Origin of the sequence: Aestuariibaculum marinum (assembly GCF_014596975.1) — a bacterium.
In the GTDB taxonomy this organism is placed as follows: domain Bacteria; phylum Bacteroidota; class Bacteroidia; order Flavobacteriales; family Flavobacteriaceae; genus Aestuariibaculum; species Aestuariibaculum marinum.
In genome coordinates, this window is sequence record NZ_JACVXD010000010.1 from 1 (window position 1) to 57,671 (window position 57,671).

General features: G+C 35.4%; 47 protein-coding genes, 3 pseudogenes and 1 riboswitch (1 of these 51 running past the window's edge). Of the genes and pseudogenes, 34 read left to right on the forward strand and 16 right to left on the reverse strand.

What is annotated here, in order from left to right:
• Positions 1 to 213 precede the first annotated feature (213 nt).
• Positions 214 to 2,085, reverse strand: coding sequence for a TonB-dependent receptor plug domain-containing protein (locus ICJ85_RS13675; RefSeq protein WP_188224364.1), 1,872 nt, complete (start codon positions 2,083 to 2,085; stop codon positions 214 to 216).
• 68 nt (positions 2,086 to 2,153) lie between these two features.
• Positions 2,154 to 2,457, reverse strand: a riboswitch (cobalamin riboswitch).
• A gap of 60 nt (positions 2,458 to 2,517) precedes the next feature.
• Here ICJ85_RS13675 and ICJ85_RS13680 point away from each other — a divergent pair.
• The 14 genes from ICJ85_RS13680 (at position 2,518) to ICJ85_RS13745 (ending at position 14,353) form a co-directional block, all read left to right on the forward strand.
• A complete protein-coding gene (locus ICJ85_RS13680) occupies positions 2,518 to 3,672 on the forward strand; it encodes an ABC transporter substrate-binding protein (protein WP_188224365.1) in 1,155 nt (384 codons plus the stop codon).
• On the forward strand, positions 3,673 to 4,704 hold the full coding sequence (locus ICJ85_RS13685; protein WP_188224366.1) for a FecCD family ABC transporter permease: 1,032 nt from the start codon (positions 3,673 to 3,675) through the stop codon (positions 4,702 to 4,704).
• Between the two features lie 14 nt (positions 4,705 to 4,718).
• A complete protein-coding gene (locus ICJ85_RS13690) occupies positions 4,719 to 5,513 on the forward strand; it encodes an ABC transporter ATP-binding protein (RefSeq protein WP_188224367.1) in 795 nt (264 codons plus the stop codon).
• A 116-nt stretch (positions 5,514 to 5,629) separates the two neighbouring features.
• The gene (locus tag ICJ85_RS13695) at positions 5,630 to 7,354 is read left to right on the forward strand and encodes a tetratricopeptide repeat protein (RefSeq protein WP_188224368.1); all 1,725 of its coding nucleotides are present in this window, start codon (positions 5,630 to 5,632) and stop codon (positions 7,352 to 7,354) included.
• A 68-nt stretch (positions 7,355 to 7,422) separates the two neighbouring features.
• Positions 7,423 to 8,802 carry a DNA recombination protein RmuC gene (gene rmuC / locus ICJ85_RS13700; RefSeq protein ID WP_188224369.1) on the forward strand — a complete coding sequence of 460 codons (1,380 nt, stop codon included), beginning with the start codon at positions 7,423 to 7,425 and terminating at the stop codon, positions 8,800 to 8,802.
• A gap of 250 nt (positions 8,803 to 9,052) precedes the next feature.
• Positions 9,053 to 9,589 (forward strand): acyl-CoA thioesterase, encoded by a 537-nt coding sequence (locus ICJ85_RS13705; RefSeq protein ID WP_188224370.1) that lies wholly within the window; start codon positions 9,053 to 9,055, stop codon positions 9,587 to 9,589.
• A gap of 132 nt (positions 9,590 to 9,721) precedes the next feature.
• Positions 9,722 to 10,555: a DUF4382 domain-containing protein gene (locus ICJ85_RS13710; protein ID WP_188224371.1), complete on the forward strand. Its 834-nt coding sequence runs from the start codon at positions 9,722 to 9,724 to the stop codon at positions 10,553 to 10,555.
• Positions 10,556 to 10,729: 174 nt separating this feature from the next.
• Positions 10,730 to 11,119, forward strand: a complete 390-nt coding sequence (locus ICJ85_RS13715) for an OB-fold protein (protein ID WP_188224372.1) — start codon at positions 10,730 to 10,732, stop codon at positions 11,117 to 11,119.
• Positions 11,120 to 11,135: 16 nt separating this feature from the next.
• Positions 11,136 to 11,708 (forward strand): T9SS type A sorting domain-containing protein, encoded by a 573-nt coding sequence (locus ICJ85_RS13720; protein ID WP_188224373.1) that lies wholly within the window; start codon positions 11,136 to 11,138, stop codon positions 11,706 to 11,708.
• Between the two features lie 34 nt (positions 11,709 to 11,742).
• Positions 11,743 to 12,588, forward strand: coding sequence for a DUF5777 family beta-barrel protein (locus ICJ85_RS13725; protein WP_188224374.1), 846 nt, complete (start codon positions 11,743 to 11,745; stop codon positions 12,586 to 12,588).
• A gap of 11 nt (positions 12,589 to 12,599) precedes the next feature.
• The gene (locus ICJ85_RS13730; protein WP_188224375.1) at positions 12,600 to 12,962 is read left to right on the forward strand and encodes a hypothetical protein; all 363 of its coding nucleotides are present in this window, start codon (positions 12,600 to 12,602) and stop codon (positions 12,960 to 12,962) included.
• A 20-nt stretch (positions 12,963 to 12,982) separates the two neighbouring features.
• Positions 12,983 to 13,354: a hypothetical protein gene (locus ICJ85_RS13735; RefSeq protein WP_188224376.1), complete on the forward strand. Its 372-nt coding sequence runs from the start codon at positions 12,983 to 12,985 to the stop codon at positions 13,352 to 13,354.
• A 44-nt stretch (positions 13,355 to 13,398) separates the two neighbouring features.
• Entirely contained in the window at positions 13,399 to 13,941 is a 543-nt protein-coding gene (locus ICJ85_RS13740; RefSeq protein WP_188224377.1) for a YceI family protein, read from the forward strand.
• Between the two features lie 40 nt (positions 13,942 to 13,981).
• Positions 13,982 to 14,353 (forward strand): 6-phosphogluconate dehydrogenase, encoded by a 372-nt coding sequence (locus ICJ85_RS13745; RefSeq protein ID WP_188224378.1) that lies wholly within the window; start codon positions 13,982 to 13,984, stop codon positions 14,351 to 14,353.
• Between the two features lie 48 nt (positions 14,354 to 14,401).
• On the opposite strand, the gene carB is transcribed toward ICJ85_RS13745, so the two are convergent.
• Both carB and rpmH read right to left on the reverse strand, forming a co-directional pair.
• Positions 14,402 to 17,254 carry a carbamoyl-phosphate synthase large subunit gene (gene carB / locus ICJ85_RS13750; RefSeq protein WP_188224379.1) on the reverse strand — a complete coding sequence of 951 codons (2,853 nt, stop codon included), beginning with the start codon at positions 17,252 to 17,254 and terminating at the stop codon, positions 14,402 to 14,404.
• Between the two features lie 112 nt (positions 17,255 to 17,366).
• Positions 17,367 to 17,528 (reverse strand): 50S ribosomal protein L34, encoded by a 162-nt coding sequence (gene rpmH, locus ICJ85_RS13755; RefSeq protein WP_042495769.1) that lies wholly within the window; start codon positions 17,526 to 17,528, stop codon positions 17,367 to 17,369.
• Positions 17,529 to 17,824: 296 nt separating this feature from the next.
• On the opposite strand from rpmH, the gene ICJ85_RS13760 reads away from it, so the two are divergent.
• Positions 17,825 to 18,400 (forward strand): tetratricopeptide repeat protein, encoded by a 576-nt coding sequence (locus ICJ85_RS13760; protein WP_188224380.1) that lies wholly within the window; start codon positions 17,825 to 17,827, stop codon positions 18,398 to 18,400.
• A gap of 73 nt (positions 18,401 to 18,473) precedes the next feature.
• On the opposite strand, the gene ICJ85_RS13765 is transcribed toward ICJ85_RS13760, so the two are convergent.
• Both ICJ85_RS13765 and ICJ85_RS13770 read right to left on the reverse strand, forming a co-directional pair.
• Positions 18,474 to 19,394, reverse strand: a complete 921-nt coding sequence (locus ICJ85_RS13765; protein WP_188224381.1) for a lytic transglycosylase domain-containing protein — start codon at positions 19,392 to 19,394, stop codon at positions 18,474 to 18,476.
• Between the two features lie 36 nt (positions 19,395 to 19,430).
• Complete coding sequence (locus ICJ85_RS13770) at positions 19,431 to 20,096, reverse strand: alpha/beta hydrolase family protein (RefSeq protein WP_188224447.1); 666 nt, start codon at positions 20,094 to 20,096, stop codon at positions 19,431 to 19,433.
• A gap of 180 nt (positions 20,097 to 20,276) precedes the next feature.
• On the opposite strand from ICJ85_RS13770, the gene ICJ85_RS13775 reads away from it, so the two are divergent.
• Positions 20,277 to 20,573, forward strand: a complete 297-nt coding sequence (locus tag ICJ85_RS13775) for an N-acetyltransferase (RefSeq protein ID WP_188224382.1) — start codon at positions 20,277 to 20,279, stop codon at positions 20,571 to 20,573.
• Between the two features lie 73 nt (positions 20,574 to 20,646).
• Here the strand turns inward: ICJ85_RS13775 and ICJ85_RS13780 are convergent, their stop codons facing one another.
• Both ICJ85_RS13780 and mtaB read right to left on the reverse strand, forming a co-directional pair.
• Positions 20,647 to 21,153 (reverse strand): hypothetical protein, encoded by a 507-nt coding sequence (locus tag ICJ85_RS13780; RefSeq protein ID WP_188224383.1) that lies wholly within the window; start codon positions 21,151 to 21,153, stop codon positions 20,647 to 20,649.
• A gap of 95 nt (positions 21,154 to 21,248) precedes the next feature.
• A complete protein-coding gene (gene mtaB, locus ICJ85_RS13785) occupies positions 21,249 to 22,580 on the reverse strand; it encodes a tRNA (N(6)-L-threonylcarbamoyladenosine(37)-C(2))-methylthiotransferase MtaB (RefSeq protein WP_188224384.1) in 1,332 nt (443 codons plus the stop codon).
• Between the two features lie 259 nt (positions 22,581 to 22,839).
• Here mtaB and ICJ85_RS13790 point away from each other — a divergent pair, with 259 nt between their 5' ends.
• The gene (locus ICJ85_RS13790) at positions 22,840 to 24,465 is read left to right on the forward strand and encodes an ABC transporter substrate-binding protein (protein WP_394354422.1); all 1,626 of its coding nucleotides are present in this window, start codon (positions 22,840 to 22,842) and stop codon (positions 24,463 to 24,465) included.
• On the opposite strand, the gene ICJ85_RS13795 is transcribed toward ICJ85_RS13790, so the two are convergent.
• From ICJ85_RS13795 to ICJ85_RS13805, 3 genes are all read right to left on the reverse strand, one after another.
• The gene (locus tag ICJ85_RS13795; protein WP_188224385.1) at positions 24,462 to 24,794 is read right to left on the reverse strand and encodes a hypothetical protein; all 333 of its coding nucleotides are present in this window, start codon (positions 24,792 to 24,794) and stop codon (positions 24,462 to 24,464) included. The genes ICJ85_RS13790 and ICJ85_RS13795 overlap by 4 nt on opposite strands.
• Positions 24,795 to 24,899: 105 nt before the next feature.
• Positions 24,900 to 26,075 (reverse strand): GlmU family protein, encoded by a 1,176-nt coding sequence (locus tag ICJ85_RS13800; protein WP_188224386.1) that lies wholly within the window; start codon positions 26,073 to 26,075, stop codon positions 24,900 to 24,902.
• A gap of 128 nt (positions 26,076 to 26,203) precedes the next feature.
• Positions 26,204 to 26,455 (reverse strand): type B 50S ribosomal protein L31, encoded by a 252-nt coding sequence (locus ICJ85_RS13805; RefSeq protein WP_188224387.1) that lies wholly within the window; start codon positions 26,453 to 26,455, stop codon positions 26,204 to 26,206.
• A gap of 156 nt (positions 26,456 to 26,611) precedes the next feature.
• On the opposite strand from ICJ85_RS13805, the gene ICJ85_RS13810 reads away from it, so the two are divergent.
• From ICJ85_RS13810 to ICJ85_RS13840, 7 genes and pseudogenes are all read left to right on the forward strand, one after another.
• Positions 26,612 to 27,145: a DUF4199 domain-containing protein gene (locus ICJ85_RS13810; protein WP_188224388.1), complete on the forward strand. Its 534-nt coding sequence runs from the start codon at positions 26,612 to 26,614 to the stop codon at positions 27,143 to 27,145.
• Between the two features lie 41 nt (positions 27,146 to 27,186).
• Positions 27,187 to 28,137, forward strand: a complete 951-nt coding sequence (locus ICJ85_RS13815; protein WP_188224389.1) for a glycosyltransferase family 2 protein — start codon at positions 27,187 to 27,189, stop codon at positions 28,135 to 28,137.
• A 177-nt stretch (positions 28,138 to 28,314) separates the two neighbouring features.
• Complete coding sequence (locus tag ICJ85_RS13820; RefSeq protein ID WP_188224390.1) at positions 28,315 to 30,045, forward strand: phospho-sugar mutase; 1,731 nt, start codon at positions 28,315 to 28,317, stop codon at positions 30,043 to 30,045.
• A 177-nt stretch (positions 30,046 to 30,222) separates the two neighbouring features.
• Positions 30,223 to 32,049: an ABC transporter ATP-binding protein gene (locus ICJ85_RS13825; RefSeq protein WP_188224391.1), complete on the forward strand. Its 1,827-nt coding sequence runs from the start codon at positions 30,223 to 30,225 to the stop codon at positions 32,047 to 32,049.
• 160 nt (positions 32,050 to 32,209) lie between these two features.
• Positions 32,210 to 32,761 (forward strand): annotated as a pseudogene (locus tag ICJ85_RS13830) (RNA polymerase sigma factor).
• A gap of 30 nt (positions 32,762 to 32,791) precedes the next feature.
• The gene (locus ICJ85_RS13835; protein WP_188224392.1) at positions 32,792 to 33,289 is read left to right on the forward strand and encodes a hypothetical protein; all 498 of its coding nucleotides are present in this window, start codon (positions 32,792 to 32,794) and stop codon (positions 33,287 to 33,289) included.
• Between the two features lie 9 nt (positions 33,290 to 33,298).
• On the forward strand, positions 33,299 to 33,745 hold the full coding sequence (locus ICJ85_RS13840) for a hypothetical protein (protein ID WP_188224393.1): 447 nt from the start codon (positions 33,299 to 33,301) through the stop codon (positions 33,743 to 33,745).
• A gap of 32 nt (positions 33,746 to 33,777) precedes the next feature.
• Here the strand turns inward: ICJ85_RS13840 and ICJ85_RS13845 are convergent, their stop codons facing one another.
• Positions 33,778 to 34,824, reverse strand: coding sequence for a WD40/YVTN/BNR-like repeat-containing protein (locus ICJ85_RS13845; protein ID WP_188224394.1), 1,047 nt, complete (start codon positions 34,822 to 34,824; stop codon positions 33,778 to 33,780).
• A 106-nt stretch (positions 34,825 to 34,930) separates the two neighbouring features.
• Between ICJ85_RS13845 and ICJ85_RS13850 the strand changes: the two genes are divergently transcribed.
• The 5 genes and pseudogenes from ICJ85_RS13850 to purL all read left to right on the forward strand — a co-directional run bounded on the left by ICJ85_RS13850 (position 34,931) and on the right by purL (position 41,887).
• Positions 34,931 to 36,145, forward strand: a complete 1,215-nt coding sequence (locus tag ICJ85_RS13850; protein WP_188224395.1) for an RsmB/NOP family class I SAM-dependent RNA methyltransferase — start codon at positions 34,931 to 34,933, stop codon at positions 36,143 to 36,145.
• Between the two features lie 53 nt (positions 36,146 to 36,198).
• Positions 36,199 to 36,867: pseudogene (locus ICJ85_RS13855) on the forward strand (endonuclease); the annotation flags it as partial.
• Positions 36,844 to 37,188, forward strand: a complete 345-nt coding sequence (locus tag ICJ85_RS16470) for a T9SS type A sorting domain-containing protein (protein ID WP_394354423.1) — start codon at positions 36,844 to 36,846, stop codon at positions 37,186 to 37,188. The pseudogene ICJ85_RS13855 and the gene ICJ85_RS16470, both read left to right, overlap by 24 nt.
• Positions 37,189 to 37,247: 59 nt before the next feature.
• A pseudogene (locus tag ICJ85_RS16590) lies at positions 37,248 to 38,108 on the forward strand (fructosamine kinase family protein).
• 116 nt (positions 38,109 to 38,224) lie between these two features.
• Entirely contained in the window at positions 38,225 to 41,887 is a 3,663-nt protein-coding gene (purL, locus tag ICJ85_RS13870; protein WP_188224449.1) for a phosphoribosylformylglycinamidine synthase, read from the forward strand.
• A gap of 69 nt (positions 41,888 to 41,956) precedes the next feature.
• Here purL and ICJ85_RS13875 read toward each other — a convergent pair whose 3' ends face one another.
• The 4 genes from ICJ85_RS13875 to pflB form a co-directional block, all read right to left on the reverse strand.
• On the reverse strand, positions 41,957 to 43,213 hold the full coding sequence (locus tag ICJ85_RS13875) for an L-lactate MFS transporter (protein ID WP_188224398.1): 1,257 nt from the start codon (positions 43,211 to 43,213) through the stop codon (positions 41,957 to 41,959).
• Positions 43,214 to 43,251: 38 nt separating this feature from the next.
• Positions 43,252 to 44,754, reverse strand: a complete 1,503-nt coding sequence (locus ICJ85_RS13880; protein WP_188224399.1) for a DUF3360 family protein — start codon at positions 44,752 to 44,754, stop codon at positions 43,252 to 43,254.
• 69 nt (positions 44,755 to 44,823) lie between these two features.
• Positions 44,824 to 45,579 carry a pyruvate formate-lyase-activating protein gene (pflA, locus tag ICJ85_RS13885; RefSeq protein ID WP_194420856.1) on the reverse strand — a complete coding sequence of 252 codons (756 nt, stop codon included), beginning with the start codon at positions 45,577 to 45,579 and terminating at the stop codon, positions 44,824 to 44,826.
• An 84-nt stretch (positions 45,580 to 45,663) separates the two neighbouring features.
• Positions 45,664 to 47,889, reverse strand: coding sequence for a formate C-acetyltransferase (pflB, locus tag ICJ85_RS13890; RefSeq protein WP_188224400.1), 2,226 nt, complete (start codon positions 47,887 to 47,889; stop codon positions 45,664 to 45,666).
• A gap of 417 nt (positions 47,890 to 48,306) precedes the next feature.
• On the opposite strand from pflB, the gene ICJ85_RS13895 reads away from it, so the two are divergent.
• Complete coding sequence (locus tag ICJ85_RS13895) at positions 48,307 to 50,154, forward strand: sulfatase-like hydrolase/transferase (protein WP_188224401.1); 1,848 nt, start codon at positions 48,307 to 48,309, stop codon at positions 50,152 to 50,154.
• A 2-nt stretch (positions 50,155 to 50,156) separates the two neighbouring features.
• A complete protein-coding gene (locus tag ICJ85_RS13900; protein WP_241739552.1) occupies positions 50,157 to 51,740 on the forward strand; it encodes a sulfatase family protein in 1,584 nt (527 codons plus the stop codon).
• Positions 51,741 to 51,832: 92 nt separating this feature from the next.
• Here ICJ85_RS13900 and ppdK read toward each other — a convergent pair whose 3' ends face one another.
• Complete coding sequence (ppdK, locus tag ICJ85_RS13905; RefSeq protein WP_188224402.1) at positions 51,833 to 54,568, reverse strand: pyruvate, phosphate dikinase; 2,736 nt, start codon at positions 54,566 to 54,568, stop codon at positions 51,833 to 51,835.
• A 229-nt stretch (positions 54,569 to 54,797) separates the two neighbouring features.
• Here ppdK and ICJ85_RS13910 point away from each other — a divergent pair, with 229 nt between their 5' ends.
• The 3 genes from ICJ85_RS13910 to ICJ85_RS13920 all read left to right on the forward strand — a co-directional run.
• Positions 54,798 to 56,567 (forward strand): AMP-dependent synthetase/ligase, encoded by a 1,770-nt coding sequence (locus ICJ85_RS13910; RefSeq protein WP_188224403.1) that lies wholly within the window; start codon positions 54,798 to 54,800, stop codon positions 56,565 to 56,567.
• A gap of 208 nt (positions 56,568 to 56,775) precedes the next feature.
• Positions 56,776 to 57,234 (forward strand): MarR family winged helix-turn-helix transcriptional regulator, encoded by a 459-nt coding sequence (locus ICJ85_RS13915; RefSeq protein ID WP_188224404.1) that lies wholly within the window; start codon positions 56,776 to 56,778, stop codon positions 57,232 to 57,234.
• 14 nt (positions 57,235 to 57,248) lie between these two features.
• Positions 57,249 to 57,671 carry the start of a 3-hydroxyacyl-CoA dehydrogenase/enoyl-CoA hydratase family protein gene (locus ICJ85_RS13920; RefSeq protein WP_188224405.1) on the forward strand. It continues 1,986 nt past the right edge of the window, so 423 of the gene's 2,409 nt are visible here — the first part of the coding sequence; it begins with the start codon at positions 57,249 to 57,251; the stop codon falls past the right edge of the window.

Sequence of the window (57,671 nt, forward strand, 5' to 3'; positions counted from 1 at the left end):
AAACTATATGACAACTCAAATGACTAACTGTATGAGATCCTCTTCGCTGATATTCTGACATATCATAAAGATATAATTTTTATATCACTAAAGTGCTGCAATGAAATTGCAGGGTTTTAGACCCTAATTTGAAACCAATAAATCACAAATAACGATAAAAATAAAAAGGCGTTCCATTCAGAACGCCTTTTTCATTTCAAAATATAAGTACCTCTATAAATTGATATTCAATCCTAAATTCACATTTCTTCCTTTAGTAGTATACCCCATAACCTCAATATAATCTTCATTGAATAAGTTGGTTACTCCAACAAAAAGCTTTAATCTGTTCTCTAACAATTTATGGCTGAAGTACAAATCAACCAAAGAAAAAGAATCTAAATCAACATTTTGATAGGTTGAAAAATCGGTATCCATTCTACTGTCCACAAACTGATAGTTCAAAGACGCGTAGGTATTCGCACTGAAATTATATGCTAAACCAGCATTTGCTTTGTGTTTAGGTAAACGTAAACGTGTTCCATCAATCAATTCTGTAAAGGTGTAATTTGCTGTAAACACAACAGCATTGCAAGGCTTCACCTCTGCTTCTACTTCAAAACCTTGCACTTTAGCATCTGTAGTTGCATTTTCGTAACCTGTTGTATAGATTATGGTATTTTCTTCATCTCTATGGAAATATAAAGCACTTAAACGTACGCCCTTTTCTGTATTAATCTCTAAACCACCTTCCATTGTTAAATTTTCCTCTGGTTCCAAATCTAGGTTGGCTCCATAATATCCGAATAACTGAGATAAGTTAGGGGCAATAAATGAGGTTGCATACGATCCGAAAGCTTTTACATATCCTTCACTTAAAGACATAGTAAAAGACGGATTCAAGTTATAAACGAGATGTGAACCATACTCACTATGATTGTTTAAACGTGCTCCTGCGTTAATATTTAATCCTAATGGCGACACATAAACGGCATTTAAATAGGGATCGGTATTGGTATAGCTTTCTTCGTCTGCAAATAAGCTTTTATATTCAGTATAATTTAAACCTGCAATCGTATAAAACATTTCGTTAAACACATATTTATTGAAAGCATCAACTACAAAACTCTCTGCTTCATTGGTTGTGGTGTAATCAGAAATACTTTCTCTATCGATTTTAGAGTAAGCTGCATTCACTTGAATACTTCCGTTAGCATAAGTCAATTTTGGAGAAACTCCTACTCGTGTTTGTTCGCTGTGATATTCATCATCGGTATCTGCTAAAGTATAAGATGGTGCAGGAAATCCGTCGATATCAGTTTTCAATTTATCATAACTTGCAAATGCCGAAATATCGAAAGCATCACTAAACGTGTACCCTAATTTTACATTTGTATTAAATCTGTTAAACGCGTCTTTCTCGGGATTATCAGATTTTGCTGCCGATAAACCATCAACAAAACGATTGCCAAAACTGGCTAAATAATTAAATTTATTAGCTGTTCCATTAACCGAAACATGATTAGTAAAACTAGAAGGGTTGTAATCTGAATCATCCTGAGATTGATTCGTTCCTATTACCGACATAAAATTCCCCGAAACCGTATTGCTTGAAGCCTTTTTTGTGGTAATGCTAATTACCGCCGTGGCAGCTGCATTTCCGTATAAAGTACTGGCTGCTCCTTTTATTATTTCAATAGATTCGACGGTGTTTAAATCAAAAAGACGTAAATCGAACTCATTAGATACCAACGACGGATCATTAACTGCAATACCATCAATCAAAATTAAAACCTGTCTAGTACTACCTCCACGTACATAGTACCCTAAATTTTGACCTTCAACACTTCTACTTCCGTTAATTTCAATACCACTTTTTGTATTGATTAATTCTGCTATGTTTTTTCCTTGATTGTTTTCAATTTCTTGCCTTGAAATCTTTATTACTGTTTTGCCTGAATGTTCACGCTTTAATTCGAAACGCGAATCGGAAATAACAATCTCATCTAATTGCTCAATTGTTGCTACATCCTTATTTTGTTGGGCAAAACCAACCATAGATATACCTAAACACAGTATACCAAAAACATTTGTTTTTTTGTTCATTTTAATAAATAATTAATCGAGAACCGCATGGATTTACATACGTAAACTTTTATCCCGAAAGTTTAACTTAATTGTTTTGAAAACTGGCAGGTCTCCTGACTTATTTAATGTTATTGTACCTTCCCAGCGAATCGCCAGTGGTTTTTTGAAGAAAATAACACCCTCTAAAAAAGAGGTCCTGAAATACATTCAGCATAAACTTACAGTTGCGGGAACAGTTCCAGAATGAAGACTTTAGCTTTTATTTTTTCAGACTTTAAATGAATTATTAAAATTCGTTAATCTGAAATCGTAAATCCATAAATCTTTTCACTGGATTCCCTTTTAATTCGTTGGCGTGAAGCCAACAAAACCAAATTTCGATGCAAAAGTAAACCTTTTAGTCTAATGTTTAATCCAAAAGATTAATTAATCTTACTTTTGACACAAATTATGCTGATAGTGAAAAAAACGACTTTCTTATTACTAATCCTCTTCACCTTTTTAGCTTGTAAAAAAAAGGAAGAATCTATTAAAATTTCTGAGCAAACCCATACCGAAATTTCACTAAGCTACGCTAAAGGATTTTCGATTAGCGCTGCTAATGCCTATAAAATATTAACCATATCGAATCCTTGGCCTAATTCAGATAAAGTTTACAAATATGCTTTAGTTGAAGACAGCATACTTCCAAAAATCACTTTAAATAGAGATGAATTCGACGGTATCATAAGCCTTCCAATACATAAAATAGTGGTTACTAGTACAACGCATCTACCCGGATTAGAACTTTTACAAGTTGAAAACACTTTGGTTGGATTCCCTGGAACCGATTTCATTTCATCAAAAAAAATAAGAACACTTGTAGATTCTGGGAACATTAGAGAACTTGGAAAAAATGAAGGCATAAATACCGAAGTTTTGTTAGCCACTCAACCCGACGTGGTTATTGGTTTTGGTATTAATGGCAAAAACAAATCCTTGGAAACTATTAAAAAATCAGGAATTCCTGTTATTTTTAATGGCGACTGGGTGGAAAGTTCTCCTTTAGCTAAAGCCGAATGGATAAAGTTTTTCGGAGTTTTATTCAACAAAGAACAACAAACGGATTCTATTTTTAAACGTATTGAAACCGATTATTTAGAAGCCAAAAAACTAGCTAAAAACACACAAAACAAACCGACTATTTTAAGTGGCGCCATGCATAAAGATATTTGGTATTTACCAAACGGATCAAGCACCGAAGCCCAGCTTCTCGAAGATGCTCATGCCAATTACTTGTGGAGTAATTCTAAAGGTTCGGGAAGTTTATCCCTTAATTTTGAATCCGTATTTACAAGAGCCAAAGATGCCGATATCTGGTTGAGCCCTTCTAATTACACGAGTCTGGAAAGTCTTAAAAACGGAAATCCGCATCATGCGACATTTAAGGCTTTCCAAACTAAAAACATTTACTCCTTCACAAATACTACTGGAGCAACTGGAGGTGTTTTGTATTTTGAATTAGGCATGACCAGACCAGACCTGGTTTTAAAAGACCTGATTAAAATTTGTCACCCGGAACTCCTGAAAAATTATGATCTTTACTTTTTTAAACGCTTAGAATAATTGACGCCCATAAAAACATATAACGTTCCTTTTTTAGTGCTTGCAATTTTGTTGGTATTATGCTTTTTCATCAATATAAGTTTGGGCTCTATTTACATTCCAATAAAAGATGTTTTTAATAGTTTAATAGGTACTGAAACATCACAGGAATCCTGGCATTATATTATTACTAATTACCGTCTACCAAAAGCAGTTACCGCTATTTTAGTTGGGTCAGGTTTAGGTATTTCAGGTCTTTTAATGCAAACCCTATTCAGGAATCCATTGGCCGGCCCCTTTGTTTTAGGTATCAGTTCTGGGGCAAGTTTAGGCGTTGCAACCATTATTCTAGGATCTGGGTTGTTCGGAACCGCGTTTGCTGCCTTTTTAATGTCTAAATGGAGCATTGTTATTGCGGCCAGTTTAGGAAGTTTTTTATTACTTTTTGCCGTTTTAATTACCTCTCTAAAAGTTAGAGATACCATGGCGATTTTAATTATCGGGCTCATGTTTGCCAGCATTACGTCTTCCGTAGTGAGTGTTCTTTCTTATTTTGGTTCAGCAGAACAATTACAACAATATATCTTCTGGGGATTTGGAAGTTTAGGTAATTTATCGTGGCATGAACTTTTAATATTTTCTATCATTTACAGCTTCGGACTGTTAATTAGTATCGGATCCATAAAATCATTAAACACCCTACTATTAGGTGAAAATTACGCCAAGAGCTTAGGATTAAATATTAAACGAAGTCGCTTTGCCATCATTATTTCTACCAGTTTATTAGCAGGAACCATCACTGCATTTGCCGGCCCCATCGCCTTTATTGGTTTAGCTATTCCGCATTTAACAAGACAGATTTTCAACACTTCAAATCACAAGATATTATTACCAGCTGTATTTCTATTCGGATCAATTATCATGCTCGTTTGCGATAGTATTTCACAGGTACCAAATAGTGATTTAACTTTACCTATCAATGCGATAACGGCGTTAATAGGCGCTCCGGTGATTATCTGGTTATTGGTTAGAAAACGTAAAATGATATTTTAAATAGAATAATTTCAGTGGAACACAACGAACATCATATCATTTTAAAAACCGAAAATTTAAGCATTGGTTACACCTCTAAAAAGGAACAAACCATTATTGCCTCTAACATCAATATTGAATTGCGCAACGGAGAATTAATTGGGTTAGTTGGTGCTAATGGTATTGGTAAATCAACCTTACTTCGCACACTTACCAAAGTGCAAAACCCGATTGCAGGCCAGGTGCTCATCAACAACAAGTTCTTAGAAAAACAAAGCGCCATTGATTTAGCTAAAATTTTAAGCTTGGTATTAACAGAAAAACTCATTTCTAAAAACTTATCGGTTTTCGAACTAGTGGCCTTAGGTCGACAACCGTACACCAATTGGGTGGGAAATTTAACATCCGAAGATGTAGCCATTGTTAATCAAGCTTTAGAGCAAACACATATTGAAGATATCAAACACAAAAAATGTTTCGAGTTAAGCGATGGTCAGTTGCAAAAAGTGATGATTGCACGTGCCTTATCTCAAGATACCGATTTGATTATTCTGGACGAACCAACAACGCATTTGGATATGTATCACAAAGCATATATTTTAAAATTGCTTAAAAAACTAGCCAAGGAAACGGGGAAAACCATTTTGTTCTCATCACACGAAATTGACCTGGCCATTCAATTGTGTGATAGCATGATTGTCATGACTAAAGACCATATTGAAATGGATCAACCCTGTAACCTGATAAGAAGCGGTGCATTCGAGAAATTATTCCCAAAAGACCTTATTACTTTTGATGAAAACACAGGAAGTTTCAGAATTAAAAAATAGCATAACTTTCTTTTCACCAGTATTTTAACTAAATTTATAACAAGACTTCCTCATAATCAATCAGTATCTGCACCTACCATTTAGGTAAACTACAACAACCCTAACCGATTGATATTATGAAAACTAAACTAGCTATTCTGTTTACAGCCGTTATACTGTATGCAACTATTTCACATAAAATAAACCACGAAGAGGCATTTGACTATAGTCGTAAAATTGGTACTAATTCTATTAGTTGTACATCAACCGCTTTTCTATTAGACAATATAGATTCAACCAAACAAATTGCGCCGCTTTTTGAAAACTTGGGGAATCATAGCTATAAGGTGAGTACAACAAATGAATTGGCACAACGATTTTTCAATCAGGGTATTCGCTTAACCTATGCCTTTAACCATGCAGAAGCACATCGTTCCTTTATGGAAGCGTCAAGATTAGACCCTAATTGTGCCATGGCATATTGGGGACAAGCCTATACTTTAGGTCCAAATATTAATGATCCGCAACCCGATGATGAACGCAAAAACAAATACAACGAAGCAATTGCCCAAGCTCTAAACCAATCTAAAAATTCTACACCTAAAGAACAAGCACTCATAAAAGCCTTAACACATCGTTATTCCACAGATTTAACGAAAGAAGTTAGTGAACTGAATATGGCGTACATGAAAGCCATGGAAAAAGTGGTTGCTCAATTTCCTGACGACAGTGATATACAAACCCTCTATGCTGCTTCTATTATGAATACAGTGCCTTGGAACTATTGGGACAAAAAAGGAAACCCTTCCCCAAATATCACTGAAGCAAAAGCAGCATTGGAAAAAGCTATAAAATTAGATCCGGATAATCCAGGCGCTCATCACTATTATATTCATATGGTGGAACTACCAAAACCGGACATGGCAGTACACAGTGCAGAAAAACTCGCTTCGTTAATGCCCGCTGCCGGACATATAGTACATATGCCTTCCCATATTTACATAAGAGTTGGCCGTTATAAAGATGCCGTTGAAGCCAACCAAAAAGCCATTCTTGCTGACGAAGATTATATTTCACAATGCTTTTCGCAAGGCATGTATCCGTTAGGCTATTATCCCCATAACATTCATTTTTTATGGTCTGCTTCCAGTTTATTGGGTAACAGTCAACTCGCTATTGAAGCTGCAAAAAAAACGGCCGAAAAAGTACCGGTTGGCGAAATGAAAGACCTTCACTTTTTGCAAAATTTCGCTGCTACACCACTATTGGCTTACACCCGATTTGGGAAATGGAACGACATTTTAACCTATCCCAAACCCAATGATGATATTAAACATCTAAAACTTATTTGGCACTACACCAGAGGCATTGCATTTACCCGAAAAAATAATTTAAAGGAGGCCAAAGAAGAATTAGAAGCTATTGATGTTTTAGCAAACGACCCGGACATGGAAAACAATATTGCAACCGGTTTCGATAGCGGCACCACCTTAGCAAAACTGGCTTATGAAATTGTTTCGGGTGAAATCGCAGCAAACACCAAAGATTACAACACCGCTATTACCCATTTTGAGAAAGCTGTCGCAATTGAAGACAATCTCATTTACAACGAACCTTCCGCGTGGCATATTCCGCCAAGACAAAATTTAGGAGATATATTAATGAAAGCCAAACGTTATTCTGAAGCCGAAAAAATCTACAAAGAAGACTTGGTAAACTTAAGACAAAACGGTTGGTCGTTAATGGGGTTATACAATAGCCTGCTTGCCCAAGGTAAAACCAAAGACGCTAAAAAAATAAAAAACGAATTTAATAAAGCCTGGCAAGACAGTGATATAGCCATAACAACATCGGTGCTGTAAATAACTTTTAAAAATTCAACAGGATATACGTTTGTAAAAAATTTATCTTTGAATAAATTCTTTTTTTCATGAACGACAACCTTATTCTTATTTTTGCCATAATCCTTTCGGCGGGTATCGGTGCCTATATAGGTATGCTTATCAATAAATTAAAAGGAAAAAGTGAGTTGAGCACTTTAGCCGAACGCAACAATACTTTACAACAGCAATTAGGTGATATTAAGCAGGCCGCGCAACAGGATCTCGATAAACAAACCGAAATGTTCAACAAACAGATTATTGACTTCAAAGAAACGATTTCTAAAATTGAACATGAACGCGAAGATATTCGTCGCGAAAAAGAATTTTTGAATTCTGAATTAGCCATCAAAAACACCGAATTCGAAAATTTAAAACTTAAAAATGAAGAACAAAAAAGTGAAGTAGAAAAGCTTCAGGAAAAATTCAGTAAAGAGTTTGAAAACTTAGCGAATAAGATTTTAGACGAAAAATCCGAGAAATTCACCCTTCAGAATAAAGAAAACCTAAAACATATTTTAAACCCCTTACAGGAAAAAATACAAGGCTTCGAGAAAAAAGTTGAAGACTCTCAAAAAGAAAGCATCAGTATGCATTCAGCTTTAAAAGAGCAATTATTAGGCTTGAAAGACCTGAATCAGCAAATGACTAAAGAAGCCACTAACCTAACCCGTGCTTTAAAAGGTGACAGTAAAATGCAGGGGAACTGGGGCGAATTAGTACTGGAACGTGTACTTGAAAAATCGGGTTTAGAAAAAGATCGCGAATATTTTGTTCAGCAAAACTTTACTTTAGATTCTGGTGCTCGTGTGTTACCGGATGTGGTTTTACACCTGCCGGATAATAAAAAAATGATTATTGACAGTAAGGTGTCTTTAGTCGATTACGAACGCTTTGTAAATGCAGAAGATGAAGACAAAGCACAGTTTTTAAAAGCACATGTCAACTCCATTAAGAAACATGTCGATCAACTATCAGACAAAAACTATCAGGATTTATACGATATCGAATCGCCAGACTTTGTATTAATGTTTATCCCTATTGAACCTGCTTTTGCAGTGGTGGTTAATGAAGATAATAGCATCTACAATAAAGCGTTTGAAAAGAATATTGTTATAGTAACGCCATCTACCCTTTTGGCGACGCTTAGAACCATAGACACCATGTGGAACAACGAAAAGCAACAACAAAATGCGATTGAAATTGCCACGCAAGCTGGGCGCCTTTATGATTCATTCGTCAACCTTACCGACGAACTTATTAAAGTTGGAAACCAAATTGGAACCGTTCAAAAATCGTATGAAGGTGCTATGAAAAAACTAACAGGAAAAGGCAATTTGGTTTCTCGCGTCGAAAAACTTAAAATTTTAGGTGCTAAGGCTAGCAAACACCAAAATGAAAAACTCCTAAAACGAGCCGAAGAAGAATAAGCTTATTCATCAAAAATGAATTAAAACCATTCAAACACCTGTATTCCACAGGTGTTTTTTGTTTACATTATTTTCAAGCAGCCCTTGATATAATTGAGAAAATTATTCAAAATAAGTAGAATATTTCAGAACTCACGAAAAATATTTTTAGGTTAAGAATAACTCAAATAGATATGTTTATATTAGTTTTAAATAAGAAATTAAAGGCCTTAAAACCAACTCCTATAAATTAATTAATAAGTCATTACACATGTTTAGAACTATTGAAGAATCACAGATTACAATTACTCAGTTAATGTTACCATCGAACTCTAATTTTAGTGGAAAAATTCATGGTGGTTACATTTTAAGTTTGATGGATCAAATTGCATTTGCCTGTGCCTCTAAACATTCCAGAAATTATTGTGTAACGGCTTCAGTTAACAAAGTAGATTTTTTAAATCCTATTGAGGTTGGTGAATTGGTTACCCTTAAAGCTTCTGTAAATTTTACTGGAAGAACCTCTATGGTAATCGGGGTTCGAGTAGAATCGGAAAACATTCAAACCGGAGAAAAGAAACACTGTAACTCCTCGTACTTTACAATGGTTGCTAAAGATGAAAGTGGTAAAAATGTACCGGTTCCTGGTATTATTTTAAAAACAAAGGATAGCGTACGCCGTTTTGCCAGAAGTATTGAACGTCAGGAACAATCGAAACACCGAAGTTCTAAATATAAACCTTCAGGTTTTGTTATTGAAGATTACATCGAAATTGTGAAACAACAAAATGCTCAGGTTGAATTATAATTCACTATAAATCAATAATAAGCAATTCTTAACAAATTTTATTTCATTTTTTTCAAATTAGAGGGTAGGAAATTCCTAATGTAACTTGTTATATTAGTGAATCATTTAAAATAAACCCAAAATCTAAAAACAATGAATTTTAAAAATTTAAAGACCTACTTAATCATTGGTATTTCAATCATGTCACTAACATTTTTCAATAGCTGTAGTGACAACGATGGAGAAAACACCTCTCGCGTTCAGCTAAAATTAGTTGATGCCCCGGGTGATTATGAAGAGGTGAATGTTGTTATCACAGACATTCAGTACAATTCTACTGAAAATGAAGACGGTTGGCAAAGTTTTGCTCCGGCCGAAGCTTACCCGATTGAAGTTGACCTAACAGAACTTATCTCTGGGAATTCTCTTTTGTTAACCGATCAAATTATTCCTTCTGGAATGCTGAAACAAATCAGACTTGTATTAGGAGATGGCAACACCCTTAAATTAGAAGGCGACGACACTTTAATTCCTTTAAGCACTCCAAGTGCTATGCAGTCTGGATTAAAACTAAACTTAAACACCGAGCTTGAAGGAGGATTTACTTATACTTTCATCCTTGACTGGGTGGTAAGCGAGTCTATCGTTGAATCTGGAAGCACAGGGTCATACAATCTTAAACCTGTAATTAAAGTAAATGCAGAAGTTAATTCTGGATCTGTTAGTGGAACTGTAGTTGAAAACATTGAAGAGGTTGAAACACCTATGGCAGATGTTACAGTAGAAATTTACGACGCTGAAGACCTTAAAGTAACCGACACCATGACCGATGAGAATGGAAACTTCTTATTTCAAGGACTTGAAGGCGGAACTTACACGTTAAAAATATCTAGAGAAGGATACAATGCCTATTCTGCAGAAACAATGGTTATCGTAGGAGAAGTAACCGAAGCAGGAACTATTCTTTTAACAACTGTTACTCCATAATAATTTTATATAAACAAAATTTATAAAGGCTTTTAAGATAAATTACACATAATTATTCTTAAAAGCCTTTAGTTTTTTTATGGACTGCCTTTTCTTGTTAACGTAAAAAAAGCTACTTTTTATAATAAAACAGGGCTTTTTTAAATGTCATTTATTTTCATTAACTTTAGTAGAATGAAGAAAAGGTATTACATATATATCCTTGCCTTATTTATTTTAGCGCTCTATTTTGGTTATAGTTATATATACCAAGATCACAGAAATATTGAAACAGAATCTGCCGATTTTGTCCTTGAAGCTTCTGCTTTCAGTGAAGCCTTTGTAAACTCCCCCAATGAAGCCGAACTTAAATTTATCAATAAAACCATTGAGGTTACTGGTGTTATAACGGATTTAAACCAAACAGACATTACCCTAGACCAAAGTATTTTTTGTCAGTTTAGTACGGCTATAAACCCGCCCCAAAAAGTAAATACAACAATTAAAATTAAAGGTCGCTGTATTGGTTACGACGATTTATTAGAACAGGTAAAACTGGATCAGTGTAGTATAGTTAAAGATTAATTTAAACAACTAACACATGAAAACATTTCTACTCCTTTTCGTATTAACCTCTTGGGGAATACAAGCACAAACTATTCACGACCTTATCTGGGATACATCAGTTGGAACTAGCTTAAATTTAACCATAAAAGTTGGAGAAACCGTAAGATGGACTTGGACAGATAACTTACGTCATTCCGTTGTAAGTCAACCAGGAAGCTCAGAATCTTTTGATAGCGAAGAATTTACAGAAATAAATCACGTTTTCGAGTATACCTTTACCGTCGTAGGTACTAATCCTTATATATGTGGAGTTCATACTCAAACTATGGGCGGTACTATAACCGTTGAAGAAGCTTTAAGTGACAAAGAGTTTTCCTTAAAAAACATCTCCTTATCTCCAAACCCCGCCAAAGATTTCCTGACTTTAAACATCCCAAACGGTTTAGATTTAAAAACAGTTACTATTTACAATATACTTGGAAAAGAAATCAATAGCACACCTTATTTGGGTAGTAAAATTAATATTTCTAATTTACCCTCAGGGATGTATCTATTAAAGCTAAATACATCCAATTCAAGTATAACCAAGCGCTTTTTTAAGCATTAAACTTTTAAACATAATTAACTAAACTACTCTACGTATGAAACACCTACTTATTTTTCTTTTTTGTATTCCTATACTAGTTCATGCTCAGGATGATTTATTAGATGAGATAGATACTGATGTCTCATCGCAATACGCCTCGGCGGCATTCAAAGGACTAAAAATTGTAAACTTTGAATCAACTAAACTCGTTGCTAAAGGCGAATTTACTTTTGTGGTAGCACACCGATTTGGGAGCTTAGAAAATGGTATCGACACCTTTTTCGGTCTGGATGACGCCGTAACCCGCTTAAATTTTATTTTCGGTATTACCGACGATATAAATGTGAGTATCTCCAGAAGTTCGTTTCAAAAAATTTATGAAGCAGCAGCAAAATATACGCTTTTAAAACAGCAAAATAATGGTTTTCCACTTACGGTAGTAGGATACAATTCTATATTAATAAATACAGGACTGGAAAAAAATAACCTTCCGCTTTTAGAATTTAAACACCGACTAGGCTACACCGCTCAAGTATTGGTATCCAGAAAAGTTAATTCTAATTTATCCCTTGAACTGGCGCCTACGTTTTTTCATGATAATTACGTAGCCATTGATGAACAGGATAATTCTCAATTTGCTTTAGGTTTTGGTGGACGGTATAAACTAGGAAAACGCTGGTCTTTAAACGCCGATTATGGATGGCATTTAAACCGTGCCGACAATTCTCCGTTTAAAAACCCGTTATCTATAGGTATCGATTTAGAAACCGGGGGTCATGTATTTCAAATGCATTTTACCAATGCTCAGGGTATGAATACCAATACCTTTCTAGGTCAAAGCACCGGAGACTGGAGTGATGGTAATATTTATTTCGGATTTAACTTAAGCCGTGTATTTTAACCCTTTCTACTATGAAACCTTTATCTATAATATTAATACTTTTTTCTGTTTGCTTATTTAACTGTGCTAACGACAGTACAGATGATTTGTTAGACTCTACGCCATTACCAAATATTGTTACTTATAATAACAATGTAAAGACCATAATTGACAATAACTGCATTAGTTGCCATGCTAATACTCCGAACAGCGGCGCCAGCGTATCATTAACAACTTATAACAATGTAAAGTCTGCTGTGCAAAACAATAATTTAATCGGTAAAATTAATGGAACAGCTTCAGGAGGGCTTATGCCTTTGGGTGGCCCAAAATTACCACAAAACCTTATCGATCTCATTGAAAAATGGGAAACAGATGGACTACTAGAAAACTAAATAACTTTAAACTCTATGCTATGAATTTTAAATCTCTTTTTTACGGTTTAGCAATAATGCTTTTTGTTTTTAACTGCTCAAGCAGTAGTGATGACGATATGACGGCTCAACCAGATCCTGACCCCGATCCAACACCAACAGAAAAAGTAACCTATGATGCCGATATTAAAAGCATAATATCAAGTAATTGTACATCCTGTCATGGTAGCACTCCATCAAATAGCGCACCAATGTCCTTAACTACCTATGCACAGGTATCTAGTTATATTGATGCAATTCTAGATCGCATTAATAGAACCGGAGCCGGTAAAATGCCGGTTAATGGCACCTTATCTGCAACAGATAAAAACCTCATTCAGCAATGGAAAGATGGAGGATTATTAGAAAATTAATATTGTATTTGGTACTTTTTGAATTAAAACAATAAAACATTACAATGAAATACCTACTCTATTGCATGGCATTTATTAGCTTAAATGTTTTTGCTCAAGATAAATATTTAACAAAAACAGGTACTGTTGGTTTTGAAGCCTCAGTACCTTCATTTGAAGAAGTTAAAGCAACAAACAATTCGGTAACCGCCATTTTAAATGCTGATAATGGTGAGTTTGCAGCGCTAGTCCTTGTAAAAGGTTTCCGTTTTAAAAATGCTTTAATGGAAGAACATTTTAATGAAAACTATGCTGAATCGGACACTTACCCTAAGGCAACTTTTAAGGGAACAATCGATGATTTTAACGTTTCAAAAATCAATAAAAAAACTTCTTTTACCATCAGTGGAGCCCTCAGCTTTCATGGTAAAACAAAAACCCTAAACAAGGTCCCAATTATTATTTCAAAAGTGAATGACATTCTTGAAATTTCAGGCAAATTTGAAGCAAATGCTTCAGAATTCGATATCAAAATCCCTAAAATAGTAAGCAATAAAATTGCAGAGACCATTGCCGTTTCTTTCGACTTTAAACTTACAAAAAAGTAATTCCGATTTTATTATCTTTAGCCAATATCAAACCATTACCATGAAAAAATTTCTTTACAAGTTGATTGCTGCCATTGTTATTGTTACAATTGGATATTTTTGTTTTGTCTATTATGTTCCCTACAGTGAGGGTGTTCGATCTGGAGACTTGATTAAATTCAGTAAAAAAGGTGTTTTTACAAAAACCTGGGAAGGTGAATTAAGTCAAGGGGTTTCAGAAGAACAACGCTTTGCCTTCTCGGTAGAAAAAGGCAACAAAAAAATAATTAATGATCTTCAAAAATACCAAGGTCGCTTTGTCAGACTCAGTTATTTTGAGCGTTACCGCACCTTTTTTTGGCTAGGTGATACCAAATATTTTATCACAAAAGTTGAAGAAGATAAAGAACGACAAACATTATATAAGAAATAAAAAAAGGCCGCTTTAAAAGCGGCCTTTTTTTATAGTCATATTTTAAGATTATTTACTCAAGTACATCGTACGTCTTGAATATAAATCGTAAAATTCATCATCCTTTAAGCTATCAATGAATAAGATACTTTCTCCAGTACTCTTCATCTCTGGTCCTAATTGCTTGTTTACGTTAGGGAATTTATTGAAAGAGAATACTGGTTGCTTAATCGCATACCCTTCTAACTTTGGATTAAAGTTAAAGTCTTTCACCTTCTTATCACCTAACATTACTTTAGTTGCATAGTTTACGTAAGGCTCTCCATAAGCTTTTGCGATAAACGGTACTGTTCTGGATGCTCTTGGATTAGCCTCGATAATGTAAACTTTATCATCTTTAATGGCAAACTGAATGTTTATTAAACCTACAGTGTTTAGAGCTTTAGCAATCTTTTTCGTGTGATCTTTAATTTGCTCCATTACTAAATCTCCTAAGTTGAACGGAGGTAACGTTGCATTACTATCTCCCGAGTGAATACCACAAGGTTCGATATGCTCCATAATACCTATGATGTACACATCTTCTCCATCACAAATCGCATCGGCTTCAGCTTCAATTGCACCATCTAAATAGTGGTCTAATAACAATTTGTTGTTAGGAATAGTTCTTAGTAAATCTACAACGTGTTTTTCAAGCTCTTGTTTGTTTATTACAATCTTCATACCCTGTCCTCCTAATACGTAAGATGGTCTTACAAGGATTGGGAAATCCAATTTATCAGCTACTTTTAAAGCTTCTTCAGCAGATTCAGCCGTATCGAATTCTGGGTAAGGGATATTATTCTCTTTTAATAAGGTAGAGAAACTTCCTCTGTCTTCAGCTAAATCTAAAGCCTGGTAGCTAGTACCTATAATTTTAATACCGTAACGGTCTAATTTTTCAGCAAGTTTTAAAGCAGTTTGACCACCTAACTGAACGATAACACCTTCAGGTTTTTCATGTTTAATGATATCGTAAATGTGTTCCCAGAATACCGGCTCGAAATATAACTTATCGGCCGTATCGAAATCGGTTGATACCGTTTCTGGATTACAGTTAATCATGATGGTTTCGTAACCAGCTTCAGAAGCGGCTAATACACCGTGCACACAACAGTAATCGAACTCGATACCTTGTCCAATACGGTTTGGACCAGAACCTAATACGATAATTTTCTTCTTGTCTGACACCACACTTTCGTTATCTGCATAACGTTTTCCGTCTGCAGTTTCCATATCACTCTCAAACGTTGAGTAATAGTAAGGTGTTTTCGCTTTAAACTCGGCAGCACACGTATCTACTAATTTGTACACACGGTTAATGCCTAATTCTTCACGTTTATTATACACTTCACTTTCTAAACAACCTAACATGTGAGCAATCTGTCTGTCACCGTATCCTTTTTGTTTCGCTTCAAGTAAAAGTTCTTTATCTAGGTTTTCAATAGTATACGTAGAGATTTCTTTCTGTAATAAGAATAACTCTTCATACTGCTTTAAGAACCACATATCAATCTTAGTGATTTCGTGGATTCTACTTAACGGAATACCCATAGCAATAGCATCGTAAATGGTAAATACACGATCCCAAGAGGCATAGGTTAATTTTTCTATAATCTGATCGTAGTTCTTGTTTTCTTTACCATCGGCACCTAAACCGTTACGCTTAATCTCTAACGATTGTGTTGCTTTATGAAGTGCTTCCTGAAACGAACGACCAATACCCATAACTTCTCCTACAGACTTCATTTGAAGACCTAAAGTTCTATCTGATCCTTCAAACTTATCGAAGTTCCAACGTGGTATTTTAACAATTACGTAGTCTAAAGTTGGCTCGAATAATGCCGAAGTAGACTTCGTAATTTGATTTTGTAATTCATCTAAGTGATAACCAATTGCTAATTTTGCAGCAATTTTTGCAATAGGATATCCTGTTGCTTTACTTGCTAATGCCGAAGAACGCGATACACGTGGATTAATCTCGATAGCAATGATATCTTCCTGATCGTCTGGAGATACAGCGAACTGTACGTTACATCCACCAGCGAAATCCCCGATACTACGCATCATTAAGATGGCCATATCACGCATTTTCTGGAAGGTACTATCGCTTAATGTCATTGCCGGAGCAACCGTGATAGAATCTCCTGTATGGATACCCATTGGGTCCATATTTTCAATAGAACAGATAATCACTACGTTATCGTTAGCATCTCTTAAAAGCTCTAACTCGTACTCTTTCCATCCCATCATGGCTTTATCAATCATTACCTCGTGAATTGGCGATACTTCTAAACCACGAGTTAATAATTCATCGTAATCTTCTTCATTATATACAATCGCAGCTCCTGCCCCACCTAAAGTGAACGACGAACGGATACATAATGGGAAACCAAATTCCTGAGCAATTTTTTTACCTTCTAAGAATGAAGTAGCTGTTGCTTGAGGAGCCATTTTCACTCCAATTTTCTCCATTAATTCACGGAACTGCTCTCTATCTTCGGTAATATTAATGGCATCAATATCAACACCAATAATTTCTACTCCAAAATCATTCCAAATTCCCTTTTCATCTGCTTCAATACATAAGTTTAATGCCGTTTGTCCTCCCATTGTTGGTAAAACAGCATCAATTTGCGGATGTTCTTTTAAGATCTTAACAATAGACTTGGTGTTTAGGGGTAGCAAGTATACATGATCTGCCATTGAAGGATCTGTCATGATTGTTGCCGGGTTAGAATTGATTAAGATTGTTTCAATTCCATCCTCTCTAAGCGATCTTAGAGCTTGGGTTCCAGAATAATCAAATTCACATGCCTGTCCTATAACAATAGGACCCGAGCCAATTATTAATATCGATTTAAGTTTTGAATTTTTAGGCATTTTTCCTTTTTATGTATTGTATTTAAGTAATTTACTCTAATAAGTGATAAGTATGCATAAAAAAAGGCGTTACACTAAAGCAACACCTTTATATTATAACAATATTAAATCATTATTTTTTATGTCTAGTTTCAGTCGATACAGACAATTTTTTTCTTCCCTTAGCTCTTCTACGAGCAAGTACTTTTCTTCCATTAGCAGAAGCCATTCTTTCTCTAAAGCCATGTTTGTTTCTTCTTTTTCTTTTCGATGGCTGAAATGTTCTTTTACTCATTATCTTGTATCTTTAAAAATCTGAATTGTACTTAATTATTATCTCTTTGGGTTCCTCCAAAACTGAGCGCAAATATACAAAGAGTTTTTACATTGACAAACGTTATTTAAAAAAATATTTTCAAATAAATATTTTACGCTTCTTCATCAGAAACACAAGCCTATTTATTTGGGATAACCGGCTTCTTTTTGTTAATTATCTTTTATCTAATTTTGATAAAATTTTAGTTTATTTGCAAATCAAATAAAGGTAACAAGGTTTTAAAAAGCCTATTAAACACTACAAACCTAATAAAAATGTACAATAAAATTATAAAACTTATTATAGCTATCGGCATTTTCGCATATGCTATTTATCAATTTGTTGAGAACAATATAGGTAATGGTATTATGCTTATACTATTATCTTTAATATTTGTATTCCTATATTTTAAAAACGAATTTATTTTACTGGCATTTTTAAGATTACGCAAGCAGGATTTTGAAGGTGCTAAAAAATGGTTAGATAAAATTAAAAATCCAGAAAGTGCCTTAGTAAAGAAACAACAGGGATACTACAACTACCTTCACGGATTAATGGTTTCTCAATCTAATATCAATGAGGCTGAAAAATTCTTTAAAAAAGCCGTGAGTTTAGGTTTATCCATGGATCATGATTTAGCCATGGCTAAATTAAACTTGGCTGGTATTGCTTTTTCTAAACGCAGAAAACAGGAAGCTCAGAAATTATTAAGCGAAGCTTCAAAATTAGATAAACAGGGTATGCTTGCCGATCAAATTAAAATGATGAAGGATAATATGAAGCGTGCACAAGGTCCGAGCCAACATTATGGTGCTGGCGGATCGCTTAGAGCTCAAAAAAGAAGAGGTTAACAACAATTTATATTAATAAAAAAAGCACATCTTAACGATGTGCTTTTTTTTATATCTATTCATTATGTACGCCTTAATTATAATATCCTTCTTTAGGAATATCAATCTTGTAAAGTTTTCGAGATCGATTGTTTAAATGGGGCTCTCTTAACCAAGGATTATGCAGTTTTAATATTTTGTAATTGATACCAAAGCTTTCGGCAAATTTTGTGAAATCGGTTACCGCTGTATCTACTTCCACCTTATATGTAGGTACATCCTGATACAAATCTTTTTCTCTAAAATTAAATCCGTACTTCGCTGGATTTGATAAAATTTCTTTTAAAGCTACAATTCTGAATAAATAACGACCCGTTTCTTCTCCTAACAGTAAATCGTAATAATCTGTAACATTCTGCTCTTTTAAACGTCTTGCCACACCGGCATTACCCGCGTTATATGCTGCTGCTGCCAAAGTCCAGCTTCCCAAATTCTCTTTAGCATCTAATAAATACTTACATGCTACTTCTGTTGCCATTTCTAAATTATAACGTTCATCAACATTATCATTTACCTCTAAGCCATTTTCTCTTGCTGTTGCAGGCATAATTTGCCAAACGCCTCTTGCTCCAGCTGGAGATACTACATTCATTAAACCACTTTCTATAACAGCTAAATATTTAAAATCATCCGGAACACCATGCTTCTTTAAAATAGGTTCTATTACCGGAAAATATTTGTTTGCGCGTTTAAACATTAATAATCCGTTAGATTGCCAATAAGTATTTACCAACAATTCGCGATCCATACGTTCTAAAATGTCCGGATTTTTTAATGGCACTGGTTCTCCCGCAAATTCCAAATTACCAGGAACTTGAAGGGCATAAACATTATAATCGTTTATTAATTTTTTCTCAAAATTTTCATCGGTTGGAGCGTCTTGTAGAGCATAAATAAATAACGCACATAAACTTAATAAACCCACAAACGCCAAGGCTTTCTCTATAATCTTCATCGCTAAAAAGTTTTTCTCTAAAGGTAACAAAATTGCTTATTCTTCTAAAATAATCTTAGGTAAATTTTCATTGAACCATTTGTATTTATTGATAATCATAATATGAGTTCCTCCCTTTATAATTATACAGTTATTAATGTTTTTAATTGGAAATACCGAGTCGTTATCACCGTGAATATGTACCAAACCTTCCGGAGCTACTTGCTGATTCCAGCACACCATACGCTCAATAGCCCAACTTAAATAGTTACTATCATTAACGGACAAGTATTTTTTATACAACTCTAATCGCTTTGTCACGTTATTACCAAAGGCATATTTAGCAACCACATCAATTTTACTTGCCAATTGCGTTGGAACCAACTTATAAGCCATAGTTGCTTTGGCGATTAGCATTTGTTTAGGTAATTCACTTTGCTGTTTTACACTAGATACAATTATTAATTTTCTAACTGAAATATGCTTACTCATTTCCTGTACTAATACCCCTCCAAAAGACACCCCAACTAATACCACATTTTTAAACTCGATGTGCTTGCACATACGTAAGGCATAATCACTAATCGATTCCTGTTTCTCTGGTATCATCCACTCTAAAAAATGAAGTTTAAACTCTGGTTCAGGTAACTTAATATATTCAAAAATTTTAGGACTCGCCGCCATGCCCGGCATCAAGTATATATGTATCGTTTCTACAGCCATATTCTGGTTATTGTTTATCATTTAAAATACATTCAATAATCACAACAAGTAAAGCTTTATAACATAAGGTATTATGATAACATTTACTTTACATTAAGGATAATTTTTCGTAACTTGCAAAGCAAAGTTATATAAATAGCTCCCACTATTTAAAAGATTCCTAAGAAATAAAAACAAATCATGATTGATGCTGCAGAATTAATAGACAATGATTTTTTACGTCAGTTCGAACTGAAAATTGATAGCCACTTAGCTAAGATTGAATACTCACTTCAAGAACGAAAGATTTTTTTAACCAAGCTTGTAATACCTGAAGAAATAAAAGATGATGAATTCAGGAAAGAATTTTTAGAAGCCGTGTTTAAATCAATTTCAGAACGCAATTTAAGCGTTGTTCCTACAAGTCCTGAAATCGCTAAGTTTGTGAGAAGCAACCGCAAATACAAACGTATGTTACCGGTTGGTGTTAGAATTTAATTTAGAAAATTTAAAACATAAAAAAATCCAAAACATTACGTTTTGGATTTTTCTTTATATACTTTTCTTTGGTTTATTGCTTGGTATAAACTAAGGTAATGTCCTTTGTTTCTAAAACATCGGTTTTAGCCATATTATGTACTTTCTGAGCATTTTTATAAACCATAGTCAATGTATTTCCATTAATTATAGCTTCCCTATCATTGATAAAGACGCTAGATCCTTTATGCGCATAAGACGCAGCGAAACCAATAGAACCTTCCGTTTCACACTCTACCTGATAAACATACACCCCCAAAGCTTCATTTTTACTAATCATAACATTCGGATTAAAGGTTAAATTAGAAGCTACAGTTCCATCAACAGAAAACGTTAACATTTCCATTGCTTCACAAGGTATCTCTTCAATAAGATTTGTACTAAAAACAGCATCATTATTTAAATCTACCGGAATACCAACCGTCCAGGTTGTTAATTTCCATCCCCCTTCAAGAGGATTTTCTTCAACATCCACAGTCTCTGTACTACAACCTGCAAATAATGTTAGGAATATAAATAGTATTGGAATCAATAATTTCATATAATTTGGGACATTACCCTGCTAAAATATGTGGTAACCGTCCAAACTAGAGAAAAAAACTGTTAAGATGCCTCTTTTTATCGATTAACTATAGGTTAAACCGCCAATTCATTAATAAAATCGAACCTTACCATACCATCGGTATCAATTTTAGTCAATTTTACTTCATGAAGCGTGTTTACCAATTCCGGATTCCATGGCGCTTTAACTTTTACATAGTTTTCAGTAAACCCATGAATATAACCTTCCTTGTTTTCTCCCTCAAACAAAACGGTTCTCGTTGTTCCTATCTGGCTTTCGTAAAAGGCACGGCGCTTTTTAACCGATAACCCTCTTAACATCTTACTGCGTTTAGAGCGAACATTTTTAGGCACAACACCATCCATTTCAGCTGCTTCAGTATTATCACGTTCTGAATACGTAAAGACATGCAGGTAAGAAATATCCAGCTCATTTAAAAAGTTATACGTCTCTAAGAAATGCTCATCGGTCTCCCCAGGGAAACCAACAATAACATCCACACCAATACAAGCATGCGGCATAACTTCTTTAATTTTTGAAACGCGATCTACGTACAACTCACGCATATAACGACGTTTCATCTTTTTCAATATAGCATTACTTCCACTTTGTAATGGCACATGAAAATGCGGCACAAATGCTCTGGATTTTGAAACCAAATCTATGGTTTCATTTTTTAACAGATTAGGTTCTATGGAAGAAATACGTAAACGCTCAATACCCTCTACTTTATCCAATTCAGTGACTAAATCTAAAAAGGTATGCTCGTGTTTTTTATTTCCGAACTCTCCTTTACCATAATCACCAATATTTACACCGGTTAAAACAATTTCTTTTATATTTTGTGCAGAAATTTCTCTGGCATTTTTAAGCACATTATCCATAGTATCACTTCTGGAAATACCACGTGCTAAAGGAATAGTACAATAGGTACACTTGTAATCGCAACCATCCTGAACTTTTAAAAAGGCACGCGTTCTGTCTCCAATAGAATAACTTCCAACGTAAAAATCGGCATCTTCAATCTCACAAGAATGCACTTCACCTAAATCGTTTTTAGTTAAGTCGTTAAGATAGTCGGTGATTTTAAATTTTTCAGTGGCTCCTAAAACTAAATCTACCCCATCTACATCAGCAAGTTCCTGTGGTTTTAATTGGGCATAACATCCAACGGCAGCAACAAAAGCATCCGGATTAACTTTTTGAGCCTGCTTTACAATACTCTTAAAACGCTTATCGGCATTTTCAGTTACCGAACACGTATTTATCACATATATATCTGCATTTTCAGAAAAATCCACACGATCGAATCCTTCTTCAGAAAAACTTCTTGCAATTGTTGAAGTTTCCGAAAAATTAAGTTTACAGCCTAATGTATAAAATGCTACCTTCTTTCTTGAATCCATAACCTTTTTAAAAACGTGCAAAGATAAGAAAAAAAGAGCGTTTCTAATCGAAACGCTCCGAATTTCAGGACATAACATAATTTATAAGCCCACAGTGAGAGACTTGAAAATAGGATTTGCCAATAATAGCAAATTTGCTTAACCACTAATTAAGACACACCTTTTATTAAAAAGTCACTAAAAACAAAGATTAAACCTTAAAAATAATTTAGATATAGCACTCAAAACTGCTATTTTTGAACCACCTAATACTACCAATGTGATAAAAAAGCAAGCTCTTCTTTTACTTTTATTAAATTGTTTTACAGCAATTGTTTTATGTATTTCCTGTAATTCTAATCAGAAGAACAATAGAGATTATTTGGTTTTTAAATACAACGAACATAAAAATATAGGCTCCTTAGACCCTGCTTTTTCAAAAGACATTGCTGATATCTGGGCAACGAACCAGCTTTTTAACGGCCTGGTGCAAATGGATGATGATATGCAGGTCCTTCCTTGCATTGCGAAACATTGGACTATTTCTGAAGATGCGTTGACTTATAATTTTATTCTCCGTAACGACGTGAAATTTCATAAGCATAACCACTTCGGAAAGGATTCCACACGAACCGTTGTTGCCAAAGATTTTGAATACAGTCTAAACCGATTATTAAACAAACAAGTGGCCTCGCCTGGTAGCTGGGTTTTAAATAAAGTCGACCACTTCAAAGCTATTAACGACACCCTTTTCCAGATCACATTAAAACAGCCTTTTCCTGCATTTCTTGGATTACTTACCATGAAATACTGCAGTGTGGTACCTAAGGAAATCGTAGAACTTTATGGTAGCGACTTCAGATCAAACCCTATTGGTACAGGACCTTTTAAATTCAAACGCTGGGAAGAAAATATAAAATTGGTCTTCAGAAAAAATGAAAACTACTTTGAGAAAGACTTAAACGGGAACCAACTCCCCTATCTCGAAGCTGTTGCGATTACCTTTTTACCTGATAAACAAAGTGAATTTTTGCAGTTTGCACAAGGTAATATCGATTTTGTGTCCGGACTCGATGCCTCGTATAAAGATGAAATTCTAACAGCCGATGGTAAGCTACGAGATATATACAAATCCGATGTTAATATGATTCGGGGACCTTATTTAAACACTGAATATTTAGCCTTTTATATGGATGCCGAAGTTTCTGAAATACAGTCAGAATACATTAGAAAATCTGTAAATTTTGGTTTCGACCGAAATAAAATGATGATTTACCTTCGCAATGGTATTGGTATTCCTGCTAATGGCGGATTCATTCCAAAAGGATTACCCGGTTATGATGAAAGCATTGGATTTAGGTATCAACCTGAAAAAGCTAAAGCGCTAGTTTCAAAATTTAAAACTGAAACTGGCATTGAAAGCCCTGAAATCAACATTACTACAACCAGTAATTATTTAAGCTTTTGTGAATACATTCAACGTGAAATTCAAAAAACAGGGCTACAGGTTAATGTGGATGTGATTCCTGCCGCTACGTTAAAAGACGCCAAGGCCAATGGCAAATTAAATATGTTTAGAGCGAGCTGGGTAGCAGATTACCCCGATGCCGAAAACTACCTTTCTTTATATTACAGCAAAAACTTTGCGCCTAACGGTCCAAATTACACACACTTTAAAAGCGACACTTTTGATGCTTTGTACGAACAAGCCTTTACGGAAACAAACACTGAAAACCGAAAGTTGCTTTACACCAAAATGGATAGCTTAGTAATGCAAAAAGCCCCTGTTGTAGTTATGTTTTACGATGAAGTTGTTAGATTTACCAGAAAAGAAGTCGAAAATTTAGGCATCAACCCAACCAATTTATTAGACTTAAAACAAGTAAAAAAGACAAAAAAAGATTAATCTTCTATAGGTTTTCCGATATCCTGGATTTCATCTTTTATGATAACTATATTTTTCTTCCAACGCGATTCTAAAAATTTATAAAACCCATAAAGTGAAAGCAAACCAACAGGTATTCCTAAATAACTTATGAACGAATTATTATCCCAATCAATATACCAGTTGAATACAAATTCATCTAATACAGCTAAAACAATTCCAAAAATAAATGTAGAAACAAAATATACTACAATACTCAGAACAGCATACAACCATTTGTTTTGATTGTATTGAATTGCCAGTTCATAGAACTTTTTACCCATAAAGTAAATTAGCAGAATCGATAACATAAACCATTGTTTTTAATTAACCTCCTAAACAAAAAAGAGAAACACCTTTATGAATAAGGTATTTCTCTTAAATATAGAAAATCATTTTTTAATTCTACATAAAACTTATTGACGCCTGTACTTAGCTGTTTCTTCAAAAATATGCTCAAAAATGGCCTTATCCTGTTCGGTTAACGGTAAATTACGTCTAGACATGACAACCTCCATGACTTCAAACGCTTTTTTGGTTGCGTAGGTTGTAAACCCGGCACTGCCACCCCAACTATAACTCGGCACAAAGTTTCTTGGGAAACCACTACCAAAAATATTTGCACTTACACCTACAACCGTTCCGGTATTAAACATGGTATTAATACCGCACTTACTGTGATCGCCCATCATCAAACCGCAAAACTGTAATCCTGTTTTAGCAAAACCTTCGGTTTCGTAATTCCAAAGTCTTACTTCGGCATAATTATTTTTTAAGTTAGAGTTATTAGTATCGGCTCCCAGATTACACCATTCACCTAATACAGAATTCCCTAAATACCCTTCATGTCCTTTATTAGAATAGCCAAAAATAACTGAGTTTTTAATCTCTCCTCCAACGGTACTACTCGGTCCAACTGTTGTAGGTCCGTAAATTTTAGCTCCCATCTTTACTGTAGAAGATTCTCCTAACGAGAACGGTCCGCGAACCAATGAACCTTCCATGATTTCAGCACCTTTACTAATATAGATAGGTCCGTTACTGGCATTTAAAGTTACAAACTCCAACTTTGCGCCCTCTTCTATAAAAATATTCTCAGCAGCAATCACGTTGCAACTAGACGGAATAGGCTGTGAATGCCTTCCTTTAGTTACCAGATTAAAATCCTCCTGTAGCGCTTCACCATTTTTTGAAAATATATCCCAGGTGTTTTCAACTTTAATTAAGTCGCCTTCAAACTCTAAGGCTTCGTAATTATCAAAGTTTATATCATCCTGCGTATCCTTTGTGTGAAACGCGATAACATCTTCATCTTTAAAAACAGCCTGATTTTCCTGTAAATCTTTTACCATTTCAACCAGTTCAAAATTTGGTAAAAACGAGGCATTAATCATGATATTTTCATCCATCTCTACCATCGGGTACTTATCAGACAAATAGTCTTCTGTTACCGTAGTAGTGGTAGAATCTAAAAATGTTTCCCATTTTTCACGTATGGTTAAAATTCCAATTCTTATATCGGCAACCGGACGTGTAAAAGTAAATGGGAGTAAATTATTTCTGGACGGACCATCAAAAAGGATGTAGTTCATTATGTTACTAAGTATTAATTAAACCAAAACCACCTGTGTTTTGGCAACCCAAAAATAGCTTAATTGCCGAAAACAAAAAAGCCTTCACTATAAAATAATGAAGGCTTCTTATATATATTTTTCTAAGCTTATTTTTTGAACTTAGCGTATTTGTTTTTGAATTTATCGATACGACCAGCAGTATCTACTAATTTAGATTTACCAGTGTAGTATGGGTGCGATGTTCTTGAAATCTCCATTTTTACAAGTGGATACTCAACACCATCAACCTCAATAGTTTCGTTAGTGTTTGCTGTAGACTTTGTTAAAAATACATCATCGTTAGACATATCTTTAAATGCTACTATTCTATAATTTTCTGGATGTATACCTTTTTTCATCGCTAAAGCTTTTATTCTGTTCAATTTTGGAAGTGCAAAAATAAGTATTTTTTACAAACTACCAATACTTTTTATTATTTTTTATTTAGAATTAAGTTGTAACGATTTTCTATCTTTGACAACTAATCATTCAACTTACCTTATAAACGCAAAAATATGGAAAAATCTTTAAAATCTACAGCTACTAATTTAGGATTGATTTTAGGAGCTCTTTTAACATTATACACTGCAGTTGCTTACTTATTTAAGCGTGACTTATTGGTTAATCTTTGGGTTATCACTTTAATTATTCCATTATTTATAATTGGCTATGGGATATTCTCAACTGCAAAAATAAAAAGCTTACAAAATGGCTTTTTAAGCTTCAAAGAAGCTTTTTCTGGTTTTTTTATTCCTGTTGCCATAGGCATTATGGTTAGTACACTCATAACTATAATCTTATTTAACTTTATAGATACTGATGCTGCCATTGAAGTAAAAAATTTATTAATAGAAAATACAGTTGGGATGTTAAAAAATGCTGGAGCACCTACCGATATTATTGCTGAAAAAGTTGAAGAAATAGAGAGTCAAGACACCTTTTCTTTAGGAATACAGCTTAAATCTTTAGCTCAAAGCTTGATTTTTTTCGCAGTCATCGGTCTTATAGTTGCAGCTGCAATGAAAAAAAGTAAGCCAGCCAATGAATAATTTAAGTATTTTTGATTTTATAATTATCTGAAAACTTTTAAATGAATATATCAGTAGTCATACCACTACTTAACGAACAAGAATCTTTAACAGAATTACATGATTGGATTGCAAAAGTTATGCAATCCAATCGTTTTTCATACGAAATCGTATTTATAGACGATGGGAGTACCGATGATTCCTGGCAAGTCATACAAGAATTAGCAAAACAAAACGACAGTGTAAAAGGTATTCGTTTTTCTAAAAACTTTGGCAAATCGCAGGCCTTACATGCGGGTTTTGAAAAAGCTCAAGGCGATGTCGTCATTACTATGGATGCCGATTTACAAGATAACCCTGATGAAATACCTGAGCTATACAGCATGATCACGGAAGATCGTTTCGATTTGGTTTCTGGTTGGAAAAAGAAACGCTACGATTCTGTTATTGCTAAAAATTTACCATCCAAACTATTTAACTGGGCGGCGCGTAAAACATCTGGCGTAAAACTTAACGACTTTAACTGCGGTCTTAAAGCCTACAAAAACGATGTGGTAAAAAACATTGATGTTAACGGCGAAATGCATCGTTACATACCTGTGCTTGCAAAAAACGCAGGTTTCACCAAAATAGGCGAAAAGATTGTACAGCATCAAGCCAGAAAATATGGTGAAACAAAATTCGGAATGAACCGTTTTATTAATGGTTTTCTCGATTTAATTACCATCTGGTTTATCTCGCACTTCGGCAAACGCCCTATGCATTTATTTGGTGCTTTAGGCGTTCTTATGTTTATTTTGGGCTTTGCATTTTCATTTTATTTAGGCATCGATAAACTCTTCTTTAATCCGTCTGGAAGATTGATTACTGAACGTCCGGAATTCTTTTTAGCCTTATCGACTATGATTATAGGCACCCAATTTTTTGTTGCGGGATTCTTAGGTGAAATGATTTTACGATCGAAACAGGATAAAAAACGCTATTTAATCAAGGACGAGACTTCAAATTTTTAACGAAATAAATTAATTATTGAGAATCCTTCAAATGTCTTAAAAATTGAGACTTACAAAGGATTCTTTTATTTTTTTTTAATAACTTTAAAACAGTTTCATACACTTCAAAAATTGAAACCATTAAACTAAACTAAGTGCAATAATTTCTTTTTTGAAAATATATTTTTAAAACACATTATGATACACATCGAACCAAAAATTTTAGACCGAATTAACACCTGGTTAACCCCAACTTTTGACGAAGAAACACAAGATTTTATTAAAAACAGTATTGCTCACAATCCTAAAGATATTCAGGAGAGTTTTTACAAAGATTTAGAATTTGGAACTGGAGGTATGCGTGGTGTAATGGGCATTGGTACGAATCGTATTAACAAATACACCCTTGGCAAAAGCACACAAGGTTTAAGCGACTATTTACACAAATCATTTCCAGACGAAACACCGAAAGCTGTAATTGCTTACGATTGTCGTCACAACAGTAAAACCTTAGCAAAGGTGGTAGCAGATGTGTTCTCTGCTAATGGTATTGAAGTGTACCTATTTGAAGACTTACGCCCTACTCCGGAATTATCATTTGCAGTTAAGCATTTAAACTGCCACTGCGGAATCGTGTTAACAGCCTCACACAACCCACCGGAATACAACGGATACAAAGTATACTGGCAAGATGGCGGGCAATTGGTACCACCACAAGACGGTGAGGTCATTGCTATGATTAACGACATTGATTATTCTGACATTAAATTTGAAGCCAACAATGCTTTAATCAACTACATAAGCGAAGATATTGATAATGCCTTTATTGAAGCTTCAGTAAAAAATGGTTGTGTTGGAGCTACACAGGCCGCTAAAGACGACTTAACTATTGTATTCACCTCGTTACATGGAACATCAATTACTGCAGTTCCTGAAACCTTAAAACGTGCCGGGTATAAAAATGTTCATATTGTAAAAGAACAAGAAGTACCAAACGGTGATTTCCCAACGGTAGCTTCACCAAACCCTGAAGAACCTGCGGCTTTAAAAATGGCTTTGGAATTAGCCGAAAAAGTAAATGCTGATATTGTTATAGGAACCGATCCAGATTGTGATCGTTTAGGGGTTGCTGTTAGAAACAGTGATGGCGAACTACAATTACTTAATGGAAATCAAACCATGCTAATGATGACCGATTTCCTATTAAAACAATGGAAATCTGAAGGCAAAATCAACGGCAAGGAATTTATTGCTTCAACCATTGTATCGACGCCAATGTTAAACAAACTCGCTGAAGCTTACAACGTAGAAAGTAAAATTGTTTTAACCGGTTTTAAATGGATTGCCAAATTAATTAAAGATTATCCGCAATTAGATTTTATTGGTGGTGGTGAAGAAAGTTTTGGTTTTATGGTTGGTGACTTTGTGCGTGATAAAGACGCTGTTACCTCTACACTATTGGCTTGCGAAATTGCTGCCATTACTAAATCTGAAGGAAGTTCATTCTACAACGAATTAATTAAATTATACGTTGAGCACGGGTGCTATAAAGAAAAATTAGTCTCGCTTACCAAAAAAGGTATTGAAGGCGCACAGGAAATCACACAGATGATGATTGATGCCCGTGAAAATCCGCTGAAAGATATAAACGGATCAAAAGTGGTGAGGTTAGAAGATTACGACACATCTGTTGCGAAACACTTATTAACTGGAAAAGAAACAGCTATTGATGTACCAAAATCGAACGTTTTAATTTATTACACCGAAGACGGTAGTCAAATTGCATTAAGACCAAGTGGAACTGAGCCGAAAATTAAATTTTACGTAAGCGTCAATACTAAATTGAATTCTGTTGAAGATTTCAAAACTGTTGAAGCAGATTTAGATGCTAAAGCCGAAACCATTTTAAAAGACATGAAACTCATTTAATTTTCAATACTGAAGAATTAAATAATTATCGAAACAAGCCTACGAGCATATAAATTTCGATTATCGAGTCAAAAAAATGTTAAACAGATATATTTAATTTAAATAGCTATATCTTTGTAAAATATACATGCTTTTATGTTTTTCATAAAAGCATGTTTTTTTAACAGACCTTTTTAAATGAAGCAATTTTTCAACATTTTACAATATGCAAAGCCTTATAAAAGCTATGCTATTGGTCACATTATCTCTAATATATTTTATGCCCTTTTCGGAGCTTTATCTTTCGTAGCACTGATTCCTATGTTAGATATTCTATTCGAAAAAAATTCTAAAAAAATAACAGAAGCCCCTGTATACGAAGGCATCGGTCACCTTAAAGACTTTTATAAAGACTATTTGGCATATCAGGTTAATCAATATGCAGAAAGCGCCCCTCAAAAAGCATTATTGCTTGTTGTTGGTCTTATCATTATTTTATTCTTACTTAAAAACATCTTTGGTTATTTAGCCAATTACTTCATGGTGTTTTTAAGGAATGGTGTGGTTCGTGACTTAAGAAACAAAGTGTATGAAAGAACGGTAGAGCTACCTTTATCTTACTTTTCAGAGCAGCGCAAAGGTGATATTATGGCTCGCGTTACTCAGGATGTAGCCACCTTACAATATTCTATGCTGCCAGCGTTAGAACTAATTTTCAGAGAGCCTTTAATGATTATTTTCACGATAACAATGATGTTAATCATTAGTGCTAAACTAACACTTTTTGTTTTCGTTTTCATTCCGTTATCAGGTTTAATTATCTCTCGTATTGGTAGAAGTTTGAAACGAAAATCAGACCGCGTTCAAAAAGAACAAGGCGTTCTTCTGTCAACCTTAGAAGAAACCTTAACTGGTTTACGCATTATTAAAGGCTTTAACGCAGAAGACAAGTTTAACGACAGATTCCAAAATTCAACCAACCGATTTTTCAACTTTTCAAACAAACTTTTAAATCGTCAAAACTTAGCGTCACCAACAAGTGAATTTTTAGGAATCCTTGTTATTTCTGTCCTTTTATGGTACGGAGGGCAATTAGTACTTGTTGATGGTTCTTTAGACGGAAGTTCTTTCATTGCTTATATTGGTTTAGCTTATAATATTATGGTTCCGGCCAAAGCCATTTCTCGTGGTTTGTACAACATTAAACAAGGAGATGCTGCTGCGGAACGTATTCAGGAAATTGTCGACGCTCCTAACCCTTTAAAAGACAAAGAAAATGCACTTGTAAAAACAGGTTTTGATGCCGAAATCGTATTCGAAAACGTATCTTTTAAATACGACAAAGATTATGTGCTTAAAAACTTTTCGTTAACCATTCCTAAAGGAGAAACAGTGGCTTTAGTTGGACAGTCTGGAAGTGGAAAATCTACTATTGCCAACTTGGTTACTCGTTTTTATGATGTAAACGAAGGGCGCATTTTAATTGACGGTATCGATATTCGTGAGCTGACGACATATTCGCTACGCAACCAATTAGGCATAGTTACTCAAGATGCCATTCTGTTTAATGACAGCATTAAAAACAATCTTAAGTTAGGTAAAGACAATGCTTCAGACGAAGCTATTATCGATGCTTTAAAAGTGGCCAATGCCTGGGAATTTGTTAAAGAATTACCTGAAGGTATTGATACTAATATTGGTGATTCGGGTAATAAATTATCTGGCGGGCAAAAACAACGACTAAGTATTGCTCGTGCTGTGCTAAAGAGCCCTCCTATTATGGTATTAGACGAAGCAACTTCTGCTTTAGATACCGAGAGCGAGCGCTTGGTGCAAGTCGCTTTAAACAACATGATGAAAAATAAAACGTCTATTGTTATAGCGCACCGTTTATCTACCATTCAAAATGCAGATAATATTGTGGTTATGAGTAAAGGTGAAATTGTAGAAAAAGGCAAGCATGCCCAGCTGATAGCAAAACAAGGTGTTTATCAAAAACTTGTCGAAATGCAAAGTTTTGAATAAAGATACATCTTTGATAATATTAACAAAAAAGGATAGAGACTTGGGTTTCTATCCTTTTTTTTATTCAATGTTAGATTTAAAGAAACTTACCCAATTCATTTTAACTTATTTTTATAATCAAGGCATTAAACTTTCTGTAATTTTATAGGTCTAATTTTTAATGCATTTTGTGATTGACGAAGATTTATTAATAGAGCAACTAAAATCTGATTCAGAAAAAGAAGAAGCTTTTAGACACCTTATAACGCTGTACAAAGAGCGCTTGTATTGGCATATCCGTAATATAGTTAAATATCACGACGATGCAGACGACGTTTTACAAAATACTTTTATTAAGATTTATAAAAATATTCATAATTTTAAAGGAGATAGTAAACTATTCTCTTGGATGTATCGTATAGCTACTAACGAGTCTATTACATTTATTAATAAAAATGCTAAGCGATTGCAAACCACTAACGAGGAGGTACAGCAATTAGCTATCAATAATTTAACATCCGATGTGTATTTTGAAGGTGATGCCATTCAGCTTAAATTACAAAAAGCTATAGCTACCTTACCAGAAAAACAACAATTGGTTTTTAATATGAAGTATTTTCAGGATTAAAAATTCAAGTATATGTCGGAAATACTAGAAACCAGTGAGGGAGCCTTAAAAGCATCGTATCATATTGCAACAAAAAAAATAGAAGCTTATTTAACTAAAGATTAAACCTTTAGAAAAAAATAAAGTCTTACTTATATGAGTCAGGAAAAATTACATAATATCAATAATTCAGGATTTAAAGTCCCTGAGAATTACTTCGACACTTTAGAAGACAGGCTGTTTACTCAATCCAAACTTAAAGCATCGGCAGATTCTTCTGGTTTTACAATGCCTGAAAATTATTTAAATACGCTGGAAGACAACATACTTAGTCAGGTTTCAGAAAAAGAAACAGCTAAGGTCATTCCGTTGTTTAGCAGAAAAAATCTACTTTACGCTTCAAGTATTGCTGCAGCCATTACCTTATTATTTACGCTTTCTATTCAAAACACCAAACCTATGTTAGATGGTGTAGACAATGAAACGGTAGAAAGTTATCTTTTAAATGAAGATATCGATTTATACGAAATAGCATCAACATTAACAGCAGAAGACCTGGCCAAAGAAAATTTTAAAGAAGTAAAAATTGATGAAACAACCTTTGAAGACTACATTCTTTCTGATGTAGACCTTGAGGGTATGATGACTAATTAAAAGTTTGTTATGATGAAAAAATTAATCCTCCCCATATTGATTCTTTTTATTTCAGCAAGTGTTTTTGCACAAGGCCATGGTGATAAATTTAAAGAACTTAAAATTCCGTTTATATCAGAACGCTTAAATTTAAGCCCTGATGAAGCTGAAAAGTTCTGGCCTATTTATAACAAGCATGAAGAAGTGTCATCGAAACTAAGAAATGAAATACACGGAATTCAGTACAAAATAAAAAAGAACACTAAAGATTTATCCAACGAAAAGGCAAAAGAATTACTTGAGAGTTTAAGCGCCTGCGAAAGAAAACGATTAGATGCTGATGATAAATTAGATCGAGATCTTCTTAAATTTTTATCACCCAAAAAGGTTTTATTGCTAAAAGGCGCTGAGAAAGAATTTAAAAAACGTCTCTTTGACAGCTATTTAGAAAAGAAATTAAAGTCAAAAAAACAATAAATAAAAAAAGGAGCTTTTAAAAGCTCCTTTTTTTATTCCTTAAATGTTAGTTTCGCAATACGCTTAGCGCCTCCTGCATAAGCTATTGAATCGTTTATAAATCGAATAGTATAAAAACTCTCATCACTTAAATGCACCCATGATTCACCTCCGTCTTTACTATAATCTATACCTTTAAAGCCAACAGTAACCAATTCTTTTCCTTCTCGTTTTGGTAAAAACTGCACACAACTCCTATAACCCGGCACTTGCTCATCAGCTACAATACTCCAGGTTTTACCACCATCAACCGTTTTTATTTTATTAGCTTTATTAGCATCTGGTTTTGTAAAATCACCTCCAATAGCATAGCCTACATTTTCATCATAAAAAGTAATTGAATATATCCCTTCGGCTTCAGCATCCTGAATTGCAGGTGTTTTTGTTACCGCCCAGGTCTCACCTTTATCTGTCGTAAAATAGATATTACCATGGGTGGTTGCTACCCAGGCTTTGTTACCATTTACTGCAATATTAGTATTACTCGCTGCAAAAGCACCCTCACCGTCTTCAGCTTGAGGAAGCTCCTCACATGAAACTTTATTCCATGTCTGTCCACCATCTCGGGTAATTATAATAGACAGGCATCCTTTTGTACTATCTCCAACAGCTATGCCTTCGGCGTTATTCCAAAAGGTCATAGCATCATAAAACACACCTTCGGTTGTTTCTTTGTATACCAATTGCATTCTTCCATCATCTCCCGTCTTATAAAGCAATGCAGGATTTTCAATACTTAACATAAAAAAATCGGTTGCTGTATGTGCTACGGCTCTAAAATGAAGATTTAAAGAATCGTATTGCTGAACAGAAGTCTGCCACATTTTTGTATTCGGGTTATACAATCCGAAAGTCCCATTGTTTCCAGCAAAAGCCAGACTTTTATCATTTAAAATTTCAATCGCTCGAATGCTTAACAACGAATCCTCCAGAATCGTTTCAACATCTACAGATTTAAAATCTCTTGCAATAAACTCAGCTTTTTGCTCACAAGAACATAAAGATATTACCAATAAAAAGGTAATTAACAAGTATTTCATAAGTCTTAATTTTTGCTAAAAGTATAAAAGCTATATAAATAAAAACTTAAAGCTATAAACAAATTAACTTTTAAATGTACCTTTGCAGCCTCATATTTTATATACAATGCGATTACACAGAAATTTATGCTTTGCAGTTATAGATGGTTTAACCCTAATCTTTAACGAAGGGAAATATGCCGATAAAGTAATTCAACAGCTTTTAAAGCGCGACAAACGCTGGGGTAGCCGTGACCGTGCTTTTGTGGCTGAAACTACTTATGATATTGTACGATGGAAACGACTTTACGCTGAAATTGCTGAAGTTAAAGAACCGTTTGACAGAGATAACCTGTGGCGTATGTTTGCTGTATGGGCAACCCTGAAAGGTATTAAATTACCCGATTGGAAATATTTTGAAAACACACCAACACGCAAAATTAAAGGACGTTTCGATGAATTATCTAAAATTAGAAAATTCAAAGAAGCTATTCCTGACTGGATTGACAACTTAGGGGAAAAAGAATTAGGTGCCGCAGTTTGGACTAAAGAAATTGAAGCTTTAAACGAACAAGCCGATGTTATTTTAAGGGTAAATACCTTAAAAACAACCAAAGAAAAACTTCAGGCCGAATTATTTGATAACGATATTGAAACCGAATTTTTAGCCAATTATCCATACGCTTTAAAATTAAAGGACCGTGCAAATGTATTTTCTACTGAAGCATTTAAAAACGGACTTTTTGAAGTTCAGGATGCATCGTCTCAAAAAGTGGCCGATTTCTTAGATGTAAAACCAGGGATGCGTGTTGTAGACACTTGCGCAGGTGCTGGTGGTAAAACTTTGCATATTGCTTCTTTAATGGAAAACAAAGGACAAATTATTGCAATGGATATCTATGCTAACAAACTACATGAGCTAAAGCGTCGTGCCAAGCGTAATGGTGCTCATAATATTGAAACGCGTGCTATCGACTCTACCAAAGTGATTAAAAAACTTTACGATAAAGCCGATCGCGTGTTAATTGATGCGCCTTGTTCTGGTTTAGGTGTCCTGAGAAGAAACCCTGATTCTAAATGGAAACTGGAAGAAAGTTTTTTAGAAAAAATTAAAACTACGCAGCAAGACATTTTGCAACAATATTCAAGAATGGTTAAACCTGGTGGAAAGTTAGTTTATGCGACTTGCTCGGTATTACCTTCTGAAAATCAACAACAAGTTGAAAAATTCTTAACATCAGAATCCGGAAAAGACTTTATATTTGTAAAAGACGATAAAGTATTATCGCACAAATCTGGTTACGATGGATTTTATATGGCGCTTTTAGAAAAGAAAGCCTAATTCAAAACATATACTGTTTCATCTGACCATCAAGCACCTATAAATTGATTCAGATGAAACAGCTTTACTTGTTTTTTTCCTTCCTCCTTTCAACTTTTGCTTTTGCTCAGTTAACACCTCCATCGGAACTACAAGCTTATTACAGTGATGTAGACTTTAGTTTAACAGGTAATGCTTTGTATGATGACTTAGCGATAGCTACAATTGCCAAGCATACCACCTTTCTTTCCTATTCAGATAGACACGATTACCTTTATGATGCGGATGAAGACTTAAGCAACTCTAACAATGTTATTTTGGTTTATTCTGGAGAAAGCAGATCAAAATTAGAATATTTATCAGTCAATAATCCAAACATGCCTCAAACTTTTAACACGGAACACATCTACCCTAGGTCATTATTAGATAACGGTAATGCTGAAGGCGATTTATATCATCTAAGATCCTGCGATATAAACATAAATTCCAACCGTGCCAACAAGCCTTTTAGCAGTGGTTCTTGAAGTTATACTTCCTACACGAATTCCTGGTATCCAGGAGATGAATGGAAAGGCGATGTAGCCAGAATGATTATGTATATCAATTTAAGATATAACGAACCATTTGAGGACGTTGGAACGCTTAACTTATTTTTACAATGGAACGCTGAAGATCCTGTTTCTTCTTTTGAAAATCATAGAAATAGTGTGATTAGTGCAGTGCAAGGTAACCGAAACCCTTTTATAGACAACCCATATCTCGCGACTGTTATATGGGGTGGCACAACAGCTGAAAATAGATGGGATGGTAACCTTTCAACTAACACCGCTTCTCCTCTTGACTTAACAGTTTTCCCAAACCCGGTTAAAGAACGCTTCGTTTTCATATCTGCCACGCAAGAATTAGATGCAATAATCTATAATGTTTTAGGCAAAGAAGTTCTAAAACAACACCTAAATGTTAATACTAAAAAAATTGATATCAGCCAACTCACTAGAGGCGTTTATTTAATGAAATTAAGTTCAGATTCCGGCACTATTACGAAGAAACTGATAAAACAATAAATTCTAAATTCATCAACTTGAAAGACCATCTTATCGATGGTCTTTTTTATTTTTATGGTATGACTGAAGAATTTATTTTTCATATTTCAACCGTAATCAATGAATACATTGAATCGATACATGCTGTTTCTGGAGGAGATATTTCTTCAGCTTATAAAATCATAACTTCTAACCAAAGTTACTTTCTTAAAACAAATACAGCTTCCAATGCTTTGCATATGTTTCAAAACGAAGCTGAAGCTCTTGAAACCATAGCTAAAACGAATACAATTGCCACACCAAACATTATTGATTGTTCAACATTCGAGAACACATCTTATTTACTTCTGGAATTTATTGAAAGTAAATCCCCTTCAGTAGAAGATTTTAAAACTTTAGGAAAGCAACTCGCGGCACTTCATCAAAACACCAATTCCTATTTTGGTTTACAACAAGATAATTTCATTGGAAGCCTCAGTCAGTCAAACACACCCACCGACTCCTGGAATACGTTTTATGTTAATGAGTGACTGTTTCCTCAATTACAATTGGCTATTCAAAAACAACTGCTCTCCGCATCGGATTGTCCTTGCAAAGGACTTATGATTAAAAAACTGACTCCCTTTTTTCAAAACATAACACCTTCACTTTTGCATGGCGATTTATGGAGTGGTAATTATTTAATTTCAGAAAACGACTCGCCTTTTCTTATCGATCCGGCAATGTATTTCGGACATTCGGAAGTAGATATTGCCATGACTAAACTCTTTGGTGGACTCTCTGAAGATTTCTACAAAGCATATCACGAAAGCATTCCAGCTGATGAACTTACACCATATCGTATAGAGATTTACCAATTGTATTACCTCTTAATTCACCTTAATTTGTTCGGAAAAAGCTACTACCCCTCAGTAATTAATTTACTAAAAAAATACTTTTAAAAGACCTGAAAATCACAGTGTAGATTATTCGAAAATGCTTTCATAAAAAAAGCCTCGTAAATGACTAAAAAAGTGTATTTTTGCATTTTCTAAATGACAACAATAATACATCTAAAATGATTCATTTCTTTGGAAACGTAACCGGTAAAGTTTTTGCCGTTCAAACAACAAAAGAATTATCAACCGAAACCATTGCAAAATTAACATGGTTATTTGGCAATCAGCCAAAAATAGAGCAAGCATCGCTAGATGCTTTTTTTGTTGGACCACGTGCGGCTATGATTACGCCTTGGAGTACCAACGCTGTTGAAATTACTCAAAATATGGGTATTGAAGACATCATTCGAATTGAGGAATTCGAAGCTGTTTCTGAAGATTTCAAAGGGTATGACCCGATGATTTCTGAAAAATTCAACGGATTAAATCAAGAATCATTCACAATAGATATCAAGCCAGAACCTATTCTGGATATTGAAGATATTGCGGCTTACAACATTCAGGAAGGGCTTTCTTTAAGTGATGAAGAAGTAGCCTACTTAGAAGGTGTTTCTGAAAAAATTGGTCGCCCGCTAACCGATTCTGAAGTATTCGGTTTCTCTCAAGTAAACAGTGAGCATTGTCGTCACAAAATTTTCAATGGAACATTTGTTATTGATGGTGAAGAAAAACCGACATCATTATTCAAAATGATTCGTAAAACGTCGGAAACCAATCCTAACGATATCGTTTCAGCATATAAAGACAATGTTGCTTTTGTAAAGGGACCTGTTGTTGAGCAATTCGCTCCTAAAACAGCTGATAAACCAGATTTTTACGAAACTAAAGAATTCGAATCTGTTATTTCATTGAAAGCGGAAACGCACAACTTCCCTACCACCGTAGAGCCATTCAACGGTGCTGCAACAGGATCGGGAGGAGAAATTCGTGATCGTTTAGCTGGTGGTAAAGGCTCGTTACCTTTAGCTGGTACTGCGGTTTATATGACGTCGTATTCGCGTTTGGAAGAAAACCGCCCATGGGAACAAGCTATGGACGAGCGCAAATGGTTATACCAAACACCAATGGATATCTTAATCAAAGCCTCTAATGGTGCTTCAGATTTTGGTAACAAATTTGGTCAGCCGTTAATCTGTGGTTCTTTGTTAACATTCGAGCACGAAGAAGATGCCAGAAAATTAGGTTTCGATAAAGTGATTATGCAAGCTGGAGGTATTGGATACGGTAAAGCTGAACAAGCTTTAAAAGATACCCCTAAAACCGGCGACAAAGTGGTTATCCTTGGTGGTGAAAACTACCGTATCGGTATGGGTGGTGCTGCGGTATCATCGGCTGATACTGGAGAATTTGAATCAGGTATCGAGTTAAACGCGGTACAGCGTTCGAATCCTGAAATGCAAAAACGTGCTGCTAATGCAGTTCGTGGTATGGTTGAAAGTGATGAAAACTACATTGTTTCTATCCACGATCACGGTGCTGGTGGACACTTAAACTGTTTATCGGAATTAGTTGAAGAAACTGGTGGACACATCGATTTAGATAAATTACCTGTTGGTGATCCAACCTTATCTGATAAAGAAATCATCGGTAACGAATCTCAGGAACGTATGGGATTAGTGATTGCCGAAAAACATATTGAAACATTACAAAAAATTGCCGATCGTGAACGCTCACCAATGTACACCGTTGGAGACGTTACTGGTAATCACCGTTTCACATTTGAGTCTAAAACCAACGGACACAAACCAATGGATTTAGCCATGGATGATATGTTCGGAAGTTCTCCAAAAACATTCATGTACGATAAAAAAGTAGCTCGCAATTACGCCGATGTTGCTTATAACAACGAAAACTTCTACGATTATTTAGATCAGTTACTACAATTAGAAGCTGTAGCTTCTAAAGACTGGTTAACCAATAAAGTAGACCGTTGTGTTGGTGGAAAAGTAGCCAAACAACAATGTGTTGGACCATTACAAATTCCTTTAAACAATGTTGGTGTAATGGCCTTAGATTACAAAGGAAAAGAAGGTATCGCCACCTCTATCGGGCACTCGCCTATTTCTGGATTAATCAATCCGGTTGCTGGAAGTAGAAACTCGATTACTGAAGCTTTAACCAACATTATTTGGGCGCCGTTAAAAGACGGATTACAAAATGTATCGTTATCGGCAAACTGGATGTGGCCTTGTAAAAATGAAGGTGAAGATGCGCGTTTATACGAAGCTGTTGAAGCCGTTTCGGAATTCGCTATCGATTTAGGCATCAACGTACCTACCGGAAAAGATTCCTTATCCATGAAGCAAAAATACCCTAATGAAGAGGTTATTGCTCCTGGTACGGTAATTATTTCGGCTGCAGCCAACTGTATTGATATTAATAAAGTGGTTGAGCCTGTATTCCAAAAAGGTGCTGGCGATGTGTATTACATCAACCTATCTCAAGATAGCTTTAAATTAGGTGGTAGTTCATTTGCGCAAGTGGTTAACAAAATTGGTAACGACACACCGAATGTTCAATCTGCAGCTTACGTTAAGACCATATTCAACACGATTCAACAATTAATTCTTGACGGACAAATTGTTGCTGGACATGATGTGGCTTCAGGTGGTTTAATCACGACGTTATTAGAATTATGTTTTGCTGATAACAATTTAGGTGCTGAATTAGATATCACGGCTTTAGCTGAAAACGATTCATTTAAAGTGTTATTCGCTGAAAATGCAGGTTTAGTGATTCAGTCTAAAGACGCTTCAATCGAATCTATTTTATCTGCTGCTAATATTGATTTCTTCAACATTGGTAAAGTAACAGAAAGCGACACGCTAAGCGTGATTAATAATACTGATGTATTTACTATGACCATCTCTAAATTAAGAGATATGTGGTACAAAACATCGTTCTTATTAGATCAAAAACAAACCGCTAACGGTTTAGCGCAAGACCGTTACGACAATTATAAAAATCAACCATTACAGTACACCTTCCCAAGTCACTTTACAGGGAAACTTCCTGTAATTGATGCTAGTAAGCCAAGACCGAAAGCAGCGATTTTACGTGAAAAAGGAAGTAACTCTGAGCGTGAAATGGCAAATGCGATGTACTTAGCTGGATTTGATGTAAAAGACGTTCACATGACCGATTTAATTTCTGGTCGTGAAACACTTGACGACATTCAGTTCTTAGGCGCTGTTGGTGGATTCTCTAACTCTGACGTTTTAGGTTCTGCTAAAGGTTGGGCCGGAGCCATCAAATACAACGAAAAAGCGAACGAAGTGATTAAAAACTTCTTTAAACGTGAAGATACGTTATCGGTTGGTATTTGTAACGGTTGTCAGTTATGGATGGAATTAGAATTGATTAACCCTGAGCATGATGTTCATGGTAAAATGGTTCATAATGATTCTCATAAACACGAAAGTTCGTTTACTTCGGTAACTATTCAGGAAAACAACTCGGTAATGCTTTCTAGCTTAGCAGGAAGCACTTTAGGGGTTTGGATTTCTCATGGTGAAGGTAAATTTAACTTACCAAAATCTGAAGACCAATACAGCATTGTTGGTAAATACGCTTACGCAGAATACCCACACAATCCAAATGGATCGGATTACAACACTGCTATGATGTGTGATACAACAGGTCGCCACTTAGTAACGATGCCACACATTGAGCGTTCTACATTCCAATGGAACTGGGCACATTACCAAAGTAACAGACAAGACGAAGTATCGCCTTGGATTGAAGCTTTTGTGAATGCCAGAGAATGGATTGAAAATAAGTAATTCAAAAGTCATAATACAAAAAAACCTCTTCTTTAAAAAGAAGAGGTTTTTTTTCCCAATAAATATAAATTAAGCCAAAGCTAATTCTTTCTCTTTCTTCTGTTGTGCTTTAACCACCAATTGCTTCATTAATAGCGATACAATAAAGGCTATTACGAACAATCCGGAAAAGACGGCTAAGGTTGTATCTAAAGACCCAGTTGCCGATTTAACCACATCGTAAATTGTTGGTCCTATAACACCGGCCAGTGCCCATGCTGTTAATACCATACCGTGAATTGCTCCTAACTGTTTTGTTCCAAACAAATCACCTAAAAATGCCGGTAAGGTTGAAAAACCACCACCATACATGGTTATCACAGTAAATAAAATCACTAAGAATGTTAACTCAACAGATATTTTTGGCAGGAAATAAAATGCCAGTATTTGAAAAACGAAAAAGATAATATAAGTATTAGCTCTTCCCAAATAATCTGAAAGACTGGACCATAATAATCTACCAAGTCCATTAAACACTCCTATCAATCCAACAATTGCGGCAGCTTCCATTGGTGTATAATTTAATTTCTCCTGCATCATCGGACTTGCTGCCGAAATTATGGCTATACCACATGAAATGTTTATAAACATCATTACCCAGATATAATAGAATCGTCTGGTTTTTAAAGCTTCGTTAGCATCTATATTTGCCATATCGGCTTTAATAACTTTACCTTCCCCCTCTTTATATCCCTCAGGCATATATCCTACCGGAGGACGCTCGATATATCGAGCAGATGATAGAATAATTATCATATAAATTATTCCTAAAATATAAAAAGCATTTGCCACTCCCACCGCATTAAATAACGACTGCATAATAGGCCCAAAGATTAAAGCTGAAAAACCAAATCCCATAATAGCCATTCCTGTTGCCAAACCTCGTCTGTCTGGAAACCATTTTACCAAAGTACTTACAGGAGTAATATACCCTAACCCGAGTCCTATACCACCAATAACACCGTAACAAAGATAAAACAAGGTTAAAGATTCAAGTTGTACGGCCACCCCTGAACCCAGAATACCGATTCCATAAAAAATTCCTGCCGTTGTTCCACTAACTTTTGGGCCAACTTTTTCAACCCAACGACCTAAAAAGGCCGCAGATAATCCTAATAAAAGAATTGCGATTTTAAAAGCCCATTTTACAACACCTCCATCGACATCAAAAATATCTTTAACGGGGTTAGTCATTACAGAGTAAGCATAAACAGATCCAATTGAAATATGTATACCTACTGCAGAAGCTGCAATTAACCATCTGTTTTTTAACTTTTGCTCTTTCATATTGGTTTAGTTTAAGTCTGATTAGTTCATTTCATTTCCTATAAAAAAGATTGAATACCATAAATACCCTTAAACATCCCCACTGTAAATACAGCAGAAACACAAACTACAAGTATTGCTAATGGTATGACAAACTTATCGGCTATCGATAAATTTTTAGGTCTGTCTTTATCACCTATTAAACCATTATTATCTAAAAACATCGCTAACGCCCATGCTAGTACCGGATTGGTTACCATAGCTGTAAAAATACACACCCCGGCGGCCTGAGCACAGGTACTTTTTTTAACCATTTGTATACCCGCTTCAATCATTGGCAAGAACACACCAACGAGTAGTGCTATACATCTTACCGGAGGCCAGACAGCAACATCCATCGGGCTTCCTAGAAAGGCAACAGCCATCACCATAAGTCCTAGTAAAATAGCACCTGCCGGAATAGGTCTTTTCGCAATCGCCGCCGGAATCATATAGGTACCCCAAGAAGATGTAATATTTCCACCACCAACAGCAGTTCCAACCATTTGACGGAACGAACACATCGTCATGGTATCGTCGACATCCATTAATACTTTTTCTGTTTTTTTAGGATAATTCATCTCCTGAAAAATACGATGTCCTAAAAAGTCTGGAGACCACATCGCTACGGCAAGAATAGCAAAAGGTAAAGAGGCTATAAAATGCTGAGCAGTAGGTAAACCAAGCATCCAGCCTTCTTCGGTACTACCCCACCAATACGCAGGATTTAAATTAGGAAGTCCCATTTCTGTGGTGAACTGAAGGTCGAACCCTGCGCCGCTAATCAATGCTATGACTAAAGCTGCCGCTGCCGCCGCAGGTATAGCCAACCAGCGTTTATCTATTCGGGCTAAATAACTATATAAAATAACGGTTACCGCCAGAATAACCAATCCTAAAAATCCCATAGAACCTGCGGTTACGGTTTCAGATTCTAGTCCCATACCCCAGGATTGAATTGAATTTATCTGACTAATGGCTCCAGTAAATCCTAAAAAGATGAGTAATCCACCGGCAACGCCTTTACTGGTTAAATCCACCAGTCGTGAACCTAACTTAAAAACACTAAGCAAGAGTCCTAAAACACCAATTAAAATGGCTAACGCCAAAGGGTGTGCGCCTGCCAAAGCAATACTGGCAATTAAAGGTATCATAGGACCGTGATTTCCGGCCAGGTTAGCTCTTGGATTTAAAAACCCGGAAGCCAGAATTACAAATAAAAACGCAGGTATAATCATTTCTACCCGCGATACTTCAATGGCAAATTCTTTACCTAAAGTTACATGATCCCATGCTTCAGAAAGACCGTTAGCCCAGGCCATCATTACAGAGGAATACATGGCAATAATACCAAGGGTTCCAGCTAAAGCCGGCACAATATCTTCCCATTCAAATCTAAAATCTCTTCCTGGCAGATTAAGCCTGAATCGTTTAGGTTTCATGATTTGTAATTCATGATCCAGATATTCAGATCGGCTTTCAAAATCTGAAGCCGGTCTGTGCGCTTCTTTATATGTTTTCATTCGAAATATTATTAAGGGTCAGTTGGTTTAATTTGATTCTAAGTTTAGTTATATCTAATACATTGCTTTTTAATTCACTTTCACTTCTTTAAAATAATTTTGTAATACTCGTACGGCATCGTCAATTTCTTCTTCAGTGTTTTCTCTGGCATCCTTTAATTCATACTCCCATCCTAAGGCTTCCCATTTATGAATACCTAATTTATGATAAGGTTGTAATTCAATTTTTTCAATGGTTTTATAGTTTTGGAAATATTCTCCAAGTGCTTGTAATAACTCTGGTTTGTTGGTTATACCAGGAATAAGCACATATCTTAACCACATTGGTTTTCCTGAAGCTTCACGATGCTTTGCGAAATTGAATGTTGTTTCTTTATTTTTTACACCTGTTAATGCCTCAAATCCTTCTTCAGTCATGTGTTTTATATCTAACATCACTAAATCGGCGTAGCTATCAAGTAATTCTTCTGTAAAATGATTTAAGATGCGTCCGTTGGTATCGATATTGGTATGGATACCTTCTTCCTTTAATCGTTTAAAAAAAGGAATTAAAGCTTTAGACTGCAATAATGGCTCTCCGCCCGAAACCGTAACACCACCTTTTTTTCCAAAATAAGGTTTTACTTTTAGCGCCATTTGAACCAAATCTTGAATGTGATATTCCTCTCCACCATGGGTATCTATAGTATCCGGGTTATGGCAATATTGGCATTTTAATTTACAGCCCTGTAAAAATACAACCATACGAATACCTGGACCATCATGAGTTCCGAAGGATTCAACAGAGTGAACATTTAATATATTATCTTGATAGTGTAGAGACATAACCTTTTAAGAATACCTGAAAGAAAGGTGTTTTGTCGACGCTTTCTCCCAGGTATTTCTGACTTAAATTGATATTAAAAAAGTTTACATGGATTCATGGAAAGAACGTGTAATAACTTCCAGTTGCTGTTCTTTTGTTAATCTTACAAAGTTTACAGCATATCCTGAAACACGAATGGTTAACTGTGGATACTCTTCTGGATGCTCCATCGCATCGATAAGGGTTTCCTTATTTAGCACATTAATATTAACGTGGTGTGCACCTTTAGAAAAATAACCATCTAAAATTGTTGTTAGATTCTCTATTCTTGTTTCTTCATTGTGTCCTAATGATTTTGGAACAATAGAGAAGGTATTTGAAATACCATCCTGAGAATCTTCATAATTAATTTTAGCTACAGAATTTAACGATGCAATAGCGCCTTTAGAATCTCTACCATGCATTGGGTTTGCTCCTGGTGCAAAAGGCACTCCTTTAGCTCTACCATCTGGTGTTGCTCCTGTTTTCTTACCGTAAACCACGTTAGATGTAATGGTTAATACCGATAAGGTTGGCTCTGCATCTTTATATACAGCTAACTGTTTTAATTCGTTATTAAAATCGGCTACGGCATTAGCTGCTAAAGCATCTACACGGTCATCGTCGTTACCGTAGCAAGGGAATTCACCTTCAATTTTAAAATCGACAGTTAATCCTTCTTCGTTTCTAATAGGTTTTACTTTAGCATATTTAATAGCTGATAATGAATCGGCAACAATGGATAAACCTGCAATACCGTAAGCAATGTTAATACTTGGATTGGTATCAATTAAGGCCATTTGTGCTTTTTCGTAATAGTATTTATCGTGCATGTAGTGAATAATATTCATAGAATCGTTATACACTCGTGCCACTTGTTTCATCGCTACTTTAAAGTTAGCCATAACTGTTTCGAAATCTAAATACTCTCCTTCTAACGGAGCAATACCATCAACCATTTGAGTTCCGGTAATTTCACAACGTCCTTCGTTAATAGCTAATAATAAAGTTTTGGCTAAATTGGTTCTTGCTCCAAAGAACTGGATTGATTTACCAATAGTTTGGTGAGATACACAACAAGCGATTCCGTAGTCATCACTTCCTCTGCTTTTACGCATTAAGGCATCATTTTCAAACTGAATCGATGACGTATCAATCGCTACTTTAGAACAGAAATCTTTAAAGTTTTGTGGTAAATCATCAGACCAAAGAATCGTCATATTTGGTTCTGGTGAAGGCCCAAGGTTGTACAATGTATTTAAGAAACGGAATGACGTTTTAGTCACTTTAGTTCTTCCGTCTTCAAACATACCACCAATTGCTTCGGTTACCCAAGTTGGATCTCCTGCAAAAATCTCGTCGTAAGCTCCCATTCTTAAGTGACGAACTACACGTAATTTCATTACGAACTGATCGATATACTCTTGTGCTTCCTGTTCAGTAATAAGTCCTTCTTCTAAATCATTTTGAATATATATATCTAAGAATGTAGACACGTTACCTAAAGACATCGCTGCTCCATCTTGTTCTTTAACAGCAGCCAAGTAAGCCATATAAGTCCATTGTACAGCCTCTTTAGCTGTTTCAGCAGGACGACTTAAATCTAAATCGTATTTAGCTCCTAAAACAATCATGTCTTTAAGCGCTCTGATTTGCTCTGCTACTTCTTCACGTAAACGAATAACAGCATCGGTCATTGGACCATTAATATTAGCTAAATCTGCTTTTTTGGTCTCAATTAAATAGTTAATACCATATAAAGCGACTCTTCTGTAATCTCCAATAATTCTACCTCTGGCGTAGTTATCAGGTAACCCTGTTAAAAATCCTAATGAACGGTATTTTTTAATTTCGGCGTTATAAGCATCGAAAACACCATCGTTATGTGTTTTAACATACTTAGAAAATAATTCGGTTAATACCTCGCTTGGTTGTAAATCATGTTCTGAAAGTGCCTTTTGAACCACTTTAAACCCTCCAAAAGGTTTCATAGTACGTTTTAGCAACTCATCGGTTTGTAACCCAACAATAACTTCATTTTCTCTATCGATATATCCTGCATTAAAGGCACTAATTGTTGAAATAGTGTCGGTATCTACAGAACGAACCCCATTGTGCTGACGTTCTTCCTGAATAGCTTGCTTACAAACATCCCATAATTTGAGTGTTCTTTCGCTAGGTCCTACTAAAAATTGATCTGTTCCATGATAAGGTGTGATGTTTTGTAATACAAAATCTCTAACATTGACTTGTTTTGTCCAAATTCCACCTTTTAAACTTTTTGTTTCCATTTTATGCCTGGTTAAATATTATAATAATCATTTATTTAAGCTACTTCAAAAGTAGAAACAAGACACTTCTAAAAAGATGACAATTATCATAAAACCTATAAGCATCAGCACTTTGGAATCAAAATTATTAACGAAAACGTTTGAATTAACTTCAATAAAAAATGAATAATTTACACTTTTATTCATTTTGCTTCAGAAAGAACAACATCCTATAATTTACACCTCATATTATTCATACTTTCGCAAAAAATCATTAGTTTTTCATAAAAATTAACAGATATAATAATTTTTTTAATAAAGTTGTTTAGGACTCCATAATAAACATTGGTCTAAAAAAATATGAAATCTGAGTTTTAATTTTAATTTTAGTCGCTATTATATTTTTAACCGAAAACCTAAAAACTTAATTGAATTAAAATGCATTTTATTTCAAATTCTTTAAAAAACTATTTCTCAGTCATTTTGGTTTTAACCGGAATGCACCTTTTTGCCCAATCTTCTAAAAAACCTAACGTTATTGTCATTTATACCGACGACCAAGGCGCTATCGATTTAGGTAGCTATGGCGCAAACGATATTTATTCACCAAATATCGACCAGCTGGCACAGGAAGGAACTCGATTTACTCAAGCTTACGTTGCCGCACCTGTTTGCGCGCCATCAAGAGCTGCTTTACTTACTGGACGCTACCCTCAAAACGCAGAGTTAACCGGCAATACCTCGGCTGAGCCGGGAAGTTCAGGGCTTCCTGCAGAGCAGTATACTTTAGCTGAGTTATTTAAAGATAATGGTTATAAAACAGGACACATCGGAAAATGGCATTTAGGAATGAATGAAGCTTCGAGTCCGAATGGACAAGGGTTTGATTATTCCTTCGGACACCTGAGAGGTTGTATCGATAATTATTCTCACTTTTTTTACTGGGAAGGTCCTAATACGCACGATTTATATGAAAATGGAAAAGAAGTGTTTTATGACGGGCAATACTTTCCAGATTTGGCTTCCGATAAGGCTATAAATTATGTTGAAGAACATAAAGATGAACCGTTTTTTATGTACTACGCCATAAATATGCCGCATTATCCCTACCAACCTACTCAAAAATGGCGCGATTACTATAAAAACATGGAAAAGCCGCGTGGCGACTACGCGGCCTTTATTTCAACCATTGATGAACGCATCGGATTTTTAATAGATAAATTAGATGATTTAGGTATACGTGAAAATACCATTATTATTTATCAATCTGATAATGGCTATTCAACCGAAACCCGAGCATTTGGTGGCGGTGGCAATGCTGGACCTTACCGAGGAGCAAAAAGTAGTTTATTTGAAGGCGGTATCAGGCTCCCAACAATTATCAGCTGGAAAAATCATTTACCTGAAAACATTGTAAACGATGAATTTTTAATGAACATTGACTGGATGCCTACACTGGCTAAACTTTGTAAGCTTGATAAAATTGAAACCGAAATTGATGGTATCGATATGTCTGGAATGATTAAACATCCAAATACGGCTTCAAAAAGAACCTCCGCTTTCTGGAAATACGGTAAGCAATGGGTAGTTAGAAAAGACAACTGGAAACTTATTGGCTTCCCGAAAGATACTTCTCACAAAGGCGAATTAAACTTAGAGGAAGACGCCCTGTTTTTGTCTGATTTAAGTCAGGATGTTTCTGAAATGACCAACCTTGCATCAAAATACCCGGAAAAAGTAAAGGAACTAACTCAGGAATTTTTAAAATGGAAACACGGCCACGAAGAAGATATTCCTAAGAAAATAGAAAAAGTATCTAATTTAGCCGCTGGCTCAACTATTAAAGCAACATCAGCGCTTAACCCTTCATACAACAATGCTGATTTATTAATTGATGGCAAATTAGGCTATACCGATTATGCCTCAGGACAATGGGTTGGTCAGGAAGGTAAGAACTTAGAGTTCATTATTAATTTAAATACTGAAAAAGCGATAAAAAGTATTAGTGTTAATTCGCTTATCAATTCCGGTAACTGGATATTTCCTGTTAACGCTATGGAAATTAGCTTTTCAGACGATGGCAAAACATTCAATTCTTCAAAAGACATAAAAAGAGTAGAAAATAAAGCCAAAACAGAAAATTCAACTGAGCGTTTAACAATAAATGTGGACAAAAAAAGTCGATTCATCAAAGTTAAAGTTGAAGGTATTGGCAACTGTCCTAAGGGCCACCCCGGTGCTGGATTTCCTGCATGGTTCTTTATAGACGAAATTATTGTAGAATAATAATGAAGCCACCTAAACAAAATATGAATGCTTTTAAATTATTATTTACTTTAAGTTTTGCTTGTCTATTAGTCAATTGTAATTCTTCAAAAAAGGAAGAAAAAACCGAAAGGCCAAACATTTTATTTATCATGTCCGACGACCATACCTCTCAAGCTTGGGGTATTTATGGCGGGGTTTTAAAAGATTATGTTCAGAATACAAATATTGAACGGCTTGGTGACCAAGGTATGGTTTTAAACAACGCCTTTTGTACCAATTCCATTTGTGTACCCAGTAGAGCAACTATTCTTAGCGGGCAATACAGTAATAAAAATGGTGTATATACATTAAGTGACGCCTTGCATTCCGATAGTTTAAACGTTGCTAAAGTGTTACAAAAAAGTGGTTATCAAACCGCTATTATCGGGAAATGGCATTTAAAAGACGAGCCTTCAGGATTTGATTATTACAATATTTTGCACGATCAAGGACGCTACTGGGATCCTATTTTAAGGACTGCTGAAAATTTTAATAAGCCTGCCGAAGCATGGGATGTTCACAAAGGCTTTTCAACCGATGTCATTACCCAACTATCTTTAGACTGGCTGAATCAAAGAGATAAAGACAAGCCTTTTATGCTCATGACGCATTTTAAGGCTACTCATGAACCTTTCGATTTTCCGGAGCGCTATAATCACCTGTATGAAAACATTGAAATTCCGGAGCCTGAATCTTTATTAGATTTTTCACCAGAAACTACGGGGCGTTCTATTATTGGTCAAAAACTGGAAAATTTAAGCTGGCGCTATGAGCAGGCTTCAAACGATCCAAAAAACTGGTGGTGCCATTACCCCGGCCTACCATTTTACACCAAAGGCATGGATAGCATAACTGCCAGAAAAGCAACTTATCAAAAGTTCATAAAAGACTTTATGCGTTCTGGTGCTGCTATTGATGATAATATTGGAAAGATTCTGGACTATTTAGAGGCATCTGATTTAGCCGAAAACACCATTGTTATTTACACCGCAGACCAAGGGTACTTTTTAGGTGAGCACGGCTTTTTCGATAAACGTTTAATTTACGAAGAATCGCTTCGTATGCCTTTTGTTATTCGTTATCCAAAAGAAATTGAAGCCGGCGGTCGTTTAGATGACATTATTTTAAACATTGACTTCGCTGCCTTATTTGCTGATTATGCTGGAGTTCAGCAACCGGAATCATTCCAAGGAAGAAGCTTCAGAGAGAATCTCAAAGGGCGTACACCTGAAGACTGGAGAACCTCAGCGTACTACAGATACTGGACCAATCACCCGGAAAGACCAGGGCATTTTGGAATTAGAAATAAACGTTACAAACTGGCCTTATTTTACGGTCAGTCACTAGATATGACAGGCTCTTCAAAAGAAACTACCGAACCGGCATGGGAGTTTTACGATTTAGAAAAAGATCCAAAAGAAAATCATAATGCTTACAACAACACAGAATATCAAGACATTATCAAAGACATGAAAGTTGAATTGATAAAACAGCGTGAAGCCGTTGAGGACACTGATGAACAATACCCAACCATGCAGAAGATTTTCAAAACACACTGGAATTAATTCAATTCAAATTATAAAAAGCAAAAAGGTCAGGAACGCATTCCTGACCTTTTCTAATTTAAAACATAATCAACTCTAGTATAAAAAATATACTAAACTCTTCTTTCTGCTTTTATGGTGGCTTGCGCCGATACTAATCTGGCAATTGGTACTCTAAATGGCGAACAACTTACGTAATTCATTCCTGTATTATAACAGAATTCTACTGAGCTTGGTTCTCCCCCATGCTCGCCACAAATACCAACTTTTAAATTAGGTTTTATACTTCTACCTCGTTCGGTTCCTAGTTTTACTAATTGCCCAACACCTTCCTGATCAAGCACTTCAAAAGGATCGACTTTTAAAATACCTTTTTGAATGTAAATTGGCAGGAACTTACCGGCATCATCTCTGGAGTAACCAAAAGTCATCTGGGTTAAATCGTTTGTCCCGAAAGAGAAGAAATCGGCGTGTTCTGCAATTTTATCAGCTAGCAATGCAGCTCTTGGCACTTCGATCATGGTTCCAACAGAATACTCAACCTTATCATTTCGTTCTTCAAAAATAATCTTCGCTGTATCTCTAATAATACATTCCTGAGTGATAAATTCATCAACTGTACCTACCAACGGCACCATAATTTCTGGTTTACAGGTAATACCGCGTTCTTTTAAATTAAGCGCCGCTTCTATAATGGCACGGGTTTGCATTTCTGTAATTTCAGGATAGGTATTTCCTAAGCGGCAGCCACGATGACCCAACATAGGGTTGAACTCTTCCAGCTCGGCTACTTTATTTTTAACTGCTTGAAGCGGAATATGCATTTCCTCTGCCAGTTCTTTCTGCGTCGCTAACTGATGAGGCACAAATTCGTGTAATGGTGGATCTAATAATCTAATGGTAACCGGAAGGCCTTCCATCGCTTCAAAGATGCCTTCAAAGTCAGTACGTTGCATTGGTAGTAAATCCTGTAATGCTTGTTTACGCCCTTTAACGGTATCGGCAAGAATCATTTCGCGCATGGCTTTAATTCTATCGACTTCAAAAAACATGTGCTCTGTTCTGGTAAGTCCGATACCTTCAGCACCAAAGGCTCTGGCTATTTTGGCATCTTTTGGTGTGTCGGCATTGGTACGTACTTTCATTTTAGCATACTTATTAGACAGCTTCATGATTTCTGCAAATTCTCCGCTTAATTCGGGTTCTACCGTTTCTACTTTGCCTTCAATAATATTTCCGGTAGATCCGTTTAAAGAAATCCAATCGCCTTCATGATATTCATGTCCATCAACCGTTAAGGTTCGTGCTTTATAATTTATTTTTAAAGCCCCTGCACCCGAAATACAGCATTTACCCATACCACGAGCCACAACGGCTGCGTGAGAGGTCATTCCGCCTCGAGCGGTTAAAATACCTTTGGCAATATGCATACCTTCTAAATCCTCGGGAGAGGTTTCAATACGTACCAGAATACTGCTTTTAAACTTGGCAGCTTCATCAGCGAAAAATACAATTTTACCAGTTGCTGCTCCAGGTGATGCTGGTAACCCCTGAGCAATTACATGAGCACGTTTTAAAGCTTTTGTATCGAATACCGGGTGAAGTAATTCATCTAACTTGTTAGGTTCAATTCTAAGTAGCGCTTCTTTTTCATCTATTAAACCTTCATTTAATAAATCCATGGCAATTTTAACCATTCCCGCTCCGGTACGCTTACCATTTCTGGTTTGTAAAATCCATAATTTACCTTCCTGAATAGTGAACTCCATATCCTGCATATCGCGGTAATGCTTTTCAAGTTTTTGTTGATAGCCATCGAGTTCTTTAAATAAACCTGGCATCACTTCTTCCAGAGATGGATAATTTTCCTTTCTATCTTCTTCCGAAATCTGTGCCAGTTCAGCCCAGCGTTTAGAACCTAAAACAGTAATTTGCTGTGGCGTTCTTACTCCGGCAACCACATCTTCACCTTGTGCATTAATTAAATATTCGCCATTGAATACATTTTCACCAGTTCCGGCATCACGGGTAAAACAAACACCTGTTGCAGAACCATTTCCCATATTACCATACACCATGGCTTGCACATTTACAGCGGTACCCCAATCGGCTGGATACCCATTCATATTTCTGTAATACACTGCACGATCGCCATTCCAGCTATTAAAAACCGCTATAATGGCGCCCCAAAGTTGTTCCCAAGGATTGGTTGGAAAACTATGTCCGGTTTGTTTTTTAACAGCATCTTTGAAATCGTATACCAAATCTTTTAAATCCTGAACGGTAAATTCGGTATCTAACTGAATGCCGCGTTTGCCTTTTAGGTTTTCCATGATTTCTTCAAAAGGATCGATATCGTCTTTTGAAGCAGGTTTCATTCCTAAAACCACACCGCCATACATTTGAATAAAACGACGGTAGGAATCCCAGGCAAACTGTTCGTTATTTGTTTTTTCGGCTAAGCCCAAAACTACTTCATCATTCAATCCTAAATTTAGAACCGTATCCATCATACCTGGCATAGAAACCCGCGCTCCCGAACGCACAGATACCAACAATGGATTTTCCTTGTCGCCAAACCGGCTACCCATTAAAATTTCAATATTTGTTATTGAGGCTTCAACTTCGTCTCTTATCATATCAATAACCGCGACTTCTCCCAGTAAATTATACTCGGTACAAACCTCGGTTGTTATTGTAAATCCTGGTGGTACAGGTATACCAATGGCACTCATTTCCGCCAAATTTGCGCCTTTACCTCCTAAAAGATTCTTCATTTTACTGTTTCCGTCCGCAACCTTATTACCAAACCGGTAAACTCTGGTTTTTTCTGCTTCAAGTAATTCCATAGTACTATCTCATTTAGTTAGACACTTTAGTGTGTCATAAAAGTACTTCATACAGATGGCCATTTAAATGATATAAATCATATTATAATCTATTAAATTTTATTATCAATACATTTATTGACATACCTTTGTAACAGGCATGAATTTTGCCATTGAAAACAAAAATGATTCAAATTTGAAAATCATTTTTAATTCTTTATTTTGCAGTACCAGAAACTAAGACTAAATAATGGCAAACGTTACCAGAATTTTTGACTTTCCATATTATCAGTTAAAAACTTATAATTTAGACAAAGCACTAACGACAAAATATAATGGTGAGTGGGTATCTATATCGACTCAGGAATTTATTGACCAGGCGAATGCTATTAGTCGAGGGTTATTACGATTGGGTGTAAAACCAAACGATAAAATTGCCGTTATTTCCTCGTCTAACAGAACCGAATGGAATGTTCTGGATATTGGCGTATTGCAAATCGGTGCACAAAATGTACCTATCTACCCTACTATTGCTTCTGAAGATTATGAATATATTTTAAATCATTCGGAGTCTACTTATTGCTTTGTTTCTGATATTGAAGTTTTAAACAAACTAAACAGTATCAAAAAGAATACAAATCTATTGGGCGTTTATACTTTTGATGACATTGAAGGTGCTAATCATTGGTCTGAAATTTTAAAACTGGGTAAAGATTTAGGCAATCAAAACGATGTTGAACTTCTAAAAAGCGGTATTAAATCTGAAGATTTAGCCACTATTATTTATACTTCAGGAACAACAGGAACACCTAAGGGCGTAATGTTATCTCACAACAATTTGGTATCAAATGTACTAGATAGCGACCGCCATGTGCCTTTTAAGCATGGAGAATCTAAAGGTCTAAGTTTCCTTCCTGTATGTCATGTATTTGAACGTATGATTTTATACCTATATATGTATTGTGGTGCTGAAATCTATTTTGCCGAATCTATCGAAAAAATGAGTGACAACTTAAAAGAAGTTAGACCTCATGTTATGACTGCCGTTCCTCGCTTATATGAAAAAGTATATGATAAAATCATTGCCAAAGGAGCTGAATTAACAGGTTTAAAAAAGAATATTTTCTTTTGGGCTGTAAATTTAGGGCTACGTTACGAACCTTATGGGCAAAATGGCTGGTGGTACGAATTCCAGCTAAAATTGGCGAGAAAACTCATTTTTAGTAAATGGCAAGAAGCTCTGGGAGGCAACATAGAAATTATGGTTTCAGGAAGTGCCGCCTTACAACCTCGATTAACTCGCATTTTTGCTGCTGCAGGACTAACCATTTTAGAAGGTTACGGTCTAACCGAAACATCGCCGGTTATTTCTGTTAACGATATGATAAATCATGGGTTTAAAGTAGGGACCGTTGGAAAAGTGATAGACAATGTTGACGTAAAAATTGCTGAAGACGGTGAAATTCTTGTAAAAGGCCCTAACGTGATGATGGGCTATTACAAAGATCCTGAGCGCACAGCCGAAGTGATGACCGATGGATATTTCCACACGGGAGATATAGGTGAAATAGACGAAGAAGGTTTCTTAAAAATTACCGATCGTAAAAAAGAAATGTTTAAAACCTCAGGCGGTAAATATGTAGCTCCTGCGCTTTTAGAAAACAAGTTTAAACAATCGCGTTTTATCGAGCAAATCATGGTTATTGGTGAAGGCGAAAAAATGCCGGCTGCTTTAATTCAGTTAAATTTCGATTTCGTTAAAGAATGGGGAAAACGTCATCATATCATCTTTAAAAATAATGAAGAAATGATTTCCAATCCTCAACTCTTAGAACGCATTCAGGCCGAAATTGATGTTGCCAATGTCGATTTTGGTAATTGGGAACAAATTAAAAAATTTGAAATCACACCAGATGCCTGGTCTATCGACGGTGGACACCTAACCCCTACAATGAAACTAAAACGTAAGGTGATAAAAGAAATTTATAAAGACCTGATTGAAAAAATCTATCGTCCTTAATCCTTTTTAGAATTAATACGAATAGGTTAGGGTAACTTTGTTAAAATTCATTTATTTATTATGCATGCATAATAAATTTTTATATATTTGAAAGAACCATCAAATTTATAAATTAAAATGAATTACACCCTAACACATTTCAATAAATCATATTTAGTTGCTACGTCTAAAAACATCTGCCCCTATGTAAATCCATAAGTAATAACAGATGAAAGAAAAAACACCTAAAGAACCAACCATTGATTATGTATTAAGAACAACCTGGCTCACTGTACAAAAAATGTATAATGAAGAAGCTGCCAAATTTGGAAGTACCATGGCAACTGGTTTTACATTATTAAGTATAGATCCTGAAAAAGGAACGGCTTCAACCGCCTTAGGGCCAAAAATGGGCATGGAAGCCACCAGTCTCTCGCGAATTTTAAAAACCATGGAAACCAAAGGACTCATAGAACGACGTCCGAATCCAGAAGATGGTCGAGGCGTTATTATTCACCTCACCGAATTTGGTCGCGAAAAAAGAGAGTACGCCAAAAACCAGGTTTTAATATTTAATAACACCATTAAAAACCACATTTCTGAAGATAAATTGAAACACTTTTACGAAGTCACCGATTTGATCAACGAAATGATTTCAAATAAAAAAATATACAATCAAAACGATTAGAAGTATATAAAACCATGACTAAACGAAGAATTAAAAAAGTAGCCATTATTGGATCTGGAATTATGGGAAGTGGCATTGCCTGCCATTTTGCAAACATTGGTGTCGATGTTTTACTGCTCGATATCGTTCCACGAGAACTTAATGATACTGAAAAGGCCAAAGGTCTGACATTAAACGATAAAATTGTTAGAAACCGAATTGTAAATGATGCTTTAGGAAAGGCTCTAAAATCGAACCCCTCTCCTATTTATCATAAAAAATTTGCTTCGCGAATAACCACAGGAAACCTTGAAGACGATATTAGTAAAGTTGCCCATGTCGACTGGATTATGGAAGTGGTTGTTGAACGGCTTGATATTAAAAAACAAGTTTTCGAAACCTTAGATAAACACCGTACTCCTGGCACTTTAATTACTTCAAACACCTCAGGTATTCCT

What these genes read in the sequence shown, in the direction of transcription:
- mtaB (WP_188224384.1), bottom strand. Translation starts at nt 22,580, where the DNA reads ATGGATTCAAGAAAGAAGGTAGCATTTTATACATTAGGCTGTAAACTT.
- ICJ85_RS13735 (WP_188224376.1), top strand. Translation starts at nt 12,983, where the DNA reads ATGAATTTTAAATCTCTTTTTTACGGTTTAGCAATAATGCTTTTTGTT.
- ICJ85_RS13910 (WP_188224403.1), top strand. Translation starts at nt 54,798, where the DNA reads ATGGCAAACGTTACCAGAATTTTTGACTTTCCATATTATCAGTTAAAA.
- rmuC (WP_188224369.1), top strand. Translation starts at nt 7,423, where the DNA reads ATGAACGACAACCTTATTCTTATTTTTGCCATAATCCTTTCGGCGGGT.
- ICJ85_RS13780 (WP_188224383.1), bottom strand. Translation starts at nt 21,153, where the DNA reads ATGAAATTATTGATTCCAATACTATTTATATTCCTAACATTATTTGCA.
- ICJ85_RS13775 (WP_188224382.1), top strand. Translation starts at nt 20,277, where the DNA reads ATGATTGATGCTGCAGAATTAATAGACAATGATTTTTTACGTCAGTTC.
- ICJ85_RS13825 (WP_188224391.1), top strand. Translation starts at nt 30,223, where the DNA reads ATGAAGCAATTTTTCAACATTTTACAATATGCAAAGCCTTATAAAAGC.
- purL (WP_188224449.1), top strand. Translation starts at nt 38,225, where the DNA reads ATGATTCATTTCTTTGGAAACGTAACCGGTAAAGTTTTTGCCGTTCAA.
- ICJ85_RS13900 (WP_241739552.1), top strand. Translation starts at nt 50,157, where the DNA reads ATGAAGCCACCTAAACAAAATATGAATGCTTTTAAATTATTATTTACT.
- ICJ85_RS13880 (WP_188224399.1), bottom strand. Translation starts at nt 44,754, where the DNA reads ATGAAAACATATAAAGAAGCGCACAGACCGGCTTCAGATTTTGAAAGC.
- ICJ85_RS13835 (WP_188224392.1), top strand. Translation starts at nt 32,792, where the DNA reads ATGAGTCAGGAAAAATTACATAATATCAATAATTCAGGATTTAAAGTC.
- pflA (WP_194420856.1), bottom strand. Translation starts at nt 45,579, where the DNA reads ATGTCTCTACACTATCAAGATAATATATTAAATGTTCACTCTGTTGAA.
- ICJ85_RS13710 (WP_188224371.1), top strand. Translation starts at nt 9,722, where the DNA reads ATGAATTTTAAAAATTTAAAGACCTACTTAATCATTGGTATTTCAATC.
- ICJ85_RS13695 (WP_188224368.1), top strand. Translation starts at nt 5,630, where the DNA reads ATGAAAACTAAACTAGCTATTCTGTTTACAGCCGTTATACTGTATGCA.
- ICJ85_RS13895 (WP_188224401.1), top strand. Translation starts at nt 48,307, where the DNA reads ATGCATTTTATTTCAAATTCTTTAAAAAACTATTTCTCAGTCATTTTG.
- rpmH (WP_042495769.1), bottom strand. Translation starts at nt 17,528, where the DNA reads ATGAGTAAAAGAACATTTCAGCCATCGAAAAGAAAAAGAAGAAACAAA.
- ICJ85_RS13705 (WP_188224370.1), top strand. Translation starts at nt 9,053, where the DNA reads ATGTTTAGAACTATTGAAGAATCACAGATTACAATTACTCAGTTAATG.
- ICJ85_RS13915 (WP_188224404.1), top strand. Translation starts at nt 56,776, where the DNA reads ATGAAAGAAAAAACACCTAAAGAACCAACCATTGATTATGTATTAAGA.
- ICJ85_RS13875 (WP_188224398.1), bottom strand. Translation starts at nt 43,213, where the DNA reads ATGAAAGAGCAAAAGTTAAAAAACAGATGGTTAATTGCAGCTTCTGCA.
- ICJ85_RS13810 (WP_188224388.1), top strand. Translation starts at nt 26,612, where the DNA reads ATGGAAAAATCTTTAAAATCTACAGCTACTAATTTAGGATTGATTTTA.
- ICJ85_RS13740 (WP_188224377.1), top strand. Translation starts at nt 13,399, where the DNA reads ATGAAATACCTACTCTATTGCATGGCATTTATTAGCTTAAATGTTTTT.
- carB (WP_188224379.1), bottom strand. Translation starts at nt 17,254, where the DNA reads ATGCCTAAAAATTCAAAACTTAAATCGATATTAATAATTGGCTCGGGT.
- ICJ85_RS13805 (WP_188224387.1), bottom strand. Translation starts at nt 26,455, where the DNA reads ATGAAAAAAGGTATACATCCAGAAAATTATAGAATAGTAGCATTTAAA.
- ppdK (WP_188224402.1), bottom strand. Translation starts at nt 54,568, where the DNA reads ATGGAATTACTTGAAGCAGAAAAAACCAGAGTTTACCGGTTTGGTAAT.
- ICJ85_RS13845 (WP_188224394.1), bottom strand. Translation starts at nt 34,824, where the DNA reads ATGAAATACTTGTTAATTACCTTTTTATTGGTAATATCTTTATGTTCT.
- ICJ85_RS13795 (WP_188224385.1), bottom strand. Translation starts at nt 24,794, where the DNA reads ATGTTATCGATTCTGCTAATTTACTTTATGGGTAAAAAGTTCTATGAA.
- ICJ85_RS13730 (WP_188224375.1), top strand. Translation starts at nt 12,600, where the DNA reads ATGAAACCTTTATCTATAATATTAATACTTTTTTCTGTTTGCTTATTT.
- ICJ85_RS13815 (WP_188224389.1), top strand. Translation starts at nt 27,187, where the DNA reads ATGAATATATCAGTAGTCATACCACTACTTAACGAACAAGAATCTTTA.
- ICJ85_RS13760 (WP_188224380.1), top strand. Translation starts at nt 17,825, where the DNA reads ATGTACAATAAAATTATAAAACTTATTATAGCTATCGGCATTTTCGCA.
- ICJ85_RS13850 (WP_188224395.1), top strand. Translation starts at nt 34,931, where the DNA reads ATGCGATTACACAGAAATTTATGCTTTGCAGTTATAGATGGTTTAACC.
- ICJ85_RS13725 (WP_188224374.1), top strand. Translation starts at nt 11,743, where the DNA reads ATGAAACACCTACTTATTTTTCTTTTTTGTATTCCTATACTAGTTCAT.
- ICJ85_RS13840 (WP_188224393.1), top strand. Translation starts at nt 33,299, where the DNA reads ATGATGAAAAAATTAATCCTCCCCATATTGATTCTTTTTATTTCAGCA.
- pflB (WP_188224400.1), bottom strand. Translation starts at nt 47,889, where the DNA reads ATGGAAACAAAAAGTTTAAAAGGTGGAATTTGGACAAAACAAGTCAAT.
- ICJ85_RS13715 (WP_188224372.1), top strand. Translation starts at nt 10,730, where the DNA reads ATGAAGAAAAGGTATTACATATATATCCTTGCCTTATTTATTTTAGCG.
- ICJ85_RS13765 (WP_188224381.1), bottom strand. Translation starts at nt 19,394, where the DNA reads ATGAAGATTATAGAGAAAGCCTTGGCGTTTGTGGGTTTATTAAGTTTA.
- ICJ85_RS13820 (WP_188224390.1), top strand. Translation starts at nt 28,315, where the DNA reads ATGATACACATCGAACCAAAAATTTTAGACCGAATTAACACCTGGTTA.
- ICJ85_RS13770 (WP_188224447.1), bottom strand. Translation starts at nt 20,096, where the DNA reads ATGGCTGTAGAAACGATACATATATACTTGATGCCGGGCATGGCGGCG.
- ICJ85_RS13800 (WP_188224386.1), bottom strand. Translation starts at nt 26,075, where the DNA reads ATGAACTACATCCTTTTTGATGGTCCGTCCAGAAATAATTTACTCCCA.
- ICJ85_RS13680 (WP_188224365.1), top strand. Translation starts at nt 2,518, where the DNA reads ATGCTGATAGTGAAAAAAACGACTTTCTTATTACTAATCCTCTTCACC.
- ICJ85_RS13745 (WP_188224378.1), top strand. Translation starts at nt 13,982, where the DNA reads ATGAAAAAATTTCTTTACAAGTTGATTGCTGCCATTGTTATTGTTACA.
- ICJ85_RS13675 (WP_188224364.1), bottom strand. Translation starts at nt 2,085, where the DNA reads ATGAACAAAAAAACAAATGTTTTTGGTATACTGTGTTTAGGTATATCT.
- ICJ85_RS13720 (WP_188224373.1), top strand. Translation starts at nt 11,136, where the DNA reads ATGAAAACATTTCTACTCCTTTTCGTATTAACCTCTTGGGGAATACAA.